This is a genomic window from Qaidamihabitans albus (genome assembly GCF_016464705.1).
Lineage (GTDB): Bacteria > Actinomycetota > Actinomycetes > Mycobacteriales > Pseudonocardiaceae > Qaidamihabitans > Qaidamihabitans albus.
On record NZ_JAEHOB010000013.1, the window covers coordinates 56,314 to 113,037 of the forward strand.

Sequence of the window (56,724 nt, forward strand, 5' to 3'; positions counted from 1 at the left end):
GTCCCACGATTCGGCGAGCTCACGAGGGTAGGCCGCGTCGAGCGCGGTGATCACGTCGGACACTGTCGCGGGCATGGCCCGATCCTCCCACGGGTGCCCGCGACGGCCCTGCGGAGGCGCCGGCCGGCTCGTGAGTGCGTAACACTGTTCTAACTCGCGTGCGCACTCACGAGGGGCCGGGCCCAGCCGATGCGAGAGACTGGCGGCATGGCTGACCAGAACACTCCCCAGACGGCCGGCAACGGAAGGCCGCTCAGCGTCGTGTTCGTCTGCTCGGGCAACATCTGCCGCTCCCCGATGGCGGCCACCGTCTTCCGCGAGCACCTGCACCGGGCCGGGCTGGCGGACGAGGTCCGGGTGAGCAGCGCGGGCACCGGCCCCTGGCACGTGGGCGAACCCGCCGACGCGCGAGCCAGCTCCACGCTGGAGCGGCACGGCTACGACGCCGGGCACGTGGCGGCGCAGGTCGGCACCGAGCACCTGGACGCCGATCTCCTGCTGGCCGCCGACACCGGCCACCTGCGCGCACTGCGGAAGCTGGTCGACGACCCGGACCGCGTCCGCCTGCTGCGCTCGTTCGACCCGTCCGCGCCCCCGGACGCCGAGGTGCCGGACCCCTACTACGGCGACGGCGACGGGTTCGCCGACGTGCTCGGCATGATCGAGCGCGCGGTACCGGGCCTGCTCGACTGGGTACACCGGCACCGATGAACACCGAAGAGGCACTGCGAGCGGTCGAGAAGCACGTCGGCGCGAAGGCCGCGCACGGCTACCGCATCGGCGGCGAGGCGCTGCTCGTCAGCCTGTCCGGCGGCGGGCAGGTGGTCGCCAAGCGCGGAGCGGGCGAGGGCGCGGCACGCGCGGAGGCGGCCGGGCTCGGCTGGCTCGCCGAGTACGGCGACGTGCCGCTGCCCGCCGTGCACGGGTACGACCACGAGTGGCTGGTCATCGACTACGTGGCACCGGGTGCGCCCGGCGAGCGCGCCGCCGAGGCGTTCGGCCGTGGCCTGGCGGCACTGCACCTGCGCGGTGCGCCCGCGTTCGGCGCCCCGCCGCCCGGCGGCCCGGTGGACGCGTGGATGGGGCTCGCGCCGATGCGCAACGAGCGGCACGACAACTGGCCGGACTTCTACGCCCGGCACCGCATCGAGCCCTACGTCCGCACCTGTACCGACAGCGGCCTGCTCACCACCGGGCAGGCGGCGGTGTTCGACGAGGTGTGCGCGCGGTTGCCCGAGCTGGCGGGCGCGCCCGAACCACCGGCCCGGCTGCACGGCGACGCGTGGAGCGGCAACGTGCACTGGGCACAGGACGGGCGCGCGTGGCTGATCGATCCCGCCGCGCACGGCGGGCACCGGGAGACCGACCTCGCCATGCTGCGGCTGTTCGGCACGCCGCTGCTGGACCGCATCCTGGGTGCCTACGCCGAAGCGGCCACGGACGCGGGTGCGCCGCTGTCCCCGGGCTGGCGGGACCGGACCGGACTGCATCAGCTCTTCCCGCTGCTGATGCACGCGGCGGTGTTCGGCGGCGGCTACGCGCGGCAGGCACTCGCCGCCGCGCGGGACGCGCTCAAGTACTGAGAGCGTCCTCGAACCTGCTGGAGCGGACCAGGGCGAACCATTTGCGCAGGTCACCGGTCGTGAGTGCGTAACGGTGTTCTAACTCGCGTGCGCACTCACGAGAGGTGACCAGGCACAACGCCGCACCTGCATGGGATCAAGGACAGGTTCTGTAGCACCCGGGCCGGTGGCCACATACGGACAGAGCCTTGAGCCGGTAAGAAACCGATCCCTAGCTTTCCTGGTGACGAGTTCTCGCCGGAGGGAAGCCGCATGGTCACGCGCAGAGCGATGTTGCAGGGAATCGGCGGCGCGGCGGCCACGCCGTTGATCGCGCGGGTGCTCGGAGCGGAGGCGCGGGCGGCGGGCACCCCGGTGATCGACCGCCACGCGCTCGTCAGCCGGCACGACGTCGTGCGAACCCGCAACGACGCGGAGCTGCCCGTCCAGGTCGGCAACGGCCGGTTCGCCTTCGGCGCCGACATCACCGGCCTGCAGACGTTCACCCCGTTCGCGACCATGTCCGACTGGGGCTGGCACGAGGACCCGCTGCCCGAGGGCAAGCGCATCGAGGACTACCGGGGCACGGTCTGGGACACCTACGGCAGGCCGGTCCGGTACTGGACCGACGAGGCGGGCGAGCCGGAGCTGTACGAGTGGCTGCGCGGCAACCCGCATCGGATCAACCTCGGCCGGCTGGGCATGCGGCTGCTCAAGGCGGACGGCACCGAGGCGACGGAAGCGGACCTGACCGGGCAGCGGCAGCGGCTGGAACTGTGGACCGGACGGCTGCTGAGCAGCTTCTCGCTGGAGGGCGTGCCGGTCGAGGTGGAGACGGTGTGCCACCCCGGCGCGGACGCGGTCGCGGTCACCGTGACCTCGCCGCTGGTCCGGCTCGCCCGGCTCTCGGTCTTCCTCGACTTCCCCTACGCCACCGCCGCGGGCCAGGGCAAGTTCTCGGCGCCGTACGTGGGTTTCTGGGACCGCCCCGACGCACACGTCACCGAACTGCGCGGGCGCGGCCCCGGCCGCGCGGCGATCACGCACCGGCTGGACGACACCGAGTACCAGGCGAGCGTGGCGTGGTCCGGCCACGGCAGGCTCTCGCGGGCGGCCGACCGGCGGCACCGCTACGAGCTCACCGGCGGCACGACCGACCAGCTGGCGGTGAGCTGCCTCTTCGCCCCGGCGGGGCAGGCGCGGCCTGCCCCGCCCGCCCCCGCCGTCTCGGCCGCCAGCGCCCACTGGTGGCCCCGGTTCTGGCGCTCCGGCGGCGCGGTGGACCTTTCCGGCAGCACCGACCCACGGTGGCGCGAGCTGGAGCGGCGCGTGGTGCTCAGCCAGTACCACCTCGCCCTCAACGAGGCCGGCGACGAGCCGCCGCAGGAGTCCGGCCTCGTCAACAACGGCTGGTACGGCAAGTTCCACATGGAGATGTACCTCTGGCACGCCGCGCACTACGCGCTGTGGAACCGCTGGCCCCTGCTCGACCGCGGCACCGACATCTACCGCCGCTTCCTGCCCTCGGGCCGCCGTCGCGCCGCCGAGCAGGGCTTCCGGGGTGCGCGCTGGCCGAAGATGACCACCGCCGACGGGCGCCAGTCGCCCGGCCTGCAGAACACGCTGCTGCTGTGGCAGCAGCCGCATCCGGCCTTCCTCGCCGAGCTCGACTACCGGGCGCACCCGCGGCGCGCGACGCTCGAGAAGTGGCGGACCGTGCTGTTCGAGACGGCCGAGTTCATGGCCTCGTTCGCGCACCTGGAGCGGGAGACCGGCCGGTACGTGCTCGGGCCGCCGATCATCACGGCCAACGAGCAGAACGATCCCGCGATCACCACCAATCCCGCGTTCGAGCTGTCCTACTGGCGGTTCGGCCTGCGGATCGCCCAGCGGTGGCGGGAACGGCTGGGGCTGCCGCGGGAGCCGCACTGGGACGCCGTGCTCGCCGGGCTGGCGCCGCTACCGGTGCAGGAGGGCGTGTACGTTCTCTACGAGGGCGTCGAGAACATGTGGACCGAGCACACCACCGATCATCCGGACCCGGTGGCGCCCTACGCGATGCTGCCCGGCGACGGGGTGGACGTGGCCACGATGCGCGCGACCGCGCGGAAGGTGTACGAGTCGTGGCCGCTCGACGATCTCTACACCTGGGACTTCCCGCTGCTGGCGATGAACGCGGCCAGGCTCGGCGACCGGGAGCGGGCGGTGGACTTCCTGCTGCGCGAGACGTTCGAGTTCACCGAGACCGGCCTGCCCGCCAGCAGCAAGTCCGGCGTGCCCTCGCCGTACTTCCCGGCCGTGGGCGGGCTGCTTTACGCGGTGGCCATGATGTGCGCGGGCTGGAGCGACGGGCCGCGGGAACACGCGCCGGGGTTCCCGCGCGAGCGCGGCTGGGTCGTGCGGTGGGAGGGTCTCGCGCCCGCGGTGTGAGCCGCGCCGCGTCGCGGAGGGCTGTGTGCCGGACCGCGGCGGCACCGCATACCTTTGCAGTGTGCGGTTGAAAGTCCTGCTCCGGCCAAGCTGGCTGGCGCTCACGCTGGTGGTGTTCACCTTCGCCACCGCCTGCTACACGCTGCTGGCGCCGTGGCAGTTCAGCCGGGACGACGAGCGCGAGGTGCGCAACGCCGCGCTGCAGGAGTCCTTCACCGCCGCGCCGCGGCCGTTGGCCGAGGTGCTGCCCGCCGGCCGCGCCCCGGACGACGGCACCGAGTGGTCGCGGGTGCTCATCCGCGGCACCTACCTGGCCGGGGACGAGGTGATCGCCCGCCTGCGGACGGTGCAGGGCGAGCCGGCGTTCGAGGTGCTGACGCCGTTGCGCACCACCGAAGGGCAGGTCGTGCTGATCGACCGCGGCTACGTGCGGCCGGACAACCGCACCCGCGTGCCGCCCTACGCCGCGCCGCCCTCAGGCGAGGTGGAGGTGACGGCGCGGGTGCGCCGCGACGAGGTGGACCCGCAGGACCGCACGGCGTTCGCCAACGACTCCACGGGCGGCAGGCTGCACGCCTACGCCGTCAGCTCCGCGGTGGTCGGTGAGGCGACCGGGCAGGACATCCGGCCCGGCTACTTCCAGCTGGAGCCGGAGCAGCCCGGCGTGCTCGACCCGCTGCCGCTGCCGAAGCTCGACGCGGGCCCGTTCTTCTCCTACGCCCTGCAGTGGATCGCGTTCGGCACGATGGCCGTCCTGGCCTGGCTGTACTTCACCGTCCGTGAGCTGCGGCCGGGTGGCGCGCTGGGCACCGACCGGCCACGTCCGGACCGGCGCAGGTCGGTCGCGCAGATGCTCGCCGAGGACACCGAAGACACTGCCGACACCGAGGACACCGCCGCGGTCCCGCCCGGCCGCCGGGAGCACTGAACCCGCAAAAGTGGTCCTTGCATCTTGGGCGCCAGTGGCACTTTTCGATATCCACTCGGCCCGGCAGGGTGAGGTCATGCTGATCCATCCCTGGGACGGTGCGACCGACGACGCCGAATGGCGCGACTGGCTGGCCGGGCACGACTTCGGCCACCTGGTCGCGGCCGGGCGCGGCCGCGACCTGCCGGTCGTCCAGCCGACGCACTTCGTGTACGACGGCGCGGCGGCCGTGTGGCTGCACCTGGCGCGGGCGAACCCGATCTGGCCCCTGCTGGAGGAGAACCCGCACGCGCTGCTCACGGTGACCGGCGACTACGCCTACGTCCCGGCCGGGTGGAACGCCGCACCGGGCACCGACCCCGCGAAGCGCGTCCCCACCTCCTACTACGCGTCGGTGCAGCTGGAGTGCACGGCGCGGGTGATCGACGACCCGGGGCGGAAGGCGGCGCTGCTGACCCGGCAGCTCGCCCATTTCGAGGAGCCCGGCACCCGGGTGCCGGTGCGGACCGGCGACGAGGAGGACCGGCGCAGGTTGCCCGGCATCCGCGGAGTGGAGCTGACGGTGACCGGCGTCCGCGCGAAGTTCAAGTTCGGCGGCAACAAGGACGTCGCGCAGCGCGAGCGGATCGGCGAGCGGCTGGCCTGCCGCGCGGAGGGATTCGACGCCGCCGCCCGCGCGCAGGTGCTCCGGCGTACGCCGCCGGGCTGAAACCAGCCAGCCGGTCAGCGGCCGCGGAGGCCCGCGAGCACGGCGAACACCGCCGATGCGGCGGTGGCCAGCCAGCCGACCACGCGGGACAGCTCCACCGCCCGCGTCACGTGCCCGGCGTCGGGATTGCGGCCGTCGCCGAGCACCGGCAGCTCGACCACACCATGCGGGTACACGGTGCGCCCGCCGAGCCGGATCTCCAGCGCCCCGGCGAACGCGGCCTCGACGCGGCCCGCGTTCGGGCTGGGATGCACCGCCGTGTCCCGCCGCCACGCTCGCCACGCGGCACCGGCCGAACCGCCCACCACCGGGGCCGCCGCGACGGTGAGCGCCGCCGCCACCCGGGCGGGCAGCAGGTGCACCAGTTCGTCGAGCCGCGCGAGGACCCAGCCGGCCCAGCGGTAGCGCGGCCCCCACCCGGCGGCACGCCTGCGCAGCGCGGTGATCCCGCGGGAACCGAGCAGGCCGGGCACTCCCGCGACGGCACCCCACGCCAGCGGCGCGACCACCTGGTCGGACGTGTGCTCGGCGACGGCTTCCACCGAGGCGCGGGAGAGTCCGATGACGTCGAGTTCGTCCGTGCAACGCGTGTCCAGCGCGGACAGTATCCCGCGGGCACTCCGCAGCTCACCGGTCTCCAGGTCACGCGCGAGCTGGGTGCCGTCGGCCGCGATCCGCGCGGCTCCGAGCACGGCCCACGTGGCGGCCGCCGTGCTCGCGGCCCGCAGCACCGGGCGCCCGCGGCCCGCGCGCCCGGCGGCCACACCGAACAGCACCGCGGTGGCCGTGGCGGCGCCGCCCACCGGCCGCCCGCGCTGTTTGCCACCGACCGCGCCGTCGGCCAGCACACCCAACAACAGTCCGGCCGCCCGTGCCCCGCTCACCCCGTGTCGCCCCCATTTTCGGATGTCCGTGCGGGCCGAGATTACTGGATCGGCCAATGCACGTACGTTGGCCCCAGGAGCCGGTGGCGACGCCGGTGCACGGCGCCGGAGGAGAAAGGAGGCGCGGTGACCGTCATCGTCGTGATGGGCGTGTCCGGGTCGGGAAAGACCACGGTGGGCACGGCCCTGGCCACCGCGCTCGGGGTGGACTACGCGGAGGCGGACGAGTTCCACCCGCGCTCGAACATCGAGAAGATGACCACGGGCACCCCGCTCACCGACGACGACCGGCTGCCCTGGCTGCACGCGATCGCCGCATGGATCGGCGCGCACGCCGAGCGCGGTGGCGTGGTCACCTGCTCCGCCCTCAAACGCCGCTACCGGGACACGCTGCGCACGGGCGGTCCCGCGTGGTTCCTGCACCTGTGGGGCGGGCGGGAGCTGATCGCGCGCCGCATGACCACCCGCTCGGGCCACTTCATGCCGGTGTCGCTGCTCGACTCGCAGCTCGCCGACCTGGAACCGCTCGGGGCCGACGAGCCCGGGTGCACGGTGGACGTGGCGGCACCGGCCGGGGAGATCGTCGCGGGCCTGCTCAGGGATCGGCCGTGGCCCAGGCCCGGAGCATGACGTACGCGATCGACGCGCTGCCGGGCAGCAGCAGGTCCGCGTGCTCCCCCGCGAAGGCCGAGCGCACCTCGTGCCGGGGGACCCACCGGGCGTCCTCGATCTCGCCGTCCGCGGGAACCAGCGGTGCCCCGGCGTCGGCCCGCGCGGCGAAGCCCAGCATGATCGAGCGAGGGAACGGCCACGGCTGGCTGCCGAGGTAGCGGATGTCGCGCACGTCGACGCCCGCCTCTTCCCGGATCTCCCGCTCCACGCAGCCCTCCAGCGACTCACCGGCCTCGACGAACCCGGCGAGTACCGAGTACCGCCCCGGCGGCCAGATCGGCTGCCGGGCCAGCAGCACCCGCTCGCCGTTGGTGCCCGCGTCGTCGTGCACCAGGCAGATCACCGCCGGATCGGTGCGCGGGTACTCCTCGCGCCCGCACCCCGCGCACCGCGTCGCCCAGCCGAAGTGGAGCGGGTGGGCTCGCTCGCCGCACCTGGCGCAGAACCGCGCGCGGCGGTGCCAGTTGCGCAGCGCCATCGCGGTGGTGAACAACCCGGCGGAGGTGTCGTCGAGCTGGGAGCCGAACCCGCGCAGGTCGATCCACACCTCGTCGCCGGTGCGTGGCACCTCCTGCCACACGCCCCAGCCGCTCCGCACGCCGGCCGTCTCGGCGTCGGCGCCGGGATCGCCGGGCAGCACCCAGTAGTCCGCGTCCTGCCACTCGCCGAGGAACACGGCGTCCTCCGGCGGTTCGGTGCCGAAGTCCAGCGCCTTGCGCGTGGCGAGCGGGACGTCGGTGGCCGCGGCGCCGGTGACGTGCTCGGCGGGCACCGGGGAGCGCCCCTTGTCGTCGAGCAGCACCACCCGCGCGTCCGCCCATCGCCCGGAAAGCCGCCGCGGATCGGCCCGCAGCTCCTCCTGCCGGTTCGCGGTGGACCGGGAAAGGGCCGGAGAAGCGCCCAGCTGGAAGGGCGGGCTGCTCATGGGCGCGGCGACTCCACCCTGACCCCGCCGAGCGCGGTCAGCTGCGGCGCGAGCGTGTCGGCGTCACCGACGACGACCCCGGTGAACCGGCTGGGCGCGAAGAAGTCCAGCGCCGCCTGGACCACCTCGTCGGAGCTCACGTCGGCGACCCGCTGCGGGTGTCCGGCCAGCCACTCCGGGCCGAGCCCGACCGCGGTGAGCGCGGAGAGCTGCCCGGCCAGCCCGCCCTGCGACGAAAGGCCGATGAGCAGCGAGCCGATCGCGTACTGCCGTACCGACTCGATCTCGTCGGCCGTCGGCGGCACCAGGCCGAGCCTGCCGAGCTCGTAGCGGGTCTCCAGCAGCGCGGCAGCGGTGACCTCGTTGGCGGTGTCGGCCTCGACCTGCACGGTGGCGCTCGCGCCGGTGAACTCGAAGCCGGAGTGCGCGCTGTAGGTGTAGCCCTTGTCCTCCCGGATGTTCTCCACCAGCCGGGAGGAGAAGTAGCCGCCGAAGGCCAAGTTCGCCAGTTGCAGCGCGGGATACCGCGGATCGGTCCGGGGCAGCGCCTGCGCCGAGAGCCGGATCTGTGACTGCACCGCGCCCGAGCGCGGGACGAGCAGGACGTCGCCGCCCGCGAGTTCGGGCAGCGGAGGCAGCTCGGCGGCCGCACGGCCGGCCTCCCAGCCCGCGAGCGCCCGCTCCACGTCACCGGTGACCGTGTCCGGGTCGATGTCGCCGACCAGCACCAGCGTCGAGCCCCGGGGCAGCACGGAAGCGGTGTGCAGCGCGCGCACGTCCTCCGGCGTCACGGCGGCGACGTCCTCGGCCCTGGGCACCTCACGCGTGTAGGGGTGGTCGCCGTAGCGGTGGCGCTGCAACGCCTCGCGGGCGATCACCCTCGGCTGCGTCCGCGCGACGGCGAGCCGCTCCACGACACGATCGATCTCCCTGCGCACCTCACTGTCCGTATAGGACGCTCCGGTCAGCGTGTCGGCGAGCACGTCCAGCAGCGTGGGCAATCCGCTGGCCAGCGCCCCGCCGGACACGGCGAGGTGCTCCGGATCGACGCTCGTTCCAAGCTCACCGCCGATCAGCGCGAGCTCCGTGTCGATCGCGACGCGGTCGCGGCGGGCGGTGCCGGTCAGCATCGACTCCGCCAGTACCTCTGCGGTCGCCGGGTGCATCGGCGCCTCACCCGCGAAGGGGATCAGCAGGCGCAGCTCGACGAGCGGCACGTTGGCCTTGCGCACGGCGAGCACGCGCAACCCGTTGCCGAGGACGGTGTCGGCGTGGGTGATGTCCGCGACGGCACGCTGCTCGCCGAGAGCGGGAACGGCGCGCGGACCGTGCGGCGTGGCGCCGATCTCCTCCGCGCTGCGGTGGGACACGGCAGTCACTGGGTACCTCCCTGATCCGGTTCGACGACGAGCACGGCGCGCGCGTCCGGGCGCAGCGCCTTCGCGGCCTCGGCGACGCCCTCCGCGGTGACGGCCGCGATCCGGTCCGCCAGCCCGTACACCAGCCCGGGATCGTCGTAGAGCAGCTCGAACGAGCCGAGCGCGAGCGTGCGCGACATCAGCCGGTCGTGCTCGGAATGCAGGTTCGCGCTCCAGCGCGCGGTCACCTTGGCCAGTTCCTGCTCGCCGGGCGGGGTGACGGCCAGCGCGTCGAGCTCCTCGTCGAGCGCTCCCAGTACCCGCTCGGGGCTGACGTCCGGCGGGTGCACGGCGGTGACCGAGAACGTGTCCGGGTCGCGCGCCTCGAACGGGCCGAAAAGGCCCGCACCCGCGTTGATGTCGGTGACCAGCGGCTCGCGGTGCACGAGCCGCTGCTGCAGCCGCGAACCGTCGCCGTCGCTGAGCAGCCCGGCCAGCACCAGATTGGCCAGGTAGCCGTCGAGCTCGTTGACCGGGTCGGGCATCCGGTAGCCGACGGCGAGCGCGGGCAGCGGCGCGTGCGGATCGGTGTGGCTGCCGCGCAGCTCCCTGCCCGGCCGTGGCTCGGCGAAGGAAGGGCGCGCCGGTTTCGGCCGCGCAGGCACGTCACCGAAGTGCTTGTCGATCAGCTCGCGCGCGCGGTCGACCTCGAGGTCGCCCGCGACGGTGAGCACCGCGTTGGCGGGTGCGTAGTAGGTGTCGAAGAAGGCGGCACAGTCGTCCAGCGAAGCCTGTTCGAGGTCGGTGAAATCGCCGTAGCCGTTGTGCGCGTTGGGAAACGTGGAGTACAGCACCGGCGGCAGCAGGATCCACGGGAACCCGCCGTAGGGCCGGTTCAGCACGTTGAGCCGGATCTCCTCCTTGACCACGTCGATCTGGTTGGCCAGGTTCTCCGCCGTCAGCTTCGGTGCGCGCATCCGGTCGGCCTCGAGGAACAGCGCCCGCTCCAGCGCGGCCGAGGGCAGGACCTCGAAGTAGTCGGTGTAGTCCGGGTGCGTCGAGCCGTTGAACACGCCGCCGCTGCTCTGCACGTAACGGAAGTGCGCCAGCTTCTCCAGGCTCTCGCTGCCCTGGAACATGAGGTGCTCGAAGAGGTGCGCGAACCCCGTGCGCCCCTCCGGTTCCGAGCGGAAGCCCACGTCGTAGTGCACGCTGACACCGACGACCGGAGCCGTCCGGTCGGGCGCGAGCACCACTCGCAGGCCGTTGTCGAGAGTGAATCTGTGTAGCTCGGGTACGGCCATGACGACACCCTACGGGAGGCGCGGCGACGGCCGCGTGATCGGGAACGGAACTGATCGGGGCTGATCGATGAGACCCTTGACAGAGCAACGAATCCTCGTTACCGGCGCCACCGACGGCCTCGGCCGGTACCTGGCAGGCGAGCTCAGCGCCGCGGGCGCGGCGGTGATCGCACACGGCCGCGACGCCGGCAGGCTGCGCCGCTTGCGCACCGACCTCGGTGCCGAGGTCGTCCGCGCCGACCTCGCCGACCTGCGGCAGGTGGACCGGCTCGCCGACGAGATCGGCCGGAGCCACGACCGGCTGGACGTGCTCGTGAACAATGCCGGTATCGGCGCCGGGGCGGACCCGTCCCGGCGCGCGGAGAGCGCCGACGGCATCGAGCTGCGCTTCGCCGTCAACTACCTCGCCGGGTTCCACCTGACGCACAAGCTCCTTCCGCTGCTGCGCGCACCGGCGCGAATTGTCAACGTCGCGTCGGCCGGGCAGGAGGAGATCGACTTCGGCGATCCGCAGCTGCGCCACGGCTACGGCGGGATGCGGGCCTACATGCGGAGCAAGCTGGCGCAGGTCATGTTCACGATCGACCTCGCGGACGAGCTGCGAGGCACCGGCGTGACAGTGAACGCGCTGCACCCGGCCACGTTCATGGACACCACGATGGTCCGGGAGTCCGGCAGGGAACCGGCGAGCAGCGTCGCCGAGGGCGGCGCGGCGACCCTGCGGCTCATCACCGACGCGGACGTCGACGGCGTCAGCGGGCGCTACTTCAACGGCACGCGGGAGGCGGAGCCGCATCCACAGGCACTGGACCCGGCGGCCCGGCGGCGGCTGCGCGAGCTCAGCGACGAGCTGATCGCCGGGGCACTGGCCTGAACGGCCTGAACGCCTCCCCGAGAACCCGAGAACCTCAGCCCGGCGGGGCGAACGGGCCGTCGCCGCCGTCCTGCTCACGCGGAAGGTAGGGAGCGGGTGGTGGCCGGCTGTGCTGGTAAGGCTGGTAGGGCTGGGGCGACTGGTAGGGCTGGCTCTGCTGGTAGGGCTGGTACGGCTGGGGCGGGGCGTGGCCGCCCGCCACCGGGATGCCGCTCGCGCGGGCGTGGTCGCGGGCGCGCCGCTCGGCCAGCACGGCGGCGAGGTAGGCCCACGCGGGCACCTGCGGCGGGACCGGAGCCCCGATGTGCCCCGCCACCTCGTCCGCGAGCCGCCGCCCGACATGCTCGCGCGCGGCCTCGGTCAGCTGCCCGTAGCGGCCGAGGTACTGGCGGACGGAGAGGGCGAGCGGGTCGGGCAGGTTGGTCAGGTCGAGCTGGGCCGCCCACGACGCGAGCGCAGGCGGCATCCCGATCGTCGGCGCCGCGGCCTCCGGTGCCCGCTCCCTGATGACGACCGTGCCGGCCAGGTAGTCGCCGACGCGCTTGGCCTTGCGGGAGCTCAGCGACGTCACGAACCCGATGACGCTCCAGATCCAGAACGGCCCGAAGTCGACGAAGGCGCCGGCCAGGGCGCGGGTGAGCGCGTGCCGCATCCGGATGGGGCCGCCGTCCTCCCGCACCACGCGCAGGCCGAGCGCCAGCTTGCCGAGCGTGCGGCCCCGGCTGAGCGTCTCGAAGATCGCGGGGTAGCCGATCAGCACCAGCATCTGGCCGGCGATGATCAGCGCACCGAGCAGCGCGTTGTCCAGCTCGCCGAGCAGCACCAGCAGCACCGCGAACACCACGAGGGCCACCAGTTGCACCGCGATGTCGATCGCCATCGCCAGCGCCCGGGTCGCCGAGCGGGCGAGCCGTAGCTCCAGCACCACGGCGTCACCCGTGACGAGGTCGGATTCGTGCGGCACCCGGAAAGTATGGTTTCGGCAGGCGTTGTCCGGACAGGCAGGGGTGTGTTCGCGTGGATCTGGATGTGTTCGTCGCCGCGCACCGCGCCGAGTGGGACCGGCTGGCAGAGCTGGTGCGGCGCAGCGGGCGGCTGCGCGGCCCGGAGGCCGACGAGCTGGTGCGGCTGTATCAGCGCGCCGCGACGCACCTGTCGATCGTGCGCTCGACGAGCCCGGATCCGGCGCTGCTCGCCCGGCTCTCCTCGCTGGTCACGAAGGCCCGCTCCGCGGTGACCGGCACGCACAGCCCCGCGTGGCGGGAGGTGGGGCTGTTCTTCTCGCGCCGGTTCCCGGCCGCCGTGTACCGCAGCTGGCCGTGGTGGGTCGCGACGACCGTGGTGTTCACCGTGGTCACCGGGCTGCTGTCGGCCTGGATCGCGAGCGACGCGCGGGTGCGCGCGACCATCGCGGCACCGGACGAGATCCGCGCGATGACGGAGCCCGGCGGTGGCTACGAGGCGTACTACTCCAGTGAGCCGGCCGCCTCGTTCGCCGCGCAGGTGTGGACCAACAACGCCCAGGTCGCCGCGGCCTCGCTGGTGCTGGGGGTGCTGCTCGGCCTGCCGGTGCTGCTCGTGCTGTGGACCAACGCGCTCAACCTCGGTGTCGGTATCGGGCTGATGACCTCGGCAGGCCGGGGGGAGCTCTTTCTCGGCCTGCTCGCGCCGCACGGGCTGCTGGAGCTGACGGCGGTGTTCGTCGCGGCCGGGACCGGGCTGCGGCTGGGCTGGACGGTGCTCGACCCTGGCGGGCTGACCCGGTCGGCGGCACTGGCCAGGGCGGGCCGGTCGGTGGTCGCGATCGCGCTCGGGCTGGTCGTCGTACTGCTGGTGTCGGGGCTGATCGAGGCGTTCGTGACGCCGTCGGGGCTGCCGACATGGGCGCGGGTCGGCATCGGCGTGGCCGCCGAGGCGGCGTTCCTCGCCTACGTGTTCGTGCTCGGCAGGCGCGCGGCGGCGGAGGGTGAGACCGGCGACGTGGACGCCCGCGCCGCCGGTGACGAGGCCCCGGTGGCCGGCTGAGCGCTCCGCGCGTGGGAAGAACGACCCACGGTGCGCCACAAAATTGGCCCCGGTTGGACCGATGTGCCGGGGCGTCGCCGCCTAACGTCCGGTGCAGCGAATTGCATCGAGCCGAGGAGCCTGCGATGACCACCTCATCGGCATCCACTGTGGACCACGACCGGGCCGAGGCTTTCGCCGGGCGCCTCTTCGAGCTCTACACCGGCGGGCTGCTGAGCCATCTCATTCACATCGGCCACCGGACCGGGCTGTTCGAGGCCGCCGCCAGAGGCCCGGCGACCAGTGCCGGGCTCGCCGAACGGGCCGGGCTGCAGGAGCGCTACGTGCGGGAGTGGCTCGGCGCGCTGACCACGGGCGGGATCTTCACCTACGACGGCGCCTCGGCGACCTACACGCTGCCCGCGGAGCACGCCGTCTGCCTCACCGGCGGCGGCTCGGCCAACCTGGCGCCGGTCAGCCTGGTCAACGCCCACCTCGGGGAGCACGTCGACGGCGTGGCACGGGCGTTCCGGGAGGGCGGCGGGGTGCCGTACGAGGAGTTCCGGCCGAGCACCGACGTCATGGACGCCATCAGCCGCGGGCTCTTCGACGAGCAGCTGGTCGACGGCATCCTGCCGCTGACCGGCGAACTGCCCGCCCTGCTGAGCGCGGGAACCAGCGTCGCCGACATCGGCTGCGGCACCGGGCACGCGGTCAACCTGCTGGCGGCGGCCTTCCCGGCCTCGACGTTCACCGGCTACGACCTCGGCGCCGACGCCGTCACCAAGGCCAGGGCCGAGGCGGCCGAGCGGGGGCTGGCCAACACGGAGTTCGTCGTGTGCGACGTCGTCGCGCTGCCGGTCGAGCCGCCGTTCGGCGCGATCTTCGCCTTCGACGCGATCCACGACCAGGCGGCGCCCGCGGACGTGCTGCGGCGCGTGTACGAGCGCTCGTGCCAGGGGGCCACTTCGTGATGATGGACATCAAGGCGTCGAGCGAGCTGGAGGAGAACCTGACGAACCCGCTGGCGCCGCTGCTGTACGCGATCAGCACGCTGCACTGCCTCACCGTTTCGCTGGCGCGCGGCGGCGCCGGGCGGCACGGTCTGGGGTGAGCGGCTCGCGCGCACGATGCTGGCCGAGGCGGGCTTCACCGAGATCGAGGTGCCCGACGTGCCGGAGAACCCGATGGACTCCCTCTACGTGTGCCGCAAGCCGTGCTGAGCAGGCACGCGCGGCGTTGTGCCTGGTCACCTCTCGTGAGTGTGCACACGAGTTAGAACACGACTCCGCACTCACGACCGGTGACCTGCGGAAACAGTGCACCCGGTCAGAGGCGGCCTGCGGCCTTCAGTGCCAGGTAGCGGTCGGCCAGCGCCGGCGACAGCTCCTCCGGCACCGCGTCCACGACCTCAGCGCCGTGCCTGCCGAGCAGCGCAGTGACGTGGCGGCGCTCGGCGAGCGTGCGCTCCGCGGCCGCGGCGCCGTACACCGCCTCGGCGTCGCCCCGGCCCCGCGCCATCTCCGCCACCACCGGATCGGCCACCGCCGCCAGCAGCAGCCGGTGCCGCGCCGTCAGCGAGGGCAGCACCGGCAGCAGGCCCTGCTCGATCGGCGCCGGATCGAGGCCGGTCACCAGCACCACCAGCGAGCGCCGCCGGGTGCGGCGCAGCACCTCGCCGACCATGCCGCGCGCGTCCGACTCCACCAGCGCGGGCTCCAGCGGCGCCATCGCCTCCACCAGCGCGGGCAGCAGCGACCCGGCCGGCGCCCCCTGCACGCTCGCCCGCACCTGCCGGTCGTAGGCGAGCAGATCCACCCGGTCACCCGCCCGCGAGGCCAGCGCCGCCAGCAGCAGCGCGGCGTCCATCGCGGCGTCGAGCCGGGTGCCGTCACCGACCCGTCCCGCGGCCGTGCGCCCGGTGTCCAGCACGAGCACGACGTGCCGGTCGCGTTCCGGCCGCCACGTGCGCACCATGACGTCGGCCGCTCGTGCCGTCGCGCGCCAGTCGATCGAGCGGACGTCGTCGCCGGCCACGTACTCCCGCAGCGAGTCGAACTCGGTGCCCTGCCCGCGCACCAGCGCGGCGCTGCGCCCGTCCAGCTCGCGCAGCCGGTCGAGCCTGCCGGGCAGGTGCCGCCTGCTGTGGAACGGCGGCAGCGCGCGCACCGTCCACGGCACCTCGTGCGAACCCTGCCGGGCGGCCAGCCCCAGCGGACCGGTCGCCCGCACGGTCACCCGGCTGGCCCTGCGGTCGCCCCGGCGCGTCGGCCGCAGCACCGTCACGATCTGGCGCGCCTGCCCCTGCGGCACATCGATCGGCTGCCTGCCGGTGCGGGCGCTCGCGCTCGGCGGCCACGCGTCCCGCAGCGTGCCGCGCACCGCCCTGCGACCGGGGTTGCGCACCCGCAGCGTCACCTCCGCCTCCTCGCCGAGCCGCACGGCCGTCGCTCCCGACCGGGAGAAGCCGAGCCGCCGCACGCTCCCCGCCAGCAGCAGGTCCGCGAGCACACCGGCGAGCACGACGCCGGACACCACGAGCACACCGGTCCAGTGCGGCAGCAGCAGGCCCACGACGAGCGCGCCGGCGAGGGCGAGCAGGCCGGCCCTTCCGGTGAGAGCCATGGCTATCCGAGCCGCGCGGCCGGGATCCGGGCCGAAGCTGTCACGTCGATCACCCTTCCACCCTCAGCGCGGGACCGGCACGGTGGCGAGGACGCGCTCCAGCAGCCCGTCGACGGTGGCGCCCTCCAGTTCGGCCTCCGGGCGCAGCTCGACGCGGTGCCGCAGCGCGGGACGGGCCAGCGTCTTCACGTCGTCCGGCGTGACGTACCCGCGGCCGGACAGCCAGGCCCACGCCCTGGACACCGCCAGCAGTGCCGTTGCGCCGCGCGGCGACACCCCGAGCCGGACGCCCGGCGCCGACCTGGTCGCGCGGCACAGGTCCACCGCGTAGCCGATCACCTCATGGCCCACGGTGACCCCGCGCACGGCCTTCCGGCCTGCCCGCAGGTCGGCAGCCCCGGCGACGGCACCGACCCCGGCCGCTCCGAGGTCGCGCGGGTCGAAGCCCTCGGCGTGCCGGGTGAGGATGCCGATCTCGTCCTCCCGCGGCGGCAGCGGCATGACCAGCTTGAGCAGGAACCGGTCGAGCTGCGCCTCCGGCAACGGGTAGGTGCCCTCGTACTCGACGGGGTTCTGGGTGGCGATCACGATGAACTCGGCGGGCAGCGCGCGCGCCTTGCCCTCGACCGACACCTGCCGCTCCTCCATCGCCTCCAGCAGCGCCGACTGGGTCTTCGGCGGGGTGCGGTTGATCTCGTCGGCGAGGAGCAGGTTGGTGAACACCGGCCCCTCGCGGAAGGTGAACTCCGACGAGTGCGAGTCGTAGACGATCGAGCCGGTCACGTCACCCGGCATCAGGTCGGGGGTGAACTGCACGCGCGCGGTTTCCAGGTCGAGGGCGGCCGCGAGCGTGCGCACCAGCAGCGTCTTCGCCACGCCGGGCACGCCCTCGATCAGCACGTGCCCCCGGCACAGCAGGGCGAGGATCAGCCCGGTCACCGCCGCGTCGTTTCCGACGACGGCCTTCGTGACCTCGGACCGCAACGCGATCAGGGCCTGCCGGGCGTCGGGCTCCGGCGGCGGTGCCGGTGTCGCTGAGGTTGTCGAGGTTGTCACTGTCCTGCCTCATTCTCGAGTGCGTCCAGGGCGTCCGCCAGTTCCACCAGTGCGGAGTCGCCCGTCGGTGGCGGACCGTACAGCAGGGCGCCGACCTGGGCGGGGTGGCGGCCGGCGCGGTGGCCGATCGCGGTGGCCGCCGCCTGCGGTTCGGCGTCGGGGGGAAGGCCCAGCAGCGGGAGCAGCCGCTCGCGGGCGGCCCGGCGCAGCGCCTCCGCGGCGTGGTCGGCGGCGCCGGCCCGCCGGTAGAGCCGCGCCCTGCCCTCGACGGTCTCCGCGGCGCGCACCACCACCGGCAGCGGTTCGGTGACCACCGGGCCGAGCCTGCGGGCCCGCCACAGTGCGAGCAGCACGATCGCGATCCCCGCCTGCACGGCGCCGAAGACCCAGCCGCTGGGCAGCAGGCCGTACAGCGACTCCTCCCCGGCCCGCAGGCCGGGGTCGCCCGCCGAAGGGATGTACCAGACGAGACGCTCGTGCTCGCCGAGCAGCCGCATCGCCAGGGCGGCGTTGCCCTCGTCGGCGAGCGCGGCGTTGCTGAGCGGGCCCGCGCCGCCGAGCACGGTGACGTCGCCGTCGCGCGCGAGCCCGCCGCCGTAGCAGCTCTGCCCGCCGTCGTAGCCGGTGCCGCCGAGCACGACGGAACCTGCCTCGACGGCCGCGGGCAGCGCGCAACCCGGCTGCCGCACCCGCTCGTTCAGCGGGCCGGTGGCGTCGAGCGCGGGCGCGACGGCCCGCAGTGTCTCCTCCGAGGGTTCGACCAGCACGACGCTCGCCGCCTGCCGGGCCAGTGCCGCCAGCCGTTCCGGCCGCACCAGGTCCGGGCGGGTCACCAGCAGCGTGCCCCCGGCCGCGGCCGCCTCGTCGGCGCGGAACACCGGCTCGACACCTACGCCCTGGCCGTCGAGCAACCGGGCCAGTGCATGCGCGCCGCCCGGCCCGTAGGAGCGCGGGTCGAGCGCGCGATCGTCACCACCACGCACCAGTGCGAGCACCACGCCGGCCAGCACGACCAGGAGCACGATGGCCACCGGCGTGCGGGCCGCCCGCCACGCCCGCCGCGTGTCCGGGGAGACCGGTGCGCTCATGCGAGGCTCACCGGCCTGCTCGCCCGCAGCCGCTCGTCGAGCGCGGCCAGCCGCAGGCAGTCGTCCTCGTCCGCCGCGGCCCCGCCGTAGTGCACGGCGTCGAACAGCAGCGCGGCCGAGCGCAGCTCCCCGGCGGCGTCCGGCAGGCCGCGCGCGGCGTCGGCCGCGGCCTCGTCGGCCGTCCGGCCGGGCCGCTCGTCGAGCACGCCCCGCTCCTCCAGGTCGCGCACGATCGCGCGGAAGCGCTCCCGGACGGCGTCGGCGAGCTCACCCCGGGACCAGGCCCCGTCGGCGGCGGCGCGGTGGTCGGCAGCGGAACGGCGCGTACCGCTGAAGACCGCGCCGCTCCGCCGCCGCCCGTGCCGCGCCAGCCGTCCGGCACGCAGCCGGACGACCAGCACCAGCAGCACGAGCAGCAGCACCAGCAGCACGAGCGCGCCGGGGCCGCCGGGTACCGCGCCGACGAGGCTGAACAGGTCCGCCAGCCGGTCGGCCAGCCAATCGAGCGCGGTGACCAGCGGCCCCGGACTCGCCGCGTCGTAGGCCGGGTCGGAGAGCTCGGTGCGGGCGGCCCGCTGGGCCTCGTCCCGGCCGATCTCGACGGGGACGTCGGCGAGCAGCACCGCCGCTACGCCGTGCCCGCCGCGCGGGCGAGCTCCAGGTCGAGGCCCTCCTTGCGCATCCGCTGGTCGATGTAGAGCAGCGCGGTGACCAGCGCGACGAACGGCACGGTGATCGTCTGCGCGATCGCCTCACCGATCCGGACGATCAGCAGGTCACCGACGGACATGCCGGTGTCCATGGAGAAGGTGCCGCCGAACGCGCCGAACGGGATCTGGATGACGAGGCTGATCACGATGGCGATGATCGTGGCGAGGATGAGCACCCCGAACACGCGCCACCAGGCACCCCGCACGAGCTCGCGTGACCGGCGCAGCGCCCCGCCGACCCGGCCGCGTTCGAGCAGCAGCGCCGGGGTGGCCAGCGCGAGCAGCACGTAGACCCAGATGCCGGGCAGGATGCAGAGGAACAGGCCGACCATCACGGCGAGCGTGACCACCAGGGTCAGCCCGAACAGCGGCAGCAGCCGCGGCTTGAGCTCCGTCCACGCCTCACCTGCACTGATCGACTGGCCGAGCACGGCCTTGCCCGCCACGACGGTGAGGAAACCGGCGAGGAACGTCTGCGTGAGCACGGTGATCAGGGCGGCCACGCCGCTGCTGGCGAGGCTGTCCTGCAGCGCGGTGAAGGTCTGGTCGAGCTGCTCCTCCGGCGGGGCGTTCTCGTCGATGGTTACCGCCTGGTTCAGCGAGTCCAGCACGGAGAGGTCCGCGATCAGGTACAGCACGGCGCTCAGCAGCGCGACCACCGCCGACGCGCCGAACACCACACCGGCGTGCCTGCGCATCGTGGTGATGGCACCGTCCAGGATCTCGCCGAGGCTCAGCGGCCGGAGCGGGATCACCCCCGGTTTGCCGTGTCCGAGCGGCGACCCGGGGCCGGGCCCACCCTGCTGCGGGTACTGCGGATACTGCGGTTGCTGAGGCTGCTGCGGCTGCTGCGGTCCCTGTCCCGGCTGCTGGCCACCTCGCCGTGGGTCCTCGTCCGGGTTCGGCGTGGACCAGCCGGTCGAATCCGTCATGGGGAGATCCTCGCTCCTGTCTTGGCAGTACGCATTTCGGTCGTGTGGATTATGCAAGCCGGGCCGAGCCGGGGGATCAGTCGTGGCACGCTCGTTATGCTGCCCTGAGCAACGCCGAGGACGGGGACAGCAAGCATGACGCAACCGCCGCACGGCCCCCAGTGGCCCGCCCACGGGCCGGGTGGCCACGGTTACCCCCCACCTCCCCAGCCTCCCCGGCGGGCGGCCCGGTGGCCGGTCGTCGCGGCGTCGGTCAGCGGGGTGGCACTGCTCGTGGTCAGCCTCGTCGTGGTGATCACCCTCACCAGCGGCAATGACCAGCGTTCGACCGACACCGGTTATCACGGTTTTCCGGGGGCCACGACCGGCGGCCCGCCGCCACCGACGACGACCGAGTCGCCGACGAGCACCACCCGTGAGACGACCACGGAGCGGACGACGACGGCGGTCACCGAGCCCAGCCAGGAGCGGGAGCCGCGGAAGATACTCAAGCTCGCCGACCATCCGCTGCTGCAGGATCCCGACGCGGGCCTGCAGAACCTCGTCTGCGAGCTGCCGCCGTGGCGGACCGACCAGGCCGCCGCGGAGGCGTTCTTCACGGCGGCGCGGCAGTGCCTGGACGCCGCGTGGGGACCGCTGCTGGAGCACTACAACCTGCCGTTCACGCCGCCCACCCTCCACTTCCCGACCGGCGACGGCTTCTCGACCGAGTGCGGCAACATCCAGGTCGGCATCGCCACGGCCGCGTACTACTGCGAGAACAGCCTGTACGTGCCGTTCGCGGGACTGCAGACCGACCAGTACGGCGACAACCCCGGCGTCTACCTCGCCCTGTTCGCGCACGAGTACGGACACCACGTGCAGGAGGTGGCCGGCATCATGGACGCCGCGTGGGAGGAGATCTACGCGGCGGGCCAGGACAGTGAGGCAGGGCTGGAGATGTCCCGCCGCAAGGAGCTGCAGGCGCAGTGCTTCTCCGGGATGTTCCTCGGCGCGCACGTCGACCGCGGCGGCACGATCACCCGCGACATGTACGACAAGGCGTGGCAAGACCAGGAGACACGCGGCGACGACACCTCGGGCACCCGCGACCACGGCAGCAACGCGCACTACGCGGACTGGTGGCGCGCGGGCGCCGTGGACAACCGGATCGCCGACTGCAACACCTTCGCCGCGAGCAGCGCCGACGTCTCCTGACGCGTCCCTTCGCGAGTCCCCCACTCGAGCCCGCGATTTCTGCATCCGCGACAACGCGAACGCGGAACTCGCGGGTCTGGGCGGGGGACTCGCGGGTCAGGCGAGGGCGGGAACGCGGCGCGGGCCGCGGACGACGAGGTAGGCGTAGAGCCCGCCCGCGCCGCAGCTGAGCACCAGCAGCGCGAGCCCCACCGGGCGGCGCAGGTCGCTCGTGCCGCGGACGGTGCTGGCGTGCCGGACCTCGATGAGGCCGCTGCCCGGGTCGGCAGGCACGGCGACGTCGAGCTGCTCGTCCTGGTCGTGGCCGCAACCGCTGAGGATGCCGTTGCGCTGCTCGCCGTTCAGCTCGAAGGCGACGGTCTCCTCCGCGCCCGGCGTCGTGCAGTCCGCGGGCAGGGTGACGGTCGCCCGCACCACCTGCCGCTCCTCTGTCACGACCGGGCCGAACAGCGAGGGACCCATCCACCAGCTCACCAGCAGCACCAGCAGGCCGGGGAGCGCGGCGACACCGAGCGCCTTCCAGGTGAGCGACGGCACCGGCCGTCCACGTTCCGCTCGCTGCCGCACGCCGCCATGGTCCCAGATCACCGGGGCAAAACCCAGGCAGCACCGGCCGGGCCGGCTTCATACCACCCGCTCAGCGCACCTTCTCCGCCGCGGGGGTGACCTTCTGGATGTAGAGCAGCCGGTCGCCGTGCTCGATGGCGTCGGCCTCAGGGGCGTCCACCCGGAACAGCCTGCCGTCCCGGACGATGCCGAGCACGATGTCGGGCAGGTGCCGCGGCGACCCACCCTCCTCGGAGGCCTCCACCTGCCGTTCCGCGATCGCGAGACCGGCCTCGGGAGTGAGCAGGTCCTCCACCATCGCGACGACCAGCGGGCTGCGGGTGGCCATCCCGAGCAGCCGTCCCGCCGTCTCGCTCGACACCACCACCTGGTCGGCGCCGGACTGCTTCACCAGGTGCACGTTCTCCGCCTCGCGCACCGAGGAGATGATGTGCGCCTTCGGGGCCAGCTCCCGCGCCGTCAGCGTGACGAGCACCGCGGTGTCGTCACGGTTGGCCGCGACGACGATCGAACGGGCCCGCTGCACGCCCGCGACCCGCAGCACGTCGGCCCGCGTCGCGGTGCCGTGCACGGTGATCAGCCCCCGCGCGGCGGCGGAGTCGAGCGCCTCCTGGTCGGTGTCGACGACCACCACCTGGTTCGGCTCCATGTTCTCGTCGACGAGCAGCGTGTTGACCGCGGAACGGCCCTTCGTGCCGAAGCCGATGACCACCACATGGTCACGCACCTTGCGCCTCCACTTCTGAATCCGCAGCGCCTGCCGGGAACGCTCGGTGAGCACTTCCAGTGTGGTACCGATGAGCACGATCAGGAACAGCACCCTCAGGGGCGTGATCAGCACGACATTGATCAGCCGGGCCGTGTCGGTGACGGGTGCGATGTCACCGTAGCCGGTGGTGGACAACGACACCGTCGCGTAGTAGAAGGCGTCCAGCAGCGAAACGCCGTCGTCGTTGACGTCGCTGTAGCCGTCCCGGTCGAAGTAGACCAGCAGCACCATCGCGAGCAGGGCACTCAGCGCGATCATGACCCGGCGCAGGAAGGCGAAGCCCGGACTCACCGTCGACTCGGGCATCCGGATGACGCCGACGAGCGCGTGGCCCGGCTGTTCGGTTATCCATTCCGCGCGCAGGCGCGACCGGGAACGCTTGATCACGAGGTCGGAGCCTAGTCGCTGTCGCCGACGGCGCACGACGGATGTGCTCGGCCGCGAGCCGCGACTCCATATCGCTACCCCGCCGCTCTACTCGGCCGGCGGGACGGTGCGCAACAGGTCCCGCAGCCCGTCTGCGTCGAGCAGGTCGACCGGACGGACCGTGCGGCCCGCCCGCACGTAGTGGAAGGCGGCCCTGACCTTCTCCAGCGGCGCGCCGCTCAGCCCCGCCCACGCCAGCCGGTACGCCGCCAGCTGCACGGCAAGCGCAGGCAGCCTGCCCGAGTCGGGCACCGCGCCGGTCTTCCAGTCCACCACGGTCCAGCCGCCGTCCGGGTCGGCGAAAACAGCGTCCATCCGGCCACGGACGGTCACGCCGTCGATGTCGGTGGAGAAGGGCACCTCCACGTCGTGCGGCGTGCGCAGCGCCCATTCGCTGCGCTCGAAAGCCTCCTGCAGCGTCTCCAGCTCGGCGTCCGTACCACTCGCGTCGAAGTCGGCCGCGCCGGGCAGGTCGTCGATCTCCAGCAGCCGCTCACCGGCGAACCGCCGCTCCAGCCAGCCGTGGAAGGCCGTGCCGCGCCGGGCGTAGGCGTTCGGCCGGATCGGCAGCGGCCTGCGCAGCCGTCGCGCCAGCGCCTCCGGTTCGCCGGCCAGCTCGACGAGCTGGCTCACCGAGAGCTGGCCGGGCAGGGCGATCCGCTCGCCGCGGCCCGCGGCCCGCTCCCGCTCGGCGAGCAGCACGTCGGTGTCGGCGATCCAGCCGTCCGGATCGTCCTCCGCGTCCTTCTCGGCAGGGTCCTCCGGGTTCTCCAGCGCGGCCAGCACCAGCTCGGCGCCCTCCCGCACGGCGGACCGGCGGGAGCCGAGCGGATCGGCAGGCCACCTCGCCGACCGGGCCGTGGTGTGCAACGGGTTCGGCTCGTCCGGGTCCGGCTCGGGCGCCCACCGCACGACGGTGCCGGTGCCCTCGTGCTCGGCGAGCACCCCGGCCAGTTCGGTCAGGAACTCCGAGGGGCCCTTCGGCTTGCCGCTGCTCTCGTTCCACCAGTGCCCGCCCGCGAGCAGGCAGTGCTCCGAGCGGGTCAGCGCGACGTAGCAGAGCCTGCGCTCCTCCTCGCCGTGCCGCTCGGCGAAGCGCTGCTCGTGCTCGGCGCACGCGTCGAGGACCTCCTTGCGGTCCTCGGTGCCGTGCAGCGCGAGCTCCGGCAGGTCCTGCGCGTCGCCGCGCAGCACGGCAGGCAGCTCCGGCACGGTCTTCAGCCACGACGACGAGCGGCGCCTGCCGGGGAAGGTCTCCCGCACCAGGTGCGGGACGGCCACCACCCGCCATTCCAGGCCCTTGGCCGAATGCACGGTGAGCACCTGCACGCGGTCGGGAACCACCTCCACCTCGCCGGGCGGCAGCCCGTCCTCGGCGTGCTCCGCTGTCGCCAGGTAGTCCACAAAGGACAGCAGGGTCGCGGTGGGCGCGTTCTCGGCGTACTCGGTGACCACGTCGGCGAAGGCGTCGAGATGCACCCGCCCGGCACTGCCCGGCCTGGCCAGCGCCTCGACGTCGAGCAGCATCGTGCGCTCCACGTCGGCCACCAGCTCCGGCAGCGGCTGGTCGAGCCTGCGGCGCAGCGCCGACAGCTCGGCGGCGAGCGTGCGGATCCGCGCCAGCCCCTCCGCCGAGTAGCGCGCCGGGTCACCCGGGTCGTCGAGCGCGTCGACCAGGCCCGCCTGCTCGGCGCGCTCGGCGATCAGCGGCGCACCGTCCGGACCGGCCGCGGCGGGGGCGGAGAGCTCGTTGGCGCGGCGCCACAGGGCCGCGAGGTCGGCGGCGGCCAGCCGCCAGCGGGCGCCCGTGAGCAGCCGGGCGGCCGCGGTGCCGGCGAGCGGCTCGGCGAGCACCCGCAGCGTGCTGACCAGGTCGGCGACCTCCGGCTCGTCCAGCAGCCCGCCGAGCCCGACCACCTCCACCGGCAGTCCCTGCGCGCGCAGCGCGGCGGCGATCGGGGCCATGTCGGCGCGCCTGCGCACCAGCACCGCCGCGGTGGGCGGCGAGCCGCTCTCCGCACGCTCGCGGAACCACACCCGCGCCATCTCCTCCGCCAGCCACTCGCGCTCCGCGCGCACGTCCGGCAGCAGGGCGCACCGGATGTCGGCCGGACCCGCGCCGTCGCGGGCGCGCAGGCGCTCGACGCCGAGCCCGCCCGCGCGCAGCGGCTCCGCCACCGCGTTGGCCAGGGTCAGCACCTCGGGCGGGTTGCGGAAGCTGGTGCGCATGCCGTAGCGGTGCGCGGGCACCAGCCGCCGCCCCTCCCGCCGGGGGAAGTCGGTGACGAAGCGCGGCAGGTTGGCCGCGCTGGCGCCACGCCAGCCGTAGATGGCCTGTGCCGGGTCGCCGACGGCCGTGGCCGGCATCGGGTCGTCCCCGCCGAACAGCGCCCGCAGCAGCACCCGCTGGGCGTGCCCGGTGTCCTGGTACTCGTCGAGCAGCACGGCCCCGTACCGGTCGCGCTCCCCCGCGACCACCTCCGGATGCGCGTCGGCCAGCCGCGCGGCCAGCGACATCTGGTCGGCGAAGTCGAGCGCCCCCTCGGCCCGCTTGCGCCGCTGGTAGTCCTCGACCAGCGGGAGAAGCTGGAGCCGGAACCGCTGCGCGGCGACGATGTCGGTCAGCGCCACCGGCAGCGCCGCCCGCTGGCCCTTGGCCCGCGGCGCCTCCTCGATGATCCGGCACAGCCGCTCGGAGTACTCCCGCAGCCGCTCCGGCTCCACCAGGTGCTCCCCCAGCTCACCGGCGAGGGCCAGCAGGTGCGCGGTGACCGAGGCGGGCACCCGGTCGGTGTCCAGGTCGCTGTCCCATCTCGCCACGACACGGTGCGCGAGCTGCCAGGACGCGGTCGGCGACAGCATCCGCACACCGGGCTGCACGGGCAGCCGCAGGCCGTGCTCGGCGAGCAGCCGCCCTGCGTAGGCGTGATAGGTGAGCACGGTCGGCTCACCGGCCAGCACCGCGAGCCGCCGCTCGCCGCCGGGATCGAGCCGGTCGAGCAGGCCGGACCCGGCGAGCCTGCGGAGCCGGGCGCGCACCCGGTCGGCGAGCTGCCGGGCCGCCTTGCGCGTGAAGGTCAGGCCGAGGACACGCTCGGGGGTCACGAAGCCGTTGGCGACGAGCCACACGACCCGCGCGGCCATCGTCTCGGTCTTGCCCGCCCCGGCACCCGCCACCACCAGCGCGGGCTCGGCGGGCGCGGCGATGACCGCTGCCTGCTCCGGGGTGGGTTCGTGCAGGCCGAGGGCGTGCGCGACCTCGGCGGGCGAGACGACGGCTTCGCTCACGGCCCGGTCACCTGCCTGCCTTCGGGACGCAGCGGGCACGCGGTGCGGCCGGGACAGCGGTCACAGTCCGCGTTCTCGTGCGCGGCGTACTCGGGGCCCGCCGCCGAGGCGGCCGCCGCGCGCACGAGATCGAGCCACTCCCGCCCGCTCTCCTCGTCGAGTGCGGGCTGGTCGCGCTGCGTGGCGCCGGTCTTGTTGTGCGCCTTCGCGACGTAGACCAGCTTCGCCCCGCCGGGCTCGCGGCCGTGCTCGGCGAACGCGCCGAGCAGCGTCGCGAGCTGGTAGGCGGCCAGCTGCGGATGCTTCTCGGCGTCGCCCGCGCTCACCGCGTTCTTGCTCGTCTTGACGTCCACGATCACCGGGCGGCCCTGCCGGTCGACCTCGAGCCGATCGACGCGGCCGCGCAGCCGCACGCGCAGCTCCTCCGCGGCGGCGGGCAGCTCGGCCTCCATGTCCAGCTCCACGGCGAGCTGCGTCAGCTCGTCCCGGCTCTGCCGCAGCCAGGTCAGGAAGTTCTGCACCATCCGCTCCACCCGGCGCCGCTCCCGGCGGGAGAACCAGGGCGCACCCGCGTCGACCCGCGCCCATGCCTTGTCCAGCGCCTCGCGCAGCTGCTCGTCGTCGGCGCCGCTCGCAGCCGCCTGGGCGAGATCGTGCACGAGCGTGCCCGTGACGGCGGCCAACTGCACCGGATCGCTGCCGCCGTGGCGTTCGAGCAGCCACCGCAGCGGGCACCTCGCCAGGACATCCACAGTGGACGGCGATACGCGCACGACGTCGCCCTGCGAGTACAGCGGGGTCTCGGAGGACGGCCCGGTGAGGCCGTACCAGTAGTCGGGGTGCGCGCCCGGCACACCGGCGGCGGCCAGCCGCGCCAGCTGCCGCGCGGCCCGCTCGCGGCGGCGCGGCTCGGCCTCGCCGTCGCACGCCACCGACCGCAGCTCCCCGACGAGCTCGGCGAGCACCAGAGAGCGTTCCCGGGTGTACTGGCGGACGTCGGGACCGGGCTCGTCCGTGCCCGTCTCGACGAGCTCGTCGACGAAGCGGGACGGCTGCTCGTCCTCCCCCTGTACGGCGCTGAGCAGCAGCGTCTGCCGCGCACGGCTGGCCGCGACGTAGAACAGCCTGCGCTCCTCGGCCAGCAGCGGCGCCGTGGCCGAGACCGAGTCACCGTCCACACCGGACAGCAGGTCGACCAGCCGCTCGACGCCGAGCAGGGAGCCGCGCAGCCGCAGGTCGGGCCAGCTGCCCTCCTGCGCCCCCGCGACGGCGACGACCGCCCATTCCCGGCCGGCCGCACCGTGCGCCGTGAGCAGCGAGACTCCCTCGCCCCTTGCCGCGACCGGGGCGAGGCTGTCCCCGGCGATGTGCTGCGAGCCGAGGTAGTCGACGAACCCGGCGACGCTCGCCTTCGGCAGCCGGTCGACATAGCGACCGGCGGCGTGGAACAGTGCGACGACCGCGTCGAGGTCCCGGTCGGCCTGCGCGGCGAGCGAGCCGCCCCGGCCGAGCTGGCGCAGCAGCCTGCCCTCCAGGCCGCTGCCCTGCCACAGCTCCCACAGCACGTCCTCCACACCGTCGCCCCGCGTCACGGACTCGCGTGCGGCGGCGAGCAGGCCGCCGATGCGGCGGACCGGTGCGGCCTCCGCGTCGGCGAGACCGGCGAGCACGTCGTTGTCCCGCAACGCCTCCACGAGCAGCTCGTCGCTGGAGCGCTCGCCGCCCGCGGCGATCTCCAGCCTGCGCAGCCCGCGGCGGAGGCGGCGCAGCGCGAGCGGATCGGCGCCACCGAGCGGCGAGGACAGCAGCATCTCGGCGAGGTCGGGATCGAGCGCGCCGGGATCGGCGGCCAGCCGCAGCATGGCGAGCAGCGGGCGGACGCCTGGCTGGCGCGCGAGGGCGAGCTCCTCGGTGGCCGAGGCGATCGGCACGCGGGCGGCCCCGAGCGCGCGCTGCAGCACGGGGAACGAGCGCGCCGGGGAACGCACGAGCACGGCCATCTCCGACCACGGCACCCCGTCGATGAGGTGCGCCCTGCGGAGCTGGTCGGCGATCCAGCTCGCCTCGGCGGCGGGGGTCGGCAGCAGCCGGGCACGCACCGTGCCCTCGGTGCCCTCCGTGCTCTCGGTGCCTGCCGGCTCGGGCGCGCGGTGCCGGGCCGCGCCGGGCAGGCCGCCGGCGACCTTGGCGACCGCGGCATGCACCGCGCGCGGCAGCCGGTGGGTGCGGGTCAGCGTGATCGTGCGCCCGCCGTCGGGGTCGGCGTCGGCGAGCCGGCGCGGGTCGGCGCCACGGAAGGAGAACACGGACTGGTCGGGATCACCGGCCAGCACGAAGTCGTCCGCGCCGCCGCCGAGCAGGCGCAGCAGGCGGAACTGCAACGGGTCCAGGTGCTGGGCGTCGTCGACGAAGAGGTGCCGGACGCGGCCCTGCTCGCGGGCCAGCAGGTCCGGGTCGCCCTCCAGCTCGACGAGCGCGCTCGCGACCAGCTCGGCCGCGTCGAGCGCGGGCGAGGTGGGCGTGCCCAGCGCGTGCCCTCCCGAGCCCTGCAGGAGCGTGACCTCCTCGTACTGCCGCCAGAAGCGCCCGGCCGCGACCCACTCGGCCCGCTGCTGCTGGCGGCCGAGCTTGATCAGGTCCTCGGGGCCGAGGCCGCGCTCGGCGGCGCGCAGCAGCAGGTCGCGCAGCTCCTCGGCGAAGCCGGGCACGGACAGGGCGGGCCGCAGCTCCTCCGGCCAGTCGGTGGCACCCGCCTCCCGGTCACCGGCGAGCAGTTCGCGTACGACGACGTCCTGCTCAGGGCCGGAGAGCAGCCGGGGCGGCTGGACGTCGTTCATGTTCGCCTGCAGGCGCAGCACGGCGAAGGCGTAGGAGTGCACCGTGCGCACCATGGGCTCGCGGATGGTGCGGCCCGCGTGCGCGTCGTCGGCGGTGAGGCGGCGCGTGATGTCCGTGCGCACGGCGTCGGCGGCGCGACGGGAGGCGGTGAGCACGAGGAGGCTCTCCGGGTCGGCTCCGCCGAGGACCCGTTCGGCCGCGGCGGTAGCGAGCAGGGTGGTCTTGCCGGAGCCGGGACCGCCGAGCACCCGCACGAATCCCCGAGGTGCGGCGAGCAGCCGCCGCGCGCTCTCGTCCCACGCGCGCGGCGGCGGTGCCGGTACGGGTGAGCGCACCAGCCGCGCGTTGGTCTGTGGCCGTCGTCTGCTCACGGGAGAGATGGAATCATGAGCCGCAGACAGAATCGCGCGGCGGCACGGCGGGATGTGCGGATGGACGAGGAACTGCACGAACGAGTACGTGATGTCATCGCGTCGATCCCGCCCGGCAAGGTGTCGACCTACGGGGACATCGCGGCCGCGGCGGGTGCCCCCTCTCCTCGGCTGGTCGGCCGGATCCTCGCCGAGGACGGTCAGGACGTGCCGTGGCATCGCGTGCTGCGCGCCAACGGAACCCCGGCGCCGCATCTCGTGCACCGGCAGCTCGAACTGCTGCGCACGGAGGGCGTGCTGGCCGAGGGGCAGCGGGTCGATCTACGGAGGTACCGCTGGCAGGCTCAGTAGGTTAGCCTTGCCTAATGACGACGCAGGCGCAGACGACACCGGCATCGCTGACCTACCGTTCGATGCGGGTCGGTACCGTCCGGCGGCTGACCCGGCATCTGGTGCGGATCACCTTCACCGGTGAGGACCTGCGCGACTTCACCGACGTGGCACCGGATCAGTACCTGAAGGTGTTCTTCCCGCTGCGGGACGAGGAGCGGCCGCGGCTGCCGCCGCCGATCTCCGGCGACGTGATGTCGTGGTACCGGACCTACCTGGCGATGCCGGACGACGTGCGGCCGCCGATGCGCACCTACACCGTCCGTGCCTTCCGGGCGGAGGTGCCCGAGCTGGACATCGACTTCGTGCTGCACCCGGACAGCGGCCCGGCGGCGCGGTGGGCGGCGAGCGCGGCGCCCGGTGCCGAGGTCGCGTTCCTCGGGCCGAGCGGCCTCTACGCCGTGCCGCGCGACACCGACTGGCAGCTGCTGGTGGGCGACGAGTCGGCGATCCCGGCGATCGGCGCGATCCTGGAGTCGCTGCCCGCAGGCTTCCCCGCCCGGGTGTTCGTCGAGGTGGACAGCGCGGAGCACGAACTGCGTCTCGACACGGCCGGGGAGGTCGACGTGCGGTGGGTGCATCGGGGCGGCGCCCGGCACGGTGCGGCGGTGCTGGCGGCGGTGCGGACCGCCGCTTTCCCCGCGGGGCAGCCCTACGCGTGGCTTTCCGGCGAGGCGGGCATGGTGAAGTTCCTGCGCCGCCACCTCGTGCGGGAGCGTGGGGTGGACAAGCGGGCGATCACGTTCACCGGCTACTGGCGCCTCGGCCGCAGCGAGGAGGAGCAGGGGCGCGAGCAGGTCCGCAAGATCGACGCAGGCGAGCCGCCCGACGAGGTCGACTGACTCGTGAGTGCGCACGCGAGTTGGAACGCCGGTAGCCACTCACGAGCGGTGCGTGCCCAGCTTGGCCACCAGCAGCTTCACCAGGGCGCCGAGGCGCTGCCGCTCCGGCCGGATCGTCGGCACGCCCAGCTCGGTCAGCGGCGCGGCCGTCACCGGGCCGACGCACGCGCACGTGACCTTCTCCTCCAACACCGCGAGGAGCTCGTCGAGGCAGCCGCGTTCGCGGGCGAGCGTGAGCAGGTTCGCCGTCGCCGGTGCGCTCGTGAACGCCAGCGCCCGCACCTCGCCGCCCAGCACGCCGTCGAGCAAGCGGTACGCGGGCGCGAGATCGGCAGGCCACTGCCACCGGTACGGCTGCACCTCGACCACGGTCGCACCCGCGGCCCGCAGCGCATCCGTGTACTCCGGCAGCGGCGCACCGTGCAGCTGCACGGCGACCCGCTTACCCCGCAGCCCTTCCTCCGCCAGCCGGTCAAACAGCTCGCGGTTCGTCTCGCCCGGTGCCGACCACGTCTCGGCGAGGCCCGGCCCGCGTACCGCGCCCTTCGCCTTGGGGCCGCGCACGAACAGCCGCGCCCGCCCGAGCGAGTCCAGCAGCCTGCCCGCGAGCCGCCATCCCTCGGCGGCCTCGACCCAGCCCCGGAACCCCGCGCCCGTGGTGATCGCCGCGAGATCGACGTCCTCGGCGAGCACCTCCTCGGTGGCGGCGCGCAACCGCTCGTCGTCGGGCAGCGGCACGATCCGCAGCGTCGGCGCGTGCCACACCGTGGCGCCGTGGCGTTCGAGCGCGCCGATGAACTCCTCGGCGCGGCGCTCCGCGGTGATCCCGATGGTGACCCCGTTCAGCCCGTTCAGCCCGTTCAGCTCAGCCATACAGCGCACCCATTCTCGTGACCGCCCCGGCCACCTGCTCCCGTAGCTCGGCAGGCTCCAGCACCTGAAGCTCGGGGCCGAAATGCAGCAGCTCGCCCAGTGCGGGCGCACCCTGCTCCACCGGCAGCTCCACCAGCAACCACCCGTCCTCGTCCGGTTCGTCGGTGGTCTCACGCAGGGCTCGTGCGCCGACCGCACCCAGGTAGAACGGTACGAGGTCACGCCCGAGCGGGGACAGCCGCACCAGCGCGGTCCGCGGGTACAACCGCCGCTCGAACCGTTCCGACCACTCCCGCCAGTACCCGGCGAGGTCGAAGCCCTCGGGGCGCACGAACGGCTCCGCCTGCTCCAGCTCGTCGATGCGGGACACCCGGTAGGTCCGCTCCGTCCCGTCGCAACGCGCCGCCAGGTACCAGGTCCCCGCCTTGAGCACCAGCCCGAGCGGTTCGAGCACGCGTTCCACGGCGCTGTCGTCCCAGCGCCGGTAGCGCACGCGGATCCGCCGCTCCTGCCACACGGCCTCGGCCACCGGCGCCAGCTGCGGCAGGCTCTCGATCCCGCGATGCCAGCCGGGCACGTCGAGGTGGAACCGCTCGGCCACCCGGCCCGCCCGCGTCCGCAACTCCTCGGGCAGCGCCGCGTACAGCTTGAGCTGCGCCGCCGTGAGCACGGTCCCGAGGCCGAGCTCGGCCGCCGCCACCGGCAGCCCGGCCAGCGCGAGCGCCTGCGCCTCCTCCTCGCTCAGCCCGGTCAGCCGCGTGCGGTACCCGGCGACGAGCTGGTAGCCGCCGGTGCGGCCCCGGTCCGCGTACACCGGCACGCCCGCCGCCGAGAGGGCCTCGATGTCCCGGTACACCGTGCGCACCGACACCTCCAGCTCCCCGGCCAGCTCGTCGGCCGTCATCCGGCCCCGGTTCTGCAACAGCAGCAGCACCGAGAGCAACCTGCTCGCTCGCATACGACCGATACTCCCCGGAAAAACTGACAGGAGATGACAGGTTAACCCGGCAGGGTTCAGGTCATGGCAGACAACATCTTCACCATGCGGACCTGGGACGAGAAGGTCGTCGCGGGCCCCGAGGACGGCCCCCGCTACGCCCACGCCCACACGACCTTCGCCTACACCGGCGTCATCGAGGGCACGTCGACCTGCGACTACCTGGTGTACTACGCAAGCGAGGGCTACGAAGGCGACGGCCAGACCTCGCCCGGCTTCGAGCTGATCGAAGGCACCGTCGGCGGCCGCACGGGCAGCTTTCTCGTCCGGCACGACGTAGGTTATGACGCGAACGGCATCCGGGACACCTGGACGGTGATCCCGGGCTCGGCCACCGGCGAGCTGACCGGCCTCACCGGGACCGGCCACATGGCGGGCAACTCGGAGTCGATGCCGTACACGTTCGACTACTCGCTGCCCGAGTGAACCCTGGAGACCCAGTGCTCGACGTCGACCGCAGGCAGGTCCTCGCCTACCGGATCGCGGCCCACGGCCTGCATCGCACGGACAGCGACCCGGCGAGGCTCGCCGTGTTCGACCTCGGGGTGCAGGACGTCACCGCACGGGACACCGCGGCGCTCGCACTGGCCGCCCGCCTGGCGGGCACGGTCACCGCGCGGACGCTGGCGGACGACCCGGGGTTCGTCCTGGCATGGACCCACCGGGGCGCGCCGCACTACCACCGCGCCGCGGAGTTCCCGCGACTCGTCCCGGCACTCTTCCCGTTGCACGACGCCGACGCCGAGGCACGCATGCTGTGGCAGCGCAAGGAGGTCGCGACCGCCGGGATGCCCGCGACCGAGGTGCTGCTGACGGCGGCGCGGGCGATGCGCGAGGTGGTCGGCACGACGATGACGAAGGGCACGGCGAGCACGGCCGTCACCAGGGTGGTGCCCGCCGGGCTCAGCCGCTGGTGCCGGCCGTGCCAGGCCACGCACATCCACGAGCAGCTGATGCGCCTTGCGGCCCCGCTGGCCGGGCTGCGCCTCGAGGCGGGAGTCAGCCCGGCCACCCTCACGCCGCTGGAAGGCAGGCCGCGCGTGCCCACGAAACCGGACATCCCGGCCGCGACCCGCATCGTCGGGCACTACCTGCGCCTGCACGGCCCGGCGAGCGCCGCCGACGCCGCGGGTTTCGTGGGCACCACCCGCAGGACGGTGGCGGAGGACCTCTGGCCGGCGGAGCTGACCGAGGTCCGCGTCGAGGGCAAGCCCGCGTACCTGCCCACCGACCGGGTCGCAGCGCTGGAGCAGCCGCCGGAGCCGGACCTCGTGCGCCTGCTCCCGCCGTGGGACCCGTTCCTGCAGGCCCGCGACCGGGCGTTGCTCGTGCCGGACAAGGCGCACCAGAAGGAGCTGTGGAAGATCATCGGCAACCCCGGCGCCCTCCTCGCCCGCGGCGAGATCGCCGGGGTGTGGCGCACCAGGTCGGCGGGCAGGCGGCTGGAGGTCACCCTCACGCCGTTCCTGCCGCTGCCGAGGGCGGAGCGCGCCGAGGCGGAAGCCGAGGCCGAGCGGGCGGCGGCCGTGCGCGGCTACGCCGAGGCGCGGGTGCGCTGGCAGGACGCGGCGTAGCGGCGCAGCACCAGGTCCACCACGGCAGGATGGGCACCGATCGGCTCGGCCACCAGGTCGGGCGCCGAATCGGCCACCCTGCGCTGGAACAGCCCCGGCGCCAGCAGCCAGGACGCCACCGCCACCCGCGCACCGCCCCGCCTGGCGGCCGCGACAGCCGCCGCGATCGAGGGCTCCGCCGTGGCCGCGTAACCGACCCGCACCGGGGCACGGAGCCTGCGGGCGAGCGCGTCCGCGGCCGTGCGGACGTCGGCGAGGGCACGCGGGTCGCTCGACCCGGCCGCCGCGAGCACCACCGAGTCCCCCGCCCGGTAACCGGCCTGCCGGAGCCGCTCGTGCGCGGCGCCGACGAGCTCCGGCGCGGGACCGAACGGTTCGGTGATCCGCACGTGCCGGTTCCGGCTCGCCGCCACCTGTGCCGGGATGTCGGTGCGCACGTGGTAGCCCGCGGCGAGGAACGCGGGTACCACCACCGCCGGTGCCGCCACCGCGCCGAGGACGGTGGTCACGCCGGGCGCGCGGACGTCGGCGTAGGCGACGGCCACGTCGGCACCCCGCGCGCGCACCCGCGCCGCGAGATTCTCGATCACGCGCGGACCGGCCGGGTCGCGCGTACCGTGTGCGACGAGGACGATCACCGGTCCTCCCCCGGCACGGTCGCCAGCCGGTAGCCACGTTTGACCACGGTCTGGACCAGCCTGCTCTCCCCCAGCGACGCCCGCAGCCTGCCGATCGCGGTCTCCACCGCGTGCTCCTCGCCGCCGCCGGGCAGCGCCGCGGTCAGCTCCCTGCGGGACACCACGCGGCCGGGATGCTCCGCGAGCGCCCGCAGCACCGCCATCGGCGCGGGCGCCACATCACGCAGCTCACCGTCCACAATGGCCACCTGACCGCGTAGCTCGATCTCCCGCCCCGCCGCGCAAAGCCGTGGCGAGCGCTCGATCAGCACCTCGGCGAGCGTCCTGGCGAGCGCCCCGATCCGAGCGCGCCGCGGCTGGACCGTGGGAATGCCCAGCGCGGCGAGCGGCCCGGCCGTGATCGGCCCGACGCAGGCCACCACTACCCTGGCGGTGAGCGCGTCGACGAGCGCGGCGTGCCTGCCGGTGCGCCTGGCCATCGCGAGCATGCTCGCCGCGGCCGGTGCGCTGGTGAACGGCATCGCGTCGATCGAGCCGTCGAGCACGGCGTCGATGAGCCGGTCGAGCGGGCCGGGGTCGGCCGGGCCGACCCAGCGGTACACCGGGATCTCCACCACGTCGGCGCCCGCCGCGCGCAGGGTGTCGGCGAAGTACGGCAGCGGCTCACCGTGCAGCTGCACCGCGATCCGCTGCCCGGCCACCCCGGCGTCGAGCAGGTGCCGCAGCAGCTCCGCGTTGCTCTCCGAGGCGGGCGAGTACACCTCCGACAGCCCGGACGCGCGGACCGCACCCTTCGCCTTCGGTCCGCGGGTGAGCACGTCGACGTGCGCCAGCCGGTCGAGCAGCCGCTCGCCGAGACCCCAGCCCTCCGCCGCCTCGACCCAGCCACGGAAGCCGATGCCGGTGGTCGCCACCACGGCGTCGACCGGCTCGTCGAGCAGCAGCCGGGTCGCGGCGCGCAGCTCCGTGTCGTCGGTCACCGGCACGATCCGGATGGCCGGGCCGTACCGCACGGTGGCGCCCTTGCGGACCAGCAGCGCGCCCAGCTCGTCGGCCCGCCGCGCGGCGGTGATGCCGACGGCGAACCCGGCGAGCGGCGGCAGGTCCGTCATGGCGAGCCGACGTGGACGACGCCACCGGCGATCCGGACCGGGTAAGTCCGCACGCGCACGTTCTCGTCGTCGAGGCAGGCACCCGTGCTCAGCTCGAACCGCTGCTTGTAGACCGGTGACGCGACCACCGCGACGCCGTCGGCGTCACCGACGATGCCCCGGGACAGCACGGCGGCCCCGCTGAACGGATCCATGTTGGACAGCCCGTGGAACTCGTCGCTCTCCGTACGGAAGATCGCCACCTGCTCGCCGTTGTCCAGCAGCGCGGCGACGCCGTCCCCCCGGGGCACCGACTCCACCGGGCACACGGCCACCCACGTCCGCTGCGCCATCGCGGTCACCTGCCCACCACCTCCGGTACCGGGAGCAGGACCGGAACCGGCTGCTCCCGCTCGGTGCGGAAGGAGATCGTCGGGTCGGGCACGCCCGGCGCGTTCACGAACGACGTGAACCGCGCCAGCTTCTCGGGGTCCTCCAGCACACCCTTCCACTCGTCCGCGTACTCCTCGACATGCCTGGCCATCGCGGCCTCCAGCTCGGCACAGATGCCGAGGCTGTCCTCGACGATCACCTCACGAAGGTGGCCGAGCCCGCCGTCCAGCTCCTCGATCCACGGCGCGGTCCGTTGCAGCCGGTCGGCCGTGCGCACGTAGAACATCAGGAACCGGTCGATGATCCGGATCAGCGTCTCGGTGTCCACATCGGACACGAGCAGGTCCGCGTGCCGGGGCATGGTGCCGCCGTTGCCGCCGACGTAGAGGTTCCAGCCGTTGTCGGTGGCGATCACGCCGAAGTCCTTGCCGCGGGCCTCGGCGCACTCCCGCGCGCAGCCCGACACCGCCGACTTGAGCTTGTGCGGCGAGCGCAGCCCCCGGTAGCGCAGCTCCAGCTCGATCGCGAGCCCGACGCTGTCCTGCACGCCGTAGCGGCACCACGTGCTGCCCACGCACGACTTGACCGTGCGCAGCGCCTTGCCGTAGGCGTGCCCGGACTCGAAACCGGCGTCCACCAGCCGCCGCCAGATGCGCGGCAGCTGTTCCACGGTCGCGCCGAAGAGGTCGATCCGCTGGCCGCCGGTGATCTTGGCGTAGAGGCCGAACTCCCTGGCCACCTCACCGATCACGATCAGCTTGTCCGGCGTGATCTCGCCGCCGGGAATCCGGGGCACCACCGAGTAGGTGCCGTTGCGCTGCAGGTTGGCCAGATAGTGGTCGTTGGTGTCCTGCAACGCCGCCTGCTCGCCGTTGAGGATGTGCCCGTTGCCCAGCGTGGCGAGGATCGAGGCCACGGCGGGCTTGCAGATCGCGCAGCCGCTGCCCTTGCCGTGCCTGGCGATCAGCTCGCTGAACGTGCTGATCCGGGTGGCCCGAACGATCTCGAACAGCTCCGCGCGGGAGACCGTGAAGTGCTCGCACAGCGCCTTCGACTGCTCCACACCGCACGCCGAGAGCAGCCTGCCGAGCATGGGCACGCACGAACCGCACGAGGTGCCCGCCCTCGTGCACGCCTTGACGGCGGGCACGCTGTCGCAGCCCTCGTCGGTGATCGCCCACGTGATCGCGCCCTTGGTGACCGCGTTGCACGAGCAGATCTGCGCCTCTTCGGGCAGTGCCTCGATGCCCACCGCGCCGCCGCCGCCCGCGGGTGCCAGGATCGTCGCGGGATCGGCCGGCAGCGGGTTGCCCACGAGCGGGCGGAGCAGGTTGTAGTCGCCCGCGTCGCCGACGAGCACGCCGCCGAGCAGCGTGGCCGAGTCGTCGGAGACGACCAGCTTCTTGTAGGAGCCGTTGACGGCGTCGTTGAACACGACCTCGAGCGCGCCCTCGGTCGCGGCGTGCGCGTCGCCGAAGCTGGCCACGTCCACGCCCATCAGCTTGAGCTTGGTGGAGGTGTCGGCGCCCGGGAACGTCGCGTCGCGGCCGAGCAGCCGCGCCGCCGCGACCTCCGCCATCGTGTAGCCGGGCGCGACCAGGCCGTATACCCGGCCCTCGATGGCGGCGCACTCGCCGATCGCGTAGACGTGCGGATCGCTCGTCCGGCACGAGCTGTCCACCAGCACGCCACCGCGTTCGGCGACCTCCAGCCCGCACTGCCGCGCCAGGTCGTCGCGGGGCCGCACGCCTGCGGAGAACACCACCAGGTCCACGTCGAGCTCGGTGCCGTTGCCGAGCTTCGCGCACAGCTTGCCCCGGTCGGCCTCGATCGCGTCGGTCGACGTGCCGGTGTGCACGGTGACGCCGAGCGCGGTGACGAGCCTGCGCAGGAGGGCGCCGCCGCCCTCGTCGACCTGCAACGGCATCAGCCGCGGCGCCATCTCCACCACGTGCGGCGACAGTCCCATGTCCCGCAGTGCCTTCGCCGCCTCCAGGCCGAGCAGGCCGCCGCCGACGACGGCGGCCGCCGGGCGGCCCCGGCCGCCACGCGCCCGTTCCACCGCGGCGTGGATGGCGTCGAGGTCCTCGATCGTGCGGTAAACGAAGCAGCCGGGCAGGTCGTGGCCCGGTACCGGCGGCACGAACGGGCGTGAGCCGGTGGCCAGTACCAGTGCGTCGTAGCGCTCGCTGTGCCCGCCGGCGGTGACCACCCGCCTGGCCTCCCGGTCGACCCCGGTCACCGGGTCGCCGAGTCGCAGCTCAACCGCCTCGTCGCCGGAGTAGTCCGCACCGGGCAGTGCGAGCGCACCGGCGTCCCAGCCGTCCACATAGGACGTCAGGCCGACCCGGTCGTAGGCGGGCCGCCGTTCCTCCCCGAACACGACGATCCGCCAGGTCCCCTCGGCGTCCTCGGAACGGATCGCCTCCACCAGGCGGTGCGCGACCATGCCGTGGCCGGCGACCACCAGCGTTCGACTCATCAGCAAACCTCCGTTGAACTGCCCTCATGCTCGCCAGAGCGCGTGTCGGGCCCGATTCCGCCGCGTTGCGACGGCGTTACCAAGGACTCACACCTGGGCGTAGGCCAGGCTCGGCGCACGCTCCGCCGCGAAGGCGGTGCGCAGGTAGAACCACCAGGTGGTGGCCCCGCAGACGACGAAGAAGCCGAGGATGGCGACCAGGGCAGGAGTGAGGGTGCCGCCGCCTTCGAGGGAGAACTTGAACACCAGGTTGATCAGCACGCCGCCGAACGCGCCGACCGCGCCCACGACGCCGACGACCGCGCCGGCCTGCCGCTTGGCCGCCTTGAGCGCGGCGTCCAGGCCGTCCCGGTTCGCGGCTTCCCGGGTCTCGGCCTGCCCGGTCCCGGCCACGCGCCTGCGCGCCTCGGCGGCGAAGATCGTCGGAATCATCCGGTATGTCGAGCCGTTGCCGACGCCGGTCAGCACGAACAGGAAGATGAAGGCGCCGAAGAACAGGGCGAAGCTGTTCGTCTCGACGCTGACGATCACCCCGAGCACACCGAGCGCGAGGCCGGCGAAGTTCCAGAGGGTGATGCGCGCGCCACCCAGCTTGTCCGCCAGCAGCCCGCCGAGCGGCCGGGAGAGCGAGCCGATCAGCGCGCCGAGGAACGCGAGCCCGACGAAGCTCTCGAAGTCCACGAAACTGATCTTGATCAGCGACGGGAACGCGAAGGAGAAGCCGATGAAGGAACCGAAAGTGCCGATGTAGAGGAACGCCATCACCCACGTGTGCTTGCTGCGCATGGCCAGCCGGTAGGACGTGCCGTCGGGCCTGGCCGAGGTGAGGCTGTCCATGAAGAACCACGAGCACGCGGCCGAGACGACGATCACCGGCATCCACATGAGCGCCGCGTAGGCCAGGTGGATTCCCGTGCCGATGCTGATCGCGATCGGCACGAACAGTTGCGTCACGGCGACGCCGATGTTGCCGCCGGCCGCGTTCAGCCCGAGCGCGAGGCCCTTCCTGCCTTCGGGGAAGAAGAACGAGATGTTGGTCATCGACGAGGAGAAGTTGCCTCCGCCGAAGCCCATCGCGGCGGCGGTGAGCAGGAAGAACCAGTACGGGGCGCCGGTACCGACCGCGATCAGCAGCAGCACGCACGGCACCAGCAGCAGCGACGCGCTGATCGTGGTCCACGCGCGGCCGCCGAACCTCGGGATCGCGAACGTGTACGGCACCCGCAGGGCCGCACCGACCAGGTTGGGCAGGATCAGCAGCCAGAACGTCTGGCCCACGCTGAAGTCGAACCCGATGTCACCGAGGAAGGTGACGACGATGCTCATCAGGATCCACACGTTGAAGCCGAGGTGCTCGGCGAGGATCGAGAAGCCGAGGTTGCGCCACGCGATCCGCTTCCCGGTGCGCTCCCAGAAGCCGGGGTCCTCGGGTTCCCATTCGTCGATCCAGCGGCCACGGCGTCCGGCGCCAACGGTCATGTCGGTCTCCTTCTCGCAGGTCAAGCCTCGCGAGCGGGAACCGAGCCAGAACTCGGTCTCACGCTTACGAGCGGTGGGCGGGTGGTGAGGGTGGTCAGGCGGTGCTGGCGAGCCAGTCGGCGATGCCGCGCACGGCGCCGGCGCAGCTGCCGCATCCGGTGCTCGCCCTGGTGGCGGTCGCGAGCTCGCCCGCGGTGCTCGCTCCGGCGCGCCACGCCTCGACGAGCCGGCCCTTGCTGACCGTGTTGCAGCGGCACACCACCGCGGTGGCGGGCAGGTCGGCGGGGCTGGCCGCCGACGGCGTGGCGGCGGGCAGGGAACGCCCGAGCAGCAGGGCCAGCCGGTCGCCGGGCACCGGCACGCCACGGTCGTAGAGCTGGATGATGGTGGCCGCCGCGTCCGGCACGCCGAGCACGATCGCACCGGCCACCCGGTCGTCGCGGACCACGAGCTTCGCGTAGCGGCCGCGCGCGGAGTCGTCGAGGCACAGCACCTCGGCGCCGTCGTCGTCCACACCGGTCTGCGTGTCGCCGACGGCGGCGAGGTCGACACCGCGGGCCTTGAGCCGGGTGACCACCGCCGTGCCGTGGTAGCGAGCCGCCGTGTCCGTTCCGGTGAGCAGGTCGGCGAGCACCGCGGCCTGTTCCCACGCGGGCTGGACCAGCCCGGCGACGGTGCCGGGATGCTGGGCGCAGTCGCCGATCGCGTGCACCCGCCCGTCACTGGTGCGCAGCGCGTCGTCGACCAGCACTCCCCGGTCCACGGTGATGCCGGCGGCGGCGGCCAGCGACGTCTCCGCGCGCACGCCCGCCGACACGACCACGAGGTCGGCCTGCACGTGGCTGCCGTCGTCGAGCTTGAGACCGTCGCCGGGCACGTACCTGGCGGCGGCCGTGCCGAGCCGGAAGTCGATGCCAAGGCCGGTGAGGGTGCGGGCGAGGACACGCCCCGCGCCGGGGTCGAGCTGGCGCTCCATCACGTGGGTCATCGGGTGCACGACGGTCACCAGGTTGCCCCGCCCGGCGAGGCCGCGGGCCGCCTCCAGCCCCAGCAGGCCACCGCCGAGCACCGCCACCGGCGCGCCTGCCCGTGCGGCACCGAGAATCCGCTCGCAGTCGTCGAGCGTCCGGAACGCGACGGCACCCTCCGCGAGCACCCCGTCGGCGCTGAGTCCCTCGACCGGCGGCAGCCAGGGCCTGCTCCCGGTGGCCAGCACGAGCGCGTCGTAGTCCACGCCCGAGCCGTCCGCCAGCTCGACCCGCCGCGCCGCCCGGTCGATCCGGGCGGCGGGGACCCCGAGGCACAGCTCGACGCCGTGCCTTCCGGCCCAGGCCGCGTCCTGCAGCCGGACGGCGTCGGCGCGCATCGAGCCGGCGAGCACCGAGGAGAGCAGCACCCGGTTGTAGGCGTGGTGCGATTCCTCGCCGATCACGGTGAGCCTCACCCTGGCGCCGTCCGGGTCCCGGTGGCGGATCTCCTCGGCCAGCCGGGCACCCGCCATGCCGTAGCCGAGCACGACCACGTGGCGTGTGCTCATTCCGCACCGTCCTCCTTGCTCAGGCGCACCGCGCAGACCTTGAACTCGGGCATCCGGCTCACCGGGTCGAGCGCGGGGTTGGTGAGCAGGTTCGCCCGCGCCTCGCCGGGGAAGTGGAAGGGCAGGAACACCACGTCCCGGCGCATCGAGCCGACCCGGCGCACCCGTGCGGTGACCGCGCCCCGCCGGGAGCTGACCAGAGCCAGGCCCCCTTCGGCGAGCCCGGCCCGCTCCGCGGTGTCCGGGTGCACCTCGACGAACACCTCCGGCACGGTGTCGTTCAGCTCGTCCACCAGCCGGGTCTGCGCGCCGGACTGGTAGTGCTGGAGGACGCGCCCGGTCGTGGCGTGCAGGGGATACCGCTCGTCCGGCGGCTCGGCGGGACCGGTGTGCCGCACCGGGACGAACCGCGCCCTTCCGCCCGGGTGGGCGAAGCCGTCGAGGAACAGCCGCGGCGTACCGGGGTGCGCCTCGCCCGGAACCGGCCAGTACAGCGCCTCCCCGGCACGCAGCCGGTCGTAGCTGACGCCGGAGTAGTCGGCGGGCCCGCCGGCCGAGGCGGCCCGCAGCTCGGTGAACACGGTCTCCGCGTCGGCCGGGAACCTGCCCTCCGGCTGGCCGAGCCTGCGCGCCAGGCCCGCGAGCACCGCCAGGTCGGTGCGCACGCCCACCGGCGGGTCCAGTGCCTTGCGGCGCAGCAGGACGCGACCTTCGAGATTGGTCATCGTGCCGTCCTCCTCGGCCCACTGGGTGACCGGCAGCACGACGTCGGCGAGCGCGGAGGTCTCGGAAAGCACGAGGTCGGCGGTCACCACGAAGTCCAGTGCGGACAGCCGCTCGGTGACGTGCGCGGAGCGCGGTGCGGACACCACGACGTTGCTGCCGAACACCAGCAGCGCGCGCGGGCCGTGTTCGGTGCCGAGGACGTCGAGCAGCTCGTAGGCCGACCGGCCGGGACCGGGCAGCGAATCGGCCCGCACGCCCCAGACGCCCGCGACGTGCTCCCGCGCGGCGGGGTCGTCGATCTTCCGGTAGCCGGGCAGCTGGTCGGCCTTCTGCCCGTGTTCCCGGCCGCCCTGGCCGTTGCCCTGCCCGGTGAGGCAGCCGAACCCGGAGCCGCGCGTACCGGGCAGGCCGAGCGCGAGCGCCAGGTTGATCCACGCGCTGACCGTGTCCGTGCCGGTGGCGTGCTGCTCGGTGCCGCGCGCGGTGAGCACGTAGGCGTTGCGGGCCCCGGCCAGCAGTTCGGCGGCCCGGCGCTGGTCGGCGGCGGCCACCCCGGTGATCCGCTCGACCTGCTCCGGCCAGTACGCCGCGGCGATCCGCCACGCCGCCTCGAAACCGGTGGTCCGTTCGTCCGCATAGGACTGTCGCATGTGACCGTCGGCGACCGCGGCGTGCAGGATGCCGAGCGCCAACGCGAGGTCGGTGCCCGGTGCGGGGGCCAGGTGCAGGTTCGCCTGCTCGGCGGTGGGCGTGCGCCGTGGGTCGACGACGATCAGCCCGCCCTTGGCGCCCGCGCCGCGCAGATGCTGGAGAAACGGGGGCATGGTCTCCGCGGGGTTCGCACCGGCGAGCAGCACGGCGTCGGCCCCCGCGAGGTCGGTCAGCGGGAACGGCAGCCCGCGGTCGACACCGAACGCCCTGACCCCCGCCGCGGCGGCCGAGGACATGCAGAACCGCCCGTTGTAGTCGATCTGCGACGTGCCCAGCGCCACCCGGGCGAACTTGCCGAGCAGGTAGGACTTCTCGTTGGTGAGGCCCCCACCGCCGAACACCGCGACGGCGTCCGGCCCGTGCTCGGCCCTGATCTCCAGCAGCCGACTCGCCACCAGGTCCAGCGCCGCCTCCCAGCTCGCGGGGCGGAGCTCACCGGCGACCCGGACCAGCGGTGTGGTGAGCCGCGCGGGCGAGGTCAGCAACGCGGGCGCCGTCCAGCCCTTCTGGCACAGGCCGCCCGCGTTGGCGGGGAAGTCGCGCGGTGCCACCTCGGTTCCCGCGCCGCGGCTCAGTGTCATGCCGCACTGGAGCGCGCAGTAGGGGCAGTGGGTGTCGACCGTCCGCCTGGTCGGCCGGGGGCTCTCTGCCGTGCGGATCAACGGGCACCTCCTGCTCGTCGGCGGTTCCCGACGTTAGGCAGCCCGTGTTACTCACGAATGGCGTGATGTTTCAGGCATGCGACATTGCCCGCCCCTCGCGGGCGGCGCCCGGTGAGGTCACGCCCGGCCGAACCGGGCGGCCAGCCGCGCGTGCCGGTGGCGGAACAGCTGCGGAACCGCCCAGCGCAGCAGGGGGCCCGCGAGCCGGTGGCGGGGCCGGAAGCTCACCCTGTCGGTCAGGCGGCACCCCTCGGCCGTCCGCTCGACGGTGCGTTCGTGCTCCCACTCCGCGGCGGCGAGCATGCTGGACCGCTCGAGAAACCGGTGCGGCGGCTCGAACTCGGCGATGCCGACATCGTCGTACTCGACCGGTAGGACACCGAAGAGCAGCAGCAGACTGCGGCCCGGCGCAGTGGGCGATCCGGCGCCGAGGCCGGCACGGTCGCGCAGCCCGGGCGGCACGGTCATCCGGAGCACCGGACGCAGTTCGTCGTTGATCCCGGCGAAGCTCGTCACGTGCGCCCAGACGTCCCCTGGCGCGGCGGCGAGGTCGGTGCTGATCCTCACAGCAGCTCGCTGACCTCGCTCGCGGCGGCGCGCAGCCCGTCCAGCGCGGACGCGGTGGAGCGCGGGTGCAGGGCGTGGAACGCGAGGCGGAACAGCACGGCGCGCAGCAGCAGCTGCGACCACTCCGGCAGGTGCGCCCACCGGCGCAGCAACTCCGGCTCGGCGTCGCCCCACGCCAGCGCGTCGACGGCCGCCACCGCGGCGCCGTACTCGGCCGGGCGGAGCAGCGGGGCGAAGTCGACGATCCCCGGCGGGGCCTCACCGTCGAAGAGGATGTTGCCGAACAGCTCGCCGTGCACGAGTTGCCGGGGCAGCCGGACCGGTCTCCGGGCGGGGGCGAGGATCTCGAACCAGCGACCGCCCTTGGTCTCGTCGATCTCCGCGTCGCGCTCCTCCCACGCGATGCCGTCGGCGATCGCGGCGATGTCGCCGGGGGCGGGGCGGTGGTCGGGCGCGGGCAGGCTCGCGGTGGCCTGATGCAGCTTGATGGCGGTGAGCACGGCCTCGTCGTGGCGGTGCTCGGGAGTTCCGGACACATAGCGGTTCGCGCGCCAGCCGGCGATCAGGGAGCGACCGTCGGTGGCGCGCACGGGTCTCGCTATGCGCAGGTCGGGCACGTCGAGCGCGGCGAGGGTGCGGGCGAGCCAGACCGCGTGCGCCTTGTCCGCGGCCGGCTGCAGCACGATGCCGCCGCACCGCCAGGCGGTGCCGCCGGGCAGCGGCTCGGCGGCGTTCGCGTCGACCCCGAACGCCGCGCAGACGTGCGCGGGCGGGCGTGCACCGGAAGGAGCCACATCGAGGGACGCTACCGCGCACGCGCACCGCCATGGAGCAGGCTCACCGCCGGTGGCGCGAGCAGATCCACCGAGGGCCCGAGCGAGGGAGCCTTGCTCTCGTCTCGCGGTGGCAAGGCTCCCTCGCTCGCCCGCCGGGTGGTGGCAGCGGCGGGTCAGTAGGTCGGCAGGCTCTCGTCGATCTGCCTGGCCCACGCGAGCACGCCGCCACCGAGGTGGCTGGCGTCGCGGAAACCGGCCTTGTGCAGCGCGGCCAGCGCCTCGGCCGAGCGGGCACCCGACTTGCAGTGCAGCACGATCGGCTTGTCCTGCGGCAGTTCGGCCAGCGCCTCGCCGGAGAGGATCCGGTCCTTCGGGATCAGCTTGGCGCCCTTGATGTTCACGATCTCGTACTCGTGCGGCTCGCGGACGTCGATGAGCTGGAAGTTCTCCCCGGCGTCGAACTTCGCCTTGAGTTCCTGCGGCGTGATCGTGTGCCCGGAGGCGGCCTCCTGCGCCTCGTCGCTCACCACACCGCAGAACGCCTCGTAGTCGATCAGCTCGGTGATCTTCGGCGTCTCCGGGTCCTTGCGGATCTTCACCTCGCGGTAGCGCATCTCCAGCGCGTCGTAGCTGATCAGCCTGCCGAGCAGCGGCTCACCGATGCCGGTGATGAGCTTGATCGCCTCGTTCACCATGATCGAGCCGATCGACGCGCACAGCACGCCGAGCACGCCACCCTCGGCGCACGAGGGGACCATCCCGGGTGGCGGCGGCTCGGGGTAGAGGTCGCGGTAGTTGAGGCCCCGGCCGTCGGGCGCGTCCTCCCAGAACACGCTGACCTGGCCCTCGAACCGGAAGATCGAGCCCCACACGTAGGGCTTGCCGAGCAGCACCGCGGCGTCGTTGACCAGGTACCTGGTGGCGAAGTTGTCGGTGCCGTCCAGGATCAGGTCGTAGTCGCGGAAGATGTCGAGCGCGTTGTCGCTCGTCAGCTGCTCCTGGTGCAGCCGCACCTCGACGAACGGGTTGGTCTCGGCGACCGACTCCTTGGCCGAGACGGCCTTGGGCTTGTCGATGTCGGACTGGCCGTGGATGACCTGGCGCTGCAGGTTCGACTCGTCGACGACGTCGAAGTCGACGATGCCGAGCGTGCCGACCCCGGCCGCGGCCAGGTACAGCAGCGCGGGGCTGCCCAGTCCGCCCGCGCCGATGACCAGCACCTTTGCGTTCTTCAGCCGTTTCTGCCCGTCCATCCCGACATCCGGGATGATGAGGTGCCGGCTGTACCTGGCGACCTCGTCCTTGCTGAGCTCGGCGGCCGGCTCGACAAGCGGCGGCAGCGTACCTGGCATCGGGTCCTCCATCTCGCGCGGATCGCGGTCCACTCATCTATAACCGGCCGGGGCGCTCCGGTCTTCCCCGCGTCCACATGGTGGAACGCGAGCTGGGAACCGTCAGCCGCGCTCGGCCTGCGGGTTCGGCCAGGCGTTCGGCTTGCACACCTTGCCGTCGGCGGGCACGGAGCCCTGATCGCCGCCCGGCGTGTTGTTGAGCTTGGCGACGTAGTCGTTGGCCACGCCGAACGTCTGCTGCATCATCACCGGCGCCAGGCCGCCGTCCTCGGCGCACGGCTTGTGCCCGAGGCTGAGCGCGTGCCCGACCTCGTGGTTGATGGCGTACTGGCGGTAGCTGGTCATGTCGAAGTTGAACGCGAGCGCGCCGCGTACCCAGCGCGCGAGGTTGATGACGACCCGGCTCTCCCCCTGGAAGTTCTGCCGGTAACAGGAGGACTCGTAGGGGATCGACCCGCCGCACAGGTCCGGCCGGTGAGTGGTCTCCGGCGTGGTCAGGCTCACGCGGAAGTCCGGTGCGGGATCGCTCGCGTCGACCCGCCGCAACGCCACGTCGCCGGTGCCGGTCCAGCTCCGCGGGTCGGACAGCGTGCCCTCGACCGCCTGCGCGAAGCTGTCGTCCCCGGCATAGCTCGCCGGGTCGATGCCGTCCTCCACCTCGACGGTGTAGGTGTAGACCTCGCCGGCGTCACCGACCTGCTCGCCGCCACCGGGAACGACGTGCCACGTGCCCTCCCCGGCCTTGGTGAAGTCACCACCGTCCGGCAGCTCCGCAGTGGGGATGTCCAGTTCGACCGGGTCGGCGGGGTTCTCGCTGACGACCGGGTCCTGCGTCGCGCTCGCCACACCGGCGGCATTGGGCGCCGAGGTGCCGTCGGCGCCGTCGGCAAGCCGGTCCCCGGAATCCCGGGTGGTGTCGAACACCACCAGCGCGGTCAGCACCACGAGGATCGGCACGGCGTACGCGCGCCAGCCGTAGGTCGCGGTGATCCGGCGCAGTCCCGAGCGCGGCTTGCGCTCGCGCCGCTCGTCCTCGTCCGGTTCCGTGGTGGGCTGCCACGACGCGCGCAGTGGCTCCGCAGGCGTCCGCCTGCCACCGCGCTCGTACCGCTCGTCCTGGAGCCGCGACCGGGCGGACCCGGAACGATCGGCTCCGTGGCGCTCCCGGGAGTACGGCGACCGCGGCGGCGGGTACTGGGCCCGCCGACCATCGCCTCGCGCTCCGTGAGTCACCCTCTCCACGGCCCCAAGGGTGCCACACGCGGACGGCAGAGCACCCTCCGACGGCAGCCCACCGGCCGTTCGCGCGTCACCCGAACGGCCTACCAGCCGCCGGCCTCGACGGCTTCCCACATACCCAGGACCGCTCTCGCGACGGTCACCGGACGTTCCATCTGCGCCACGTGGCCGGTCCTCGGCAGCACCAGCAGCCGCGAGCGTGGCAGCGATGCCGCGGTGCGCGGAGCCCTGCGCACCGAGATCACCCTGTCCTCGGCGCCCCACACCACCAGGGTGGGCGCCGTCACGGCCGGAGCCACCGACCACAGGGACCGGGAGCCGCGGGCGAACCAGGCACGGAAGATCTCCAGCGTGCTGCGGGCCATGGCCGCGTTCGCCCAGGCGAAGTCCGCACGGGCGCTGTGCTCCTCGGCGAGCTCGGCGAGCCGGTGCTCGGGGAACGTGCCCGGGTCGGCGAAGCAGAGCCGGATGACCTGCTCCGCCCGCTCCCGCGGGCCGAGCGCGGCGAGCCTGCGGCGGACCGGCTTGCCGAGCAGCGGCAGGTAGGCGAGCGCCATCCGCGGGTCGGAGAGCCGGCGCGGGTCCGGCCGCAGGTCGGGCATCGCGGGCGAGATCAGCGTGAGCGTGCGCACCAGCCGGGGGCTGCGGGCCGCGCACATCAGCGCCACCGCGCCGCCCATCGAGTTGCCGACCAGGTGCACCGGCCCCACGCCCAGCCCGGCGACGAACTCCGCGAGCACGCCTGCGTGGGCGTCGAGACTGAAGTCGAAGCCGTCTAACGGCTCGGAGAAGCCGAAGCCGGGCAGGTCCACCGCGACACCGCCGGCCGAGGGCGCGAGCTGCGCGGCGAGGTCGGTCCAGTTGGTGGACGACCCACCGAGACCGTGCACGTAGACGACCGTCGTATCCTCTGCTCCCGGCGTGCGCCGCACGTGCAGCGCGAGACCACCCACGTTCTCCACGGTGCCTGTCCACGGCGCCTTGGCCATGTCCAGTGGCGGCAGTGGGGTGTTCGACAGCGGCACGTGGGTCAGCGGTGTACGCCGTGCGGCACCTCCCGTGGAGGGAGCGCCGGGGCGGGACAGTATCTCGGACACATCTCCAGGATGCCTCACGTCGCCGCCCTTGGCGTCCTGTGCATACCGGCGAGTAATGTTCAGGAGTGCTCCGCGAGGCGGCGAACCCCCTCGTGCGGCGACGGCGTGAACTGGAGGCGGGATGACTGAGACGGCGCGACTGCAGGGCGGCGACGGGGGCGACGGCACGGGCGCCGGGCAGTTCGGCCGCGGGGTGCGGCTACCCCGCAGCGAGCGCCGCGCGCAGTTGCTGGCCGCCGCGCAGCGGGTCTTCGCGGCGAACGGCTATCACGCCGCCGCGATGGACGACATCGCCGAGCAGGCCGGCGTCAGCAAGCCGGTGCTCTACCAGCACTTCCCCGGCAAGCTCGATCTCTACATCGCGCTGCTGGAGAGCCACGTCGACCACCTGGTCGGGCGCGTGCAGGAGGCGCTGTCGTCGACGACGGACAACAAGCAGCGGGTGCAGAACGCCGTCGGCGCGTTCTTCGACTTCGTCAACGGCGACGTCGGCGCGTTCCGCATGGTGTTCGAGTCGGACCTGCGCGGGGAGCCCGCCGTGCAGGAGGCCGTCGACCGGGCGACCTCCGCGAGCGTCGACGCGATCACCGAGACGATCACCGCGGACGCCGGTCTTGACGAGGGCAAGGCGCGGTTGCTGGCCGTCGGCCTGGTGGGGATGAGCCAGGTCAGCGCACGGTTCTGGCTCGCACATCACAGTTCGATGAGCCGCGAGGAGGCGGTGGCGCTGACCTCGACGCTGGCCTGGCGGGGCATCGGCGCCGGCTTCCCGCTGCACCAGCACTCGTGAGTGGCCACACGAGTTAGAACTCGCGTGCGCACTCACGAGTGAGCTGGGCCGCCACCTCGTGCGGCCGCTCCTGCGGGAGCATGTGCCCGGCGCCCGGACAGCGGACGAGTCGCGCGCCGGGCAGTTCGGCGGCGATGGCCTCGGCGTGCGGGAGCGGGCAGAGTCGGTCGCGATCCCCGGCGAGCACGACCGTCCGCGTGGTCCGCAGTGCGGCCAGCGCGGTGCGCCGGTCGTGCAGCGAGATGTCCTGCTGGAAACCGCCGATGCTGGCCGGGTGGGCCCGCCGCAGCTGGTCGGCGACCGAGGCGACGTCCGCGCGGCGCGGGCGCCTGCCGAACACCAGCCAGCGCGCGCCCGCCCTGGCGGCAGCGGGACGGACCGGCAGCGCGTCCCTGCGGTAGGACACCAGCAGGTCCGCCAGCCGCCGCTCGGCGCGGGCCGCCCCGCTGCCGGCCACCCCGGGCAGGCCGAGCGTGATGCGATCCAGCCCGCCGCACGACGTCGCGACGAACGCGACCCCGTCGACGCGGTCGCCGACCAGCCGGGGATGCCGGTCGGCCAGCGCCATGATCGTCATCCCGCCCATCGAGTGCCCTGCCAGCACGAGCCTGCCGTCGGGCACCCGGGCGGTGAGCAACTCGGCGAGGTCGTCGGCGAGCCGGTCGATCGTCGCGGTGCCGGGGCGCGCGGGCGCCGAAGCGCCGTGCCCACGCAGGTCGTAGCGCAGCACCCGCCGCTCCGGCGGGAGCTGCCCGACCACCCGGTTCCAGGTCCGCCGGTCCTGGGTCCACCCGTGCACGAGTACCAGCGTGGTCGCGGCCTCGCGCGGACCGGCCAGCTCGACATGCAGCGCCGTGCCGTCCCCGGTGACGAACGGCGAGGGCCGCACGACGGTGCGGGACTTGCCGGGCACGGCAGGGGCGCTCATCGGTTCGGCAGCAGGAACGACCGCCGCCACCAGCGCATGCCGGGGGCGCCGACGAGGCCTGCCTCGTCCAGGAACGGCATGATCCGTTCGCCCGCGTAGCGGACCGTGTCCTGCCAGTACGGGTTGTTCATTGCGGCCCGGTAGCCGTCGCGCGGCCGGATACCCACGGCCTTGTAGACGGCGGGGTTCACCAGGCTGCGGGTGACCTCGTGGGACACGACCGCGATCAGCAGCCGCTGGTACGCCTTCTCCCCCGGGGACAGCCCGGCCATCCCCCTGGTGACCTCCTCGCGGGCGAACGTGACGTGCCGCGCCTCCTCGAGGACGTGGATGCGGTTGACCATGCGCACGAGCGGCTGTATCTCCGGGTCGTTCATCTGCTCGCGCTGCAGGCGGTCCAGCACCTCCTCGGCGACGAGGATCGAGCCGTAGAGCGCAGGGCCGTAGCCGATGACCGGGAGGATCTTGCCCAGCCTGCGGCGCCACTTCACCGGGCCGTACGGCGGGCAGCCGACGCGCTCGGCCATCCGGGCGAACATCGTCGAGTGCCTGCACTCGTCGGCGATCTCGGTGAGCGCGTACTGCGCGTGGTTGGTCGTCGGGTCGGCGTTGTAGACCTCCTTGAGCAGCATCTGCATCAGCAGGATCTCGAACCAGAGGCCGTTGGTGGCCACGCTGGCGAGCTCGTGCTTGCCCAGCTCGATGCGCTGCTCGTGGCTCAGCCGCTCCCAGAGCTCGGTGCCGTAGAGGGTCGAGCGGTGCGCGGGGATGTAGCGCTTGCCCTCGACCAGCGGCGCGTCCCAGTCGACGTCGACCTCGGGGTCGTAGAACTTGTTCGCCGAGGACTTCAGCAGCCGCGCCGCGGTCTTCTCGCGACCGGCCTCGTCGAGGGTCCGCGTCATCCCCGTCATAGCTGCCACACCTTCCCCGTTTGCATGTAACCTCAGGTAACAGTTACTTCTGGTAGCATGAACGGCATGCCCGACCGTGTCAAGCGCCACAACAAGCACGCCAGCAAGCAGCCCGCGCCGGGCGCCGGGGATGCGCGCCGCGACCGCTGGCGCAAGCACCGCGTCGCCCGCCGCGCCGAGTTCGTGGAGGCGGCGCTGAGAGCGCTCGACGAGCACGGCCCCGAGCTGGGCATGGAAGACATCGCCGCCGCGGCCGGGGTCACCAAACCCGTGCTGTACCGGCATTTCGAGGACAAGGCGGATCTCTACCTCGCGCTCGGCCAGCGGGGTACGGAACTCCTCTTCGAGCGGCTCATCCCGGCGATCAACGCCGAGCTCGCGCCGGTGCCGCGGATCAGGATGGCGCTCGACGCCTTCTTCACGGTGATCGAGGAGCATCCGAACCTCTACCGCCTGCTGGCCCGCGGGTCGTTCCAGGACCGGCCGGTCGACGCCGACGTCGTGGCCGAGGACAAGGAGGTCATCGCCACCGCGCTGACCGCGCTGCTCGGCGACTACATGCGGATGTTCGACATGGACTCGGGCGCGGCCGAGCCGTGGGCCTACGGCATCGTCGGCATGGTCCAGAACACCGGGGAATGGTGGCTGGAGAAGCGGACGATGAGCCGCGACAGCGTGGTCGAGTACCTCACGCAGATCATCTGGGCCGCGATCGACGGCCTGACCCGGCAGCGCGGGATCGTGATCGAGCCGAACGTCCCGCTGGCGGAGAACAAGGTCGTCAAGCTGGCCGACCACGCCACCGAGAGGACGGGAGACTCAGCATGAGCGAGACCGGCGAGCACGACGAGGACGGCTACCGCGGGCCGGCCACCCTCCTGCTGGCGGACACCGAGGTGCCCGTCGAGGTCGAGCTGCGCGGGTATTTCCAGCCGATCGACGGCTACTACCACTGGTACGGCCGGGTGAAGGCGAACGAGCGGGTCTCCGAGCTCGCGCAGGGCCGGAAGAAGAAGGCCGAGATCCGCACGCCGCAGGGCTCGGCGCACGGTGAGCTGTCCGATCCGGACCCGTGGGACCGCTACCGGATCATGGGCACGAGCACGCCGCCGTTCACGCTGCCCGCCTGGTCAGAGGTCGTGAGTGCGGAGACGAGTTAGAACTCGGCTGCGCACTCACGACCGGTGGTGACCAGGCGCGGGGCGATTCAGGAACCGACGGCGAAACCGACCTTGCGAACGTCGGACGGCGCGATCTCGACGTAGGCGATCCGGTCCGCCGGAACGAGGTACTTGCGCCCCTTCTCGTCGGTCAGGCGGAACAGGCCGTCGTCGGCACCCAGCGCGTCGGAGACCAGCTTCTCGACCTCGTCGGTCGTCTGGCCGCTGGTCACCACCAGCTCCCGCGGGGTGTCCTTGATGCCGATCTTGACCTCCACGTGCGACCTCCGCCTGTGTAGCTGCCTGTGTTCGCTGCCGTTCGTTCCTGTTCAGGCTAACCGAGCCCGAGCACCTGCATCCGCTTGGTGTGGCCCTGCTGGAGCCGGCGGAACAGCGCCGCGATGCCGGAGAGGTCGCCCGACCCGCTCACGATCAGCTCGGTGAGGCCGTCCCGCTCGGCGACGATGTACTGGGCCTGGGTCAGCGCCTCGCCGAGCAGCCTGCGGCCCCACAGCGCGAGCCGGTCCCGCTGCTTGGCGTCCGCCGTGATCGCCGCGTCGACCTCGCGTTCGGCGAACGCCGAGTGGCCGGTGTCGGCCAGCACGGTGCGCACCAGCTCGCCGGTCTCGTCGTCGAGCCACTCGGCCATCTCGCGGTACAGGTCCGCCGCGAGCCCGTCGAAGACGTAGGCCTTGACCAGCGACTCCAGCCACGACTTCGGCGCCGTGGAGTTCTGGAAGGCGTCGACGTGCCCGACGAACGGCCGCATCGCGTCCTCGACCGCCACACCGTGGTCGGCCAGATGGCGCTCCAGCAGCCGGTAGTGGCCGATCTCGGCGGCCGCCATCGTGGACAGCGCGGCCCGCCCGGCCAGCGTCGGCGCGGCCCTTGCGTCCTCGGCCAGCCGGTCGAACGCCGAGAGCTCGCCGTACGCCAGCACGCCGAGCAGGTCCACCACGCCGGGGCCGATCCGCGCCTTCGCCTCAGTCACGGTTTCACCGTAGTCGGCGCCCAGGAGACCAACGACACGCCATTCGATGCGACCATGCTCACCGACCGGGTGGGTGGTCCGGTTACACTTCGAGTGGTAGTGGAGGTTTTTCCACCGTGCCGTGGTCGTGTGCCACGTGCCGCCCGGACCTCCACGACAGAAGACAGTGTGCGTGCACGCCTCGAGCGGCATTCCCGCGCAGGAACGGCTCCGCCCGTATTTCGCGGAGCGTGGAAAACGAATTCCGCGTGGTCGAGTGTCGAGCAATACCTGGCCGTGCGCGCTGGTATGAGAGAGGCGATTCGAAATCAACCAGAACGACAACCCGAGCACCGATCCGGTGGAGCTGGAGCACAGCGAGAACGGCGTGCCCCCCACCGACCCCTCACATCCGTTGCAGGCCGGTGCCCCTGTGCAGGACGAGTCCCCCACCTTCGCCGAGTTCGGCGTCCACCCCGACATCGTCAGGGCGCTCAACGAGGCGGGCATCGAACGGACGTTCGCGATCCAGTCGCTGACGCTGCCGCTCGCGCTGGGTGGCGAGGACCTGATCGGGCAGGCCCGTACGGGCATGGGCAAGACGCTCGGTTTCGGCGTCCCACTGCTGCAGCGGCTCACTGTGCCCGGCGACGGCACGCCGCAGGCGCTCGTCGTGGTGCCCACCCGCGAGCTCTGCCTGCAGGTCACCCATGACCTCACCGACGCGGCCAAGCATCTGGGCGTGCGCACCCTCGCCATCTACGGTGGCCGCCCCTACGAGCCGCAGGTCGAGGCGCTGCGCAAGGGCGTCGACCTGGTGATCGGCACCCCCGGCAGGCTGCTCGACCTCGCCGAGCAGCGGCACCTGGTGCTCGGCAAGGTCCGCGGGCTGGTGCTGGACGAGGCCGACGAGATGCTCGACCTCGGCTTCCTGCCGGACATCGAGCGCATCCTGCGGATGGTGCCGGAGCAGCGGCAGACCATGCTGTTCTCCGCCACCATGCCCGGCCCGATCATCACGCTGGCCCGCACGTTCCTCACCCAGCCGACGCACATCCGCGCCGAGGAGAACGACGCCGGTGCGGTGCACGAGCGCACCGCGCAGTTCGTCTACCGGGCGCACTCGCTCGACAAGCCGGAGCTGGTCGCCAGGGTGCTCCAGGCGACCGACCGCGGGCTCACGATGATCTTCACCCGCACCAAGCGCACCGCGCAGAAGGTGGCCGACGATCTCGCGGAGCGCGGTTTCGCCGCCGCGGCGGTACACGGCGACCTGGGCCAGGGCGCCCGTGAGCAGGCGCTGCGCGCGTTCCGCTCCGGCAAGGTGGACGTGCTGGTCGCCACCGACGTCGCCGCCCGTGGCATCGACGTCACCGACGTCACGCACGTGGTCAACTACCAGACGCCGGACGACGAGAAGACCTACATCCACCGGATCGGCCGCACCGGCCGCGCCGGCAAGACCGGCGTCGCCGTCACCCTCGTCGACTGGGACGAGACGCCACGCTGGAAGCTGATCTCCGACGCGCTGGGCCTGGACATGCCGGAGCCCGCGGAGACCTACTCGACGTCGAAGCACCTCTACAGCGACCTCGGCATCCCGGCGGACGCCACCGGCAGGCTCCCCATGGGCAAGCGCACCAGGGCGGGGCTTTCCGCCGAGCCGGAGGAGGACTTCGGCGGCAAGCGCCGGGACCACTCCGGCCCCGCACGCTCGCGGAGCGGGCGCGGCACCCCGCGCCGGCGCACCCGCGGCGGCGGGGAGGCGGCCGGGACCGGAGCCACCGGATCCACCGACACGGCGAAGACCGAGGCGGACGGCAGTGCTGGTGGCGGTGGCGAGAGCGGCCGGCCACGGCGGCGGCGTACCCGCGGCGGCGGCAACAAGCCGGCAGGCGAGGCCGCCGCCACCACCGAGAACCGCGAGCCCGGCTCCGGTGACGGCGGCGAGCGGCCTGCCCGGCGCCGCAGGCGGCGGCGTGGCGGCACACCCAACACGGCCGAGACGCCCGCCTCGGCAGACTGATCCCGGACGCGTTCGCCGGACCAGGATCAGGAGCACGAGGACGTGAACGAGCCGCACGGGAGGCATCGCAGGGCCGAGACCGGCGTCGGCGCGGAGGACGTGCTCGCCACGTCCTCCCCCGCCGAGCACACCGGCCCCCGGCACTCCGCGGCGCCCCGCGTGCGCCGCTCGCCGTGGGACCGGCGGCGCGACCGCGTCCTCGCCGCGCTCCTGGTCGTGGCGTGGGTCGCGGCGGGCGTGCTGGTGTGGACGTTCAGCGACAGCCGGGCGACCACCCAGGAGACGGCCGCACCGCCCCCGGCGCTGCCCCCCGCGCCGGAGTCGGTGCCGGACGATCTCGCCGAGGTGTGGCGAGCGCCGAGCGACGCGACCCCCGTGCCGGTCGCGGAGGACTCCGCGGTGGTGGCCGCGTCGGACGGGGAGGTCACCGGGCGTGATCCGCTGACCGGCGAGGTGCGCTGGCGCTACGCCAGGGATCTCCAGCTGTGCACGGTCGCCGGCGCGTGGTCGAAGGCGGTGGCCGTCTACCGCAAGGACACCGGCTGCAGCGAGGTCACCCAGCTCGACCCGGCCACCGGCCACCGCACCGCGCAGCGAAACGGCGACGCCGAACTCGGGACCAGGCTGGTGGTCGGCGAGGGACACGTGACCGCCACCGGCGAGCGCCTGCTCAACACGTGGCGCGACGACCTGGTCAAGAGCATGGAGTACGGCCGCGTCCCGGCCAAGGTGAACCCGGACCGGCAGCCGCGCACCGGCTGCGTGTACGACTCGGTGGCGGCGGGCGCGGGCAAGGTCGGCGTCGTCGAGAGCTGCCCGCGGGAGACGGGCGACCGGCTGACCGTGCTGAAGGCGGCCGGGGAGAACGCCGACGAGCCTGAGTCGGAGTTCAGCACGGTGCTGCCCGAGCGCGGCGCACAGCTGGTGGCGATGTCGGGCGACTTCACGGCCGTCGCCCTGCCGGAGCGCGACCGGCTGGTGGTTTACGACGCCGAG

At 73.4% G+C, this 56,724-nt stretch carries 53 protein-coding genes (2 of these 53 cut by a window edge); 20 read left to right on the forward strand and 33 right to left on the reverse strand.

Translation table 11 applies throughout. The features are described 5' to 3' along the window. Positions 1-75, reverse strand: partial view of a Nif3-like dinuclear metal center hexameric protein gene (locus JAP66_RS22850; protein ID WP_199433877.1) — the beginning only. 729 nt of this gene lie to the left of the window's left edge; only the first 75 of its 804 coding nucleotides appear in the window; the start codon lies at positions 73-75; its stop codon lies off the left edge, out of view. A 132-nt stretch (positions 76-207) separates the two neighbouring features. Here JAP66_RS22850 and JAP66_RS22855 point away from each other — a divergent pair, with 132 nt between their 5' ends. The 5 genes from JAP66_RS22855 to JAP66_RS22875 all read left to right on the forward strand — a co-directional run bounded on the left by JAP66_RS22855 (position 208) and on the right by JAP66_RS22875 (position 5,629). Then, the gene (locus tag JAP66_RS22855; RefSeq protein ID WP_199433878.1) at positions 208-711 is read left to right on the forward strand and encodes a low molecular weight protein-tyrosine-phosphatase; all 504 of its coding nucleotides are present in this window, start codon (positions 208-210) and stop codon (positions 709-711) included. Next, a complete protein-coding gene (locus JAP66_RS22860; protein WP_199433879.1) occupies positions 708-1,583 on the forward strand; it encodes a fructosamine kinase family protein in 876 nt (291 codons plus the stop codon). The genes JAP66_RS22855 and JAP66_RS22860 overlap by 4 nt, the downstream gene beginning before the upstream one ends. A 252-nt stretch (positions 1,584-1,835) precedes the next feature. Further along, complete coding sequence (locus JAP66_RS22865) at positions 1,836-3,992, forward strand: hypothetical protein (RefSeq protein WP_199433880.1); 2,157 nt, start codon at positions 1,836-1,838, stop codon at positions 3,990-3,992. A gap of 61 nt (positions 3,993-4,053) precedes the next feature. Next, entirely contained in the window at positions 4,054-4,920 is an 867-nt protein-coding gene (locus JAP66_RS22870) for an SURF1 family cytochrome oxidase biogenesis protein (protein WP_199433881.1), read from the forward strand. Positions 4,921-4,996: 76 nt separating this feature from the next. Further along, entirely contained in the window at positions 4,997-5,629 is a 633-nt protein-coding gene (locus tag JAP66_RS22875; RefSeq protein WP_199433882.1) for an FMN-binding negative transcriptional regulator, read from the forward strand. A gap of 14 nt (positions 5,630-5,643) precedes the next feature. Here JAP66_RS22875 and JAP66_RS22880 read toward each other — a convergent pair whose 3' ends face one another. Further along, complete coding sequence (locus JAP66_RS22880; RefSeq protein WP_199433883.1) at positions 5,644-6,513, reverse strand: cobalamin biosynthesis protein CobD/CbiB; 870 nt, start codon at positions 6,511-6,513, stop codon at positions 5,644-5,646. A gap of 126 nt (positions 6,514-6,639) precedes the next feature. Here JAP66_RS22880 and JAP66_RS22885 point away from each other — a divergent pair, with 126 nt between their 5' ends. Continuing rightward, positions 6,640-7,143, forward strand: a complete 504-nt coding sequence (locus JAP66_RS22885; RefSeq protein WP_199433884.1) for a gluconokinase — start codon at positions 6,640-6,642, stop codon at positions 7,141-7,143. Here JAP66_RS22885 and nudC read toward each other — a convergent pair. Genes nudC through JAP66_RS22900 form a run of 3 tightly spaced genes read right to left on the reverse strand, consistent with a single transcriptional unit; the run spans position 7,109 to position 10,772 of the window. Continuing rightward, complete coding sequence (gene nudC, locus JAP66_RS22890) at positions 7,109-8,110, reverse strand: NAD(+) diphosphatase (protein WP_199433885.1); 1,002 nt, start codon at positions 8,108-8,110, stop codon at positions 7,109-7,111. The two genes, JAP66_RS22885 and nudC, sit on opposite strands and share 35 nt — an antisense overlap. Further along, entirely contained in the window at positions 8,107-9,489 is a 1,383-nt protein-coding gene (locus JAP66_RS22895) for a M16 family metallopeptidase (protein WP_199433886.1), read from the reverse strand. The genes nudC and JAP66_RS22895 overlap by 4 nt, the downstream gene beginning before the upstream one ends. Further along, positions 9,486-10,772, reverse strand: a complete 1,287-nt coding sequence (locus JAP66_RS22900) for a M16 family metallopeptidase (RefSeq protein ID WP_199433887.1) — start codon at positions 10,770-10,772, stop codon at positions 9,486-9,488. Before JAP66_RS22900 ends, JAP66_RS22895 begins: the two co-directional genes overlap by 4 nt. A gap of 67 nt (positions 10,773-10,839) precedes the next feature. Between JAP66_RS22900 and JAP66_RS22905 the strand changes: the two genes are divergently transcribed. Further along, positions 10,840-11,646, forward strand: a complete 807-nt coding sequence (locus tag JAP66_RS22905; RefSeq protein WP_199433888.1) for an SDR family NAD(P)-dependent oxidoreductase — start codon at positions 10,840-10,842, stop codon at positions 11,644-11,646. Positions 11,647-11,680: 34 nt separating this feature from the next. On the opposite strand, the gene JAP66_RS22910 is transcribed toward JAP66_RS22905, so the two are convergent. Further along, complete coding sequence (locus JAP66_RS22910; RefSeq protein WP_199433889.1) at positions 11,681-12,610, reverse strand: RDD family protein; 930 nt, start codon at positions 12,608-12,610, stop codon at positions 11,681-11,683. Between the two features lie 53 nt (positions 12,611-12,663). Between JAP66_RS22910 and JAP66_RS22915 the strand changes: the two genes are divergently transcribed. The 3 genes from JAP66_RS22915 (at position 12,664) to JAP66_RS32355 (ending at position 14,764) form a co-directional block, all read left to right on the forward strand. After that, on the forward strand, positions 12,664-13,671 hold the full coding sequence (locus tag JAP66_RS22915) for a stage II sporulation protein M (protein WP_199433890.1): 1,008 nt from the start codon (positions 12,664-12,666) through the stop codon (positions 13,669-13,671). A gap of 125 nt (positions 13,672-13,796) precedes the next feature. Beyond that, on the forward strand, positions 13,797-14,624 hold the full coding sequence (locus tag JAP66_RS22920) for a class I SAM-dependent methyltransferase (protein WP_235999304.1): 828 nt from the start codon (positions 13,797-13,799) through the stop codon (positions 14,622-14,624). After that, positions 14,621-14,764 (forward strand): hypothetical protein, encoded by a 144-nt coding sequence (locus tag JAP66_RS32355; protein ID WP_235999305.1) that lies wholly within the window; start codon positions 14,621-14,623, stop codon positions 14,762-14,764. Before JAP66_RS22920 ends, JAP66_RS32355 begins: the two co-directional genes overlap by 4 nt. A 215-nt stretch (positions 14,765-14,979) precedes the next feature. On the opposite strand, the gene JAP66_RS22925 is transcribed toward JAP66_RS32355, so the two are convergent. From JAP66_RS22925 to JAP66_RS22945, 5 genes are all read right to left on the reverse strand, one after another. Next, positions 14,980-16,275, reverse strand: coding sequence for a DUF58 domain-containing protein (locus tag JAP66_RS22925; protein ID WP_199433891.1), 1,296 nt, complete (start codon positions 16,273-16,275; stop codon positions 14,980-14,982). Positions 16,276-16,338: 63 nt separating this feature from the next. Next, entirely contained in the window at positions 16,339-17,331 is a 993-nt protein-coding gene (locus JAP66_RS22930) for an AAA family ATPase (RefSeq protein WP_199433892.1), read from the reverse strand. Continuing rightward, positions 17,328-18,419 carry a DUF4350 domain-containing protein gene (locus JAP66_RS22935; RefSeq protein ID WP_199433893.1) on the reverse strand — a complete coding sequence of 364 codons (1,092 nt, stop codon included), beginning with the start codon at positions 18,417-18,419 and terminating at the stop codon, positions 17,328-17,330. The genes JAP66_RS22930 and JAP66_RS22935 overlap by 4 nt, the downstream gene beginning before the upstream one ends. Beyond that, complete coding sequence (locus JAP66_RS22940) at positions 18,416-19,042, reverse strand: DUF4129 domain-containing protein (protein ID WP_199433894.1); 627 nt, start codon at positions 19,040-19,042, stop codon at positions 18,416-18,418. The genes JAP66_RS22935 and JAP66_RS22940 overlap by 4 nt, the downstream gene beginning before the upstream one ends. Positions 19,043-19,047: 5 nt before the next feature. Next, on the reverse strand, positions 19,048-20,061 hold the full coding sequence (locus JAP66_RS22945) for a YciC family protein (RefSeq protein ID WP_199433895.1): 1,014 nt from the start codon (positions 20,059-20,061) through the stop codon (positions 19,048-19,050). Between the two features lie 135 nt (positions 20,062-20,196). On the opposite strand from JAP66_RS22945, the gene JAP66_RS22950 reads away from it, so the two are divergent. After that, positions 20,197-21,258 carry a neutral zinc metallopeptidase gene (locus JAP66_RS22950; RefSeq protein WP_199433896.1) on the forward strand — a complete coding sequence of 354 codons (1,062 nt, stop codon included), beginning with the start codon at positions 20,197-20,199 and terminating at the stop codon, positions 21,256-21,258. A gap of 96 nt (positions 21,259-21,354) precedes the next feature. On the opposite strand, the gene JAP66_RS22955 is transcribed toward JAP66_RS22950, so the two are convergent. From JAP66_RS22955 to JAP66_RS22970, 4 genes are all read right to left on the reverse strand, one after another. Then, positions 21,355-21,795 (reverse strand): hypothetical protein, encoded by a 441-nt coding sequence (locus JAP66_RS22955; RefSeq protein ID WP_199434012.1) that lies wholly within the window; start codon positions 21,793-21,795, stop codon positions 21,355-21,357. Positions 21,796-21,895: 100 nt separating this feature from the next. Next, entirely contained in the window at positions 21,896-22,900 is a 1,005-nt protein-coding gene (locus JAP66_RS22960; protein WP_199434013.1) for a potassium channel family protein, read from the reverse strand. 168 nt (positions 22,901-23,068) lie between these two features. Next, positions 23,069-26,308 (reverse strand): ATP-dependent helicase, encoded by a 3,240-nt coding sequence (locus JAP66_RS22965; RefSeq protein WP_199433897.1) that lies wholly within the window; start codon positions 26,306-26,308, stop codon positions 23,069-23,071. Continuing rightward, entirely contained in the window at positions 26,305-29,517 is a 3,213-nt protein-coding gene (locus JAP66_RS22970; protein WP_307849688.1) for an ATP-dependent helicase, read from the reverse strand. Before JAP66_RS22970 ends, JAP66_RS22965 begins: the two co-directional genes overlap by 4 nt. A 60-nt stretch (positions 29,518-29,577) precedes the next feature. Here JAP66_RS22970 and JAP66_RS22975 point away from each other — a divergent pair, with 60 nt between their 5' ends. After that, positions 29,578-29,868, forward strand: a complete 291-nt coding sequence (locus JAP66_RS22975; RefSeq protein WP_199434015.1) for an MGMT family protein — start codon at positions 29,578-29,580, stop codon at positions 29,866-29,868. A 14-nt stretch (positions 29,869-29,882) separates the two neighbouring features. Continuing rightward, positions 29,883-30,749: a siderophore-interacting protein gene (locus JAP66_RS22980; RefSeq protein WP_199433898.1), complete on the forward strand. Its 867-nt coding sequence runs from the start codon at positions 29,883-29,885 to the stop codon at positions 30,747-30,749. Between the two features lie 39 nt (positions 30,750-30,788). Here the strand turns inward: JAP66_RS22980 and JAP66_RS22985 are convergent, their stop codons facing one another. Together JAP66_RS22985 and JAP66_RS22990 are read right to left on the reverse strand one after the other, a co-directional pair. Further along, complete coding sequence (locus JAP66_RS22985; RefSeq protein ID WP_235999307.1) at positions 30,789-31,622, reverse strand: uroporphyrinogen-III synthase; 834 nt, start codon at positions 31,620-31,622, stop codon at positions 30,789-30,791. After that, on the reverse strand, positions 31,615-32,580 hold the full coding sequence (locus JAP66_RS22990) for a helix-turn-helix transcriptional regulator (protein ID WP_199433899.1): 966 nt from the start codon (positions 32,578-32,580) through the stop codon (positions 31,615-31,617). Before JAP66_RS22990 ends, JAP66_RS22985 begins: the two co-directional genes overlap by 8 nt. Before the next feature lie 63 nt (positions 32,581-32,643). On the opposite strand from JAP66_RS22990, the gene JAP66_RS22995 reads away from it, so the two are divergent. Both JAP66_RS22995 and JAP66_RS23000 read left to right on the forward strand, forming a co-directional pair. Beyond that, on the forward strand, positions 32,644-33,045 hold the full coding sequence (locus JAP66_RS22995) for a DUF3224 domain-containing protein (RefSeq protein ID WP_199433900.1): 402 nt from the start codon (positions 32,644-32,646) through the stop codon (positions 33,043-33,045). A 14-nt stretch (positions 33,046-33,059) separates the two neighbouring features. After that, a complete protein-coding gene (locus JAP66_RS23000; RefSeq protein ID WP_199433901.1) occupies positions 33,060-34,193 on the forward strand; it encodes a DNA glycosylase AlkZ-like family protein in 1,134 nt (377 codons plus the stop codon). Here the strand turns inward: JAP66_RS23000 and JAP66_RS23005 are convergent. From JAP66_RS23005 to JAP66_RS23060, 12 genes are all read right to left on the reverse strand, one after another. Continuing rightward, entirely contained in the window at positions 34,154-34,831 is a 678-nt protein-coding gene (locus tag JAP66_RS23005) for a sirohydrochlorin chelatase (protein ID WP_199433902.1), read from the reverse strand. The two genes, JAP66_RS23000 and JAP66_RS23005, sit on opposite strands and share 40 nt — an antisense overlap. Then, entirely contained in the window at positions 34,828-35,943 is a 1,116-nt protein-coding gene (locus JAP66_RS23010; RefSeq protein WP_199433903.1) for a uroporphyrinogen-III synthase, read from the reverse strand. The genes JAP66_RS23005 and JAP66_RS23010 overlap by 4 nt, the downstream gene beginning before the upstream one ends. Continuing rightward, entirely contained in the window at positions 35,940-36,284 is a 345-nt protein-coding gene (gene nirD, locus JAP66_RS23015) for a nitrite reductase small subunit NirD (protein ID WP_199433904.1), read from the reverse strand. Before nirD ends, JAP66_RS23010 begins: the two co-directional genes overlap by 4 nt. Next, a complete protein-coding gene (gene nirB, locus JAP66_RS23020) occupies positions 36,281-38,797 on the reverse strand; it encodes a nitrite reductase large subunit NirB (protein WP_199433905.1) in 2,517 nt (838 codons plus the stop codon). The genes nirD and nirB overlap by 4 nt, the downstream gene beginning before the upstream one ends. A gap of 87 nt (positions 38,798-38,884) precedes the next feature. Beyond that, a complete protein-coding gene (locus JAP66_RS23025) occupies positions 38,885-40,276 on the reverse strand; it encodes an MFS transporter (protein WP_199433906.1) in 1,392 nt (463 codons plus the stop codon). Between the two features lie 94 nt (positions 40,277-40,370). Further along, positions 40,371-41,813, reverse strand: coding sequence for an FAD-dependent oxidoreductase (locus tag JAP66_RS23030; RefSeq protein WP_199433907.1), 1,443 nt, complete (start codon positions 41,811-41,813; stop codon positions 40,371-40,373). Continuing rightward, entirely contained in the window at positions 41,810-43,909 is a 2,100-nt protein-coding gene (locus tag JAP66_RS23035; RefSeq protein WP_199434017.1) for a molybdopterin oxidoreductase family protein, read from the reverse strand. Before JAP66_RS23035 ends, JAP66_RS23030 begins: the two co-directional genes overlap by 4 nt. 120 nt (positions 43,910-44,029) lie before the next feature. Continuing rightward, positions 44,030-44,479 (reverse strand): Rv1443c family protein, encoded by a 450-nt coding sequence (locus tag JAP66_RS23040; protein WP_199433908.1) that lies wholly within the window; start codon positions 44,477-44,479, stop codon positions 44,030-44,032. Further along, positions 44,476-45,273, reverse strand: a complete 798-nt coding sequence (locus tag JAP66_RS23045; protein WP_199433909.1) for a TIGR02569 family protein — start codon at positions 45,271-45,273, stop codon at positions 44,476-44,478. The genes JAP66_RS23040 and JAP66_RS23045 overlap by 4 nt, the downstream gene beginning before the upstream one ends. Positions 45,274-45,428: 155 nt before the next feature. Continuing rightward, complete coding sequence (gene moeZ, locus JAP66_RS23050) at positions 45,429-46,607, reverse strand: adenylyltransferase/sulfurtransferase MoeZ (protein WP_199433910.1); 1,179 nt, start codon at positions 46,605-46,607, stop codon at positions 45,429-45,431. 102 nt (positions 46,608-46,709) lie between these two features. After that, a complete protein-coding gene (locus tag JAP66_RS23055; protein WP_199433911.1) occupies positions 46,710-47,849 on the reverse strand; it encodes a DUF3152 domain-containing protein in 1,140 nt (379 codons plus the stop codon). An 80-nt stretch (positions 47,850-47,929) separates the two neighbouring features. Then, positions 47,930-48,943, reverse strand: a complete 1,014-nt coding sequence (locus JAP66_RS23060; protein ID WP_372449005.1) for an alpha/beta fold hydrolase — start codon at positions 48,941-48,943, stop codon at positions 47,930-47,932. 121 nt (positions 48,944-49,064) lie between these two features. Between JAP66_RS23060 and JAP66_RS23065 the strand changes: the two genes are divergently transcribed. After that, complete coding sequence (locus tag JAP66_RS23065; RefSeq protein ID WP_235999309.1) at positions 49,065-49,733, forward strand: TetR/AcrR family transcriptional regulator; 669 nt, start codon at positions 49,065-49,067, stop codon at positions 49,731-49,733. Positions 49,734-49,746: 13 nt separating this feature from the next. On the opposite strand, the gene JAP66_RS23070 is transcribed toward JAP66_RS23065, so the two are convergent. Further along, entirely contained in the window at positions 49,747-50,661 is a 915-nt protein-coding gene (locus tag JAP66_RS23070) for an alpha/beta fold hydrolase (RefSeq protein ID WP_199433912.1), read from the reverse strand. Continuing rightward, positions 50,658-51,563, reverse strand: coding sequence for an AurF N-oxygenase family protein (locus JAP66_RS23075; protein ID WP_199434020.1), 906 nt, complete (start codon positions 51,561-51,563; stop codon positions 50,658-50,660). Before JAP66_RS23075 ends, JAP66_RS23070 begins: the two co-directional genes overlap by 4 nt. Before the next feature lie 66 nt (positions 51,564-51,629). Between JAP66_RS23075 and JAP66_RS23080 the strand changes: the two genes are divergently transcribed. Both JAP66_RS23080 and JAP66_RS23085 read left to right on the forward strand, forming a co-directional pair. Beyond that, positions 51,630-52,400: a TetR/AcrR family transcriptional regulator gene (locus JAP66_RS23080; protein WP_199433913.1), complete on the forward strand. Its 771-nt coding sequence runs from the start codon at positions 51,630-51,632 to the stop codon at positions 52,398-52,400. Next, positions 52,397-52,732 carry a DUF4873 domain-containing protein gene (locus JAP66_RS23085; RefSeq protein WP_199433914.1) on the forward strand — a complete coding sequence of 112 codons (336 nt, stop codon included), beginning with the start codon at positions 52,397-52,399 and terminating at the stop codon, positions 52,730-52,732. Before JAP66_RS23080 ends, JAP66_RS23085 begins: the two co-directional genes overlap by 4 nt. Positions 52,733-52,779: 47 nt before the next feature. Here the strand turns inward: JAP66_RS23085 and JAP66_RS23090 are convergent, their stop codons facing one another. Both JAP66_RS23090 and JAP66_RS23095 read right to left on the reverse strand, forming a co-directional pair. Then, entirely contained in the window at positions 52,780-53,010 is a 231-nt protein-coding gene (locus JAP66_RS23090; RefSeq protein WP_199433915.1) for a DUF3107 domain-containing protein, read from the reverse strand. A gap of 56 nt (positions 53,011-53,066) precedes the next feature. Then, on the reverse strand, positions 53,067-53,723 hold the full coding sequence (locus JAP66_RS23095; protein ID WP_199433916.1) for a ferritin-like fold-containing protein: 657 nt from the start codon (positions 53,721-53,723) through the stop codon (positions 53,067-53,069). A gap of 340 nt (positions 53,724-54,063) precedes the next feature. Between JAP66_RS23095 and JAP66_RS23100 the strand changes: the two genes are divergently transcribed. Further along, a complete protein-coding gene (locus JAP66_RS23100; RefSeq protein WP_199433917.1) occupies positions 54,064-55,728 on the forward strand; it encodes a DEAD/DEAH box helicase in 1,665 nt (554 codons plus the stop codon). 42 nt (positions 55,729-55,770) lie between these two features. After that, positions 55,771-56,724, forward strand: partial view of an Rv3212 family protein gene (locus tag JAP66_RS23105; protein WP_199433918.1) — the 5' portion only. The gene runs 375 nt beyond the window's last position; the window shows 954 of its 1,329 coding nt (coding positions 1-954); its start codon is at positions 55,771-55,773; its stop codon lies beyond the right edge, outside the window.

Excerpts from the sequence above, each read along its gene's own strand:
- JAP66_RS22855 (WP_199433878.1), top strand. The coding sequence starts at position 208 with ATGGCTGACCAGAACACTCCCCAGACGGCCGGCAACGGAAGGCCGCTC.
- JAP66_RS22860 (WP_199433879.1), top strand. The coding sequence starts at position 708 with ATGAACACCGAAGAGGCACTGCGAGCGGTCGAGAAGCACGTCGGCGCG.
- JAP66_RS22865 (WP_199433880.1), top strand. The coding sequence starts at position 1,836 with ATGGTCACGCGCAGAGCGATGTTGCAGGGAATCGGCGGCGCGGCGGCC.
- JAP66_RS22875 (WP_199433882.1), top strand. The coding sequence starts at position 4,997 with ATGCTGATCCATCCCTGGGACGGTGCGACCGACGACGCCGAATGGCGC.
- nudC (WP_199433885.1), bottom strand. The coding sequence starts at position 8,110 with ATGAGCAGCCCGCCCTTCCAGCTGGGCGCTTCTCCGGCCCTTTCCCGG.
- JAP66_RS22900 (WP_199433887.1), bottom strand. The coding sequence starts at position 10,772 with ATGGCCGTACCCGAGCTACACAGATTCACTCTCGACAACGGCCTGCGA.
- JAP66_RS22905 (WP_199433888.1), top strand. The coding sequence starts at position 10,840 with ATGAGACCCTTGACAGAGCAACGAATCCTCGTTACCGGCGCCACCGAC.
- JAP66_RS22920 (WP_235999304.1), top strand. The coding sequence starts at position 13,797 with ATGACCACCTCATCGGCATCCACTGTGGACCACGACCGGGCCGAGGCT.
- JAP66_RS22925 (WP_199433891.1), bottom strand. The coding sequence starts at position 16,275 with ATGGCTCTCACCGGAAGGGCCGGCCTGCTCGCCCTCGCCGGCGCGCTC.
- JAP66_RS22935 (WP_199433893.1), bottom strand. The coding sequence starts at position 18,419 with ATGAGCGCACCGGTCTCCCCGGACACGCGGCGGGCGTGGCGGGCGGCC.
- JAP66_RS22945 (WP_199433895.1), bottom strand. The coding sequence starts at position 20,061 with ATGACGGATTCGACCGGCTGGTCCACGCCGAACCCGGACGAGGACCCA.
- JAP66_RS22950 (WP_199433896.1), top strand. The coding sequence starts at position 20,197 with ATGACGCAACCGCCGCACGGCCCCCAGTGGCCCGCCCACGGGCCGGGT.
- JAP66_RS22960 (WP_199434013.1), bottom strand. The coding sequence starts at position 22,900 with ATGCCCGAGTCGACGGTGAGTCCGGGCTTCGCCTTCCTGCGCCGGGTC.
- JAP66_RS22975 (WP_199434015.1), top strand. The coding sequence starts at position 29,578 with ATGGACGAGGAACTGCACGAACGAGTACGTGATGTCATCGCGTCGATC.
- JAP66_RS22980 (WP_199433898.1), top strand. The coding sequence starts at position 29,883 with ATGACGACGCAGGCGCAGACGACACCGGCATCGCTGACCTACCGTTCG.
- JAP66_RS22985 (WP_235999307.1), bottom strand. The coding sequence starts at position 31,622 with ATGGCTGAGCTGAACGGGCTGAACGGGCTGAACGGGGTCACCATCGGG.
- JAP66_RS22990 (WP_199433899.1), bottom strand. The coding sequence starts at position 32,580 with ATGCGAGCGAGCAGGTTGCTCTCGGTGCTGCTGCTGTTGCAGAACCGG.
- JAP66_RS22995 (WP_199433900.1), top strand. The coding sequence starts at position 32,644 with ATGGCAGACAACATCTTCACCATGCGGACCTGGGACGAGAAGGTCGTC.
- JAP66_RS23010 (WP_199433903.1), bottom strand. The coding sequence starts at position 35,943 with ATGACGGACCTGCCGCCGCTCGCCGGGTTCGCCGTCGGCATCACCGCC.
- nirB (WP_199433905.1), bottom strand. The coding sequence starts at position 38,797 with ATGAGTCGAACGCTGGTGGTCGCCGGCCACGGCATGGTCGCGCACCGC.
- JAP66_RS23025 (WP_199433906.1), bottom strand. The coding sequence starts at position 40,276 with ATGACCGTTGGCGCCGGACGCCGTGGCCGCTGGATCGACGAATGGGAA.
- JAP66_RS23030 (WP_199433907.1), bottom strand. The coding sequence starts at position 41,813 with ATGAGCACACGCCACGTGGTCGTGCTCGGCTACGGCATGGCGGGTGCC.
- moeZ (WP_199433910.1), bottom strand. The coding sequence starts at position 46,607 with ATGCCAGGTACGCTGCCGCCGCTTGTCGAGCCGGCCGCCGAGCTCAGC.
- JAP66_RS23065 (WP_235999309.1), top strand. The coding sequence starts at position 49,065 with ATGACTGAGACGGCGCGACTGCAGGGCGGCGACGGGGGCGACGGCACG.
- JAP66_RS23070 (WP_199433912.1), bottom strand. The coding sequence starts at position 50,661 with ATGAGCGCCCCTGCCGTGCCCGGCAAGTCCCGCACCGTCGTGCGGCCC.
- JAP66_RS23075 (WP_199434020.1), bottom strand. The coding sequence starts at position 51,563 with ATGACGCGGACCCTCGACGAGGCCGGTCGCGAGAAGACCGCGGCGCGG.
- JAP66_RS23080 (WP_199433913.1), top strand. The coding sequence starts at position 51,630 with ATGAACGGCATGCCCGACCGTGTCAAGCGCCACAACAAGCACGCCAGC.
- JAP66_RS23085 (WP_199433914.1), top strand. The coding sequence starts at position 52,397 with ATGAGCGAGACCGGCGAGCACGACGAGGACGGCTACCGCGGGCCGGCC.